The organism is Laceyella tengchongensis (genome assembly GCF_900182735.1).
Lineage (GTDB): Bacteria > Bacillota > Bacilli > Thermoactinomycetales > Thermoactinomycetaceae > Laceyella > Laceyella tengchongensis.
Genome location: NZ_FXTU01000002.1, coordinates 1 through 57,671, shown reverse-complemented (window position 1 = coordinate 57,671; position 57,671 = coordinate 1). Strand labels below are relative to the sequence as shown.

The 57,671-nt window shown below is 50.2% G+C and carries 58 protein-coding genes and 1 rRNA gene (1 of these 59 running past the window's edge); 44 read left to right on the top strand and 15 right to left on the bottom strand.

From position 1 onward, the window contains the following. From QQZ12_RS03905 to QQZ12_RS03875, 7 genes are all read left to right on the top strand, one after another. Positions 1-735 carry the 3' portion of a pseudouridine-5'-phosphate glycosidase gene (locus QQZ12_RS03905; protein ID WP_223247945.1) on the top strand. Its footprint begins 186 nt before the window's first position, so only the last 735 of its 921 coding nucleotides appear in the window; the start codon falls outside the window, past its left edge; its stop codon occupies positions 733-735. A 248-nt stretch (positions 736-983) separates the two neighbouring features. Beyond that, a complete protein-coding gene (locus QQZ12_RS03900) occupies positions 984-1,412 on the top strand; it encodes a DUF2243 domain-containing protein (RefSeq protein WP_106342656.1) in 429 nt (142 codons plus the stop codon). 170 nt (positions 1,413-1,582) lie between these two features. Then, the gene (locus QQZ12_RS03895; RefSeq protein WP_154986331.1) at positions 1,583-1,738 is read left to right on the top strand and encodes a hypothetical protein; all 156 of its coding nucleotides are present in this window, start codon (positions 1,583-1,585) and stop codon (positions 1,736-1,738) included. 136 nt (positions 1,739-1,874) lie between these two features. After that, positions 1,875-2,741, top strand: coding sequence for a patatin-like phospholipase family protein (locus QQZ12_RS03890; RefSeq protein ID WP_102992745.1), 867 nt, complete (start codon positions 1,875-1,877; stop codon positions 2,739-2,741). A 164-nt stretch (positions 2,742-2,905) separates the two neighbouring features. Then, positions 2,906-3,592, top strand: coding sequence for a protein kinase domain-containing protein (locus QQZ12_RS03885; protein ID WP_284724012.1), 687 nt, complete (start codon positions 2,906-2,908; stop codon positions 3,590-3,592). A 111-nt stretch (positions 3,593-3,703) separates the two neighbouring features. Continuing rightward, positions 3,704-5,062: an amino acid permease gene (locus QQZ12_RS03880; RefSeq protein ID WP_284724011.1), complete on the top strand. Its 1,359-nt coding sequence runs from the start codon at positions 3,704-3,706 to the stop codon at positions 5,060-5,062. 17 nt (positions 5,063-5,079) lie between these two features. Then, positions 5,080-5,229 carry a hypothetical protein gene (locus QQZ12_RS03875; RefSeq protein ID WP_154986327.1) on the top strand — a complete coding sequence of 50 codons (150 nt, stop codon included), beginning with the start codon at positions 5,080-5,082 and terminating at the stop codon, positions 5,227-5,229. A 49-nt stretch (positions 5,230-5,278) separates the two neighbouring features. Here the strand turns inward: QQZ12_RS03875 and QQZ12_RS03870 are convergent, their stop codons facing one another. Then, on the bottom strand, positions 5,279-5,947 hold the full coding sequence (locus tag QQZ12_RS03870; protein ID WP_223247944.1) for a creatininase family protein: 669 nt from the start codon (positions 5,945-5,947) through the stop codon (positions 5,279-5,281). A gap of 513 nt (positions 5,948-6,460) precedes the next feature. On the opposite strand from QQZ12_RS03870, the gene hemE reads away from it, so the two are divergent. The 3 genes from hemE to hemY are packed head-to-tail and all read left to right on the top strand — an operon-like array spanning position 6,461 to position 9,903. Continuing rightward, positions 6,461-7,513 (top strand): uroporphyrinogen decarboxylase, encoded by a 1,053-nt coding sequence (hemE, locus tag QQZ12_RS03865; protein ID WP_102992741.1) that lies wholly within the window; start codon positions 6,461-6,463, stop codon positions 7,511-7,513. Next, positions 7,510-8,451, top strand: a complete 942-nt coding sequence (gene hemH, locus QQZ12_RS03860) for a ferrochelatase (protein ID WP_284724010.1) — start codon at positions 7,510-7,512, stop codon at positions 8,449-8,451. The genes hemE and hemH overlap by 4 nt, the downstream gene beginning before the upstream one ends. Before the next feature lie 6 nt (positions 8,452-8,457). After that, complete coding sequence (gene hemY / locus QQZ12_RS03855; RefSeq protein ID WP_284724009.1) at positions 8,458-9,903, top strand: protoporphyrinogen oxidase; 1,446 nt, start codon at positions 8,458-8,460, stop codon at positions 9,901-9,903. Between the two features lie 200 nt (positions 9,904-10,103). Here the strand turns inward: hemY and treR are convergent, their stop codons facing one another. Genes treR through QQZ12_RS03840 form a run of 3 tightly spaced genes read right to left on the bottom strand, consistent with a single transcriptional unit; the run spans position 10,104 to position 14,100 of the window. Beyond that, positions 10,104-10,814, bottom strand: a complete 711-nt coding sequence (gene treR, locus QQZ12_RS03850) for a trehalose operon repressor (RefSeq protein ID WP_102992738.1) — start codon at positions 10,812-10,814, stop codon at positions 10,104-10,106. Between the two features lie 12 nt (positions 10,815-10,826). Further along, on the bottom strand, positions 10,827-12,500 hold the full coding sequence (gene treC, locus QQZ12_RS03845; protein WP_284724008.1) for an alpha,alpha-phosphotrehalase: 1,674 nt from the start codon (positions 12,498-12,500) through the stop codon (positions 10,827-10,829). A 13-nt stretch (positions 12,501-12,513) separates the two neighbouring features. Then, positions 12,514-14,100, bottom strand: coding sequence for a PTS transporter subunit EIIC (locus QQZ12_RS03840; RefSeq protein ID WP_102992736.1), 1,587 nt, complete (start codon positions 14,098-14,100; stop codon positions 12,514-12,516). A gap of 333 nt (positions 14,101-14,433) precedes the next feature. On the opposite strand from QQZ12_RS03840, the gene QQZ12_RS03835 reads away from it, so the two are divergent. Next, the gene (locus tag QQZ12_RS03835) at positions 14,434-14,622 is read left to right on the top strand and encodes a hypothetical protein (RefSeq protein WP_284724007.1); all 189 of its coding nucleotides are present in this window, start codon (positions 14,434-14,436) and stop codon (positions 14,620-14,622) included. Here the strand turns inward: QQZ12_RS03835 and QQZ12_RS03830 are convergent. Further along, entirely contained in the window at positions 14,619-15,086 is a 468-nt protein-coding gene (locus QQZ12_RS03830; RefSeq protein WP_106342652.1) for a MarR family winged helix-turn-helix transcriptional regulator, read from the bottom strand. The genes QQZ12_RS03835 and QQZ12_RS03830 overlap by 4 nt on opposite strands. A gap of 169 nt (positions 15,087-15,255) precedes the next feature. On the opposite strand from QQZ12_RS03830, the gene QQZ12_RS03825 reads away from it, so the two are divergent. From QQZ12_RS03825 to QQZ12_RS03795, 7 genes are all read left to right on the top strand, one after another. Continuing rightward, positions 15,256-15,378 (top strand): hypothetical protein, encoded by a 123-nt coding sequence (locus QQZ12_RS03825; protein ID WP_262983034.1) that lies wholly within the window; start codon positions 15,256-15,258, stop codon positions 15,376-15,378. 99 nt (positions 15,379-15,477) lie between these two features. Beyond that, on the top strand, positions 15,478-15,603 hold the full coding sequence (locus QQZ12_RS03820) for a hypothetical protein (RefSeq protein WP_259435595.1): 126 nt from the start codon (positions 15,478-15,480) through the stop codon (positions 15,601-15,603). A gap of 1,159 nt (positions 15,604-16,762) precedes the next feature. After that, complete coding sequence (locus QQZ12_RS03815; RefSeq protein WP_102992733.1) at positions 16,763-17,539, top strand: group II intron reverse transcriptase/maturase; 777 nt, start codon at positions 16,763-16,765, stop codon at positions 17,537-17,539. A 170-nt stretch (positions 17,540-17,709) separates the two neighbouring features. Beyond that, positions 17,710-18,198, top strand: coding sequence for an N-acetylmuramoyl-L-alanine amidase family protein (locus tag QQZ12_RS03810; RefSeq protein WP_284724006.1), 489 nt, complete (start codon positions 17,710-17,712; stop codon positions 18,196-18,198). Then, positions 18,158-18,550 (top strand): helix-turn-helix domain-containing protein, encoded by a 393-nt coding sequence (locus tag QQZ12_RS03805; protein ID WP_284724005.1) that lies wholly within the window; start codon positions 18,158-18,160, stop codon positions 18,548-18,550. The genes QQZ12_RS03810 and QQZ12_RS03805 overlap by 41 nt, the downstream gene beginning before the upstream one ends. Before the next feature lie 351 nt (positions 18,551-18,901). Next, the gene (locus QQZ12_RS03800) at positions 18,902-19,426 is read left to right on the top strand and encodes a hypothetical protein (RefSeq protein WP_284724004.1); all 525 of its coding nucleotides are present in this window, start codon (positions 18,902-18,904) and stop codon (positions 19,424-19,426) included. A gap of 149 nt (positions 19,427-19,575) precedes the next feature. Beyond that, entirely contained in the window at positions 19,576-20,538 is a 963-nt protein-coding gene (locus QQZ12_RS03795; protein ID WP_284724003.1) for a hypothetical protein, read from the top strand. 63 nt (positions 20,539-20,601) lie between these two features. Here the strand turns inward: QQZ12_RS03795 and QQZ12_RS03790 are convergent, their stop codons facing one another. Beyond that, a complete protein-coding gene (locus QQZ12_RS03790) occupies positions 20,602-20,844 on the bottom strand; it encodes a hypothetical protein (RefSeq protein WP_102992728.1) in 243 nt (80 codons plus the stop codon). A 156-nt stretch (positions 20,845-21,000) separates the two neighbouring features. On the opposite strand from QQZ12_RS03790, the gene QQZ12_RS03785 reads away from it, so the two are divergent. Further along, entirely contained in the window at positions 21,001-21,162 is a 162-nt protein-coding gene (locus QQZ12_RS03785; RefSeq protein WP_189318845.1) for a hypothetical protein, read from the top strand. A gap of 30 nt (positions 21,163-21,192) precedes the next feature. On the opposite strand, the gene QQZ12_RS03780 is transcribed toward QQZ12_RS03785, so the two are convergent. Continuing rightward, on the bottom strand, positions 21,193-21,756 hold the full coding sequence (locus tag QQZ12_RS03780) for a YkoP family protein (protein WP_123827451.1): 564 nt from the start codon (positions 21,754-21,756) through the stop codon (positions 21,193-21,195). Positions 21,757-22,081: 325 nt separating this feature from the next. On the opposite strand from QQZ12_RS03780, the gene QQZ12_RS03775 reads away from it, so the two are divergent. Next, positions 22,082-22,690, top strand: a complete 609-nt coding sequence (locus QQZ12_RS03775) for a trimeric intracellular cation channel family protein (protein ID WP_102993852.1) — start codon at positions 22,082-22,084, stop codon at positions 22,688-22,690. 348 nt (positions 22,691-23,038) lie between these two features. Continuing rightward, a complete protein-coding gene (locus tag QQZ12_RS03770; protein WP_102992726.1) occupies positions 23,039-24,049 on the top strand; it encodes a hypothetical protein in 1,011 nt (336 codons plus the stop codon). 133 nt (positions 24,050-24,182) lie between these two features. Here QQZ12_RS03770 and QQZ12_RS03765 read toward each other — a convergent pair whose 3' ends face one another. Next, positions 24,183-25,121 carry a TolB family protein gene (locus QQZ12_RS03765; protein ID WP_284724002.1) on the bottom strand — a complete coding sequence of 313 codons (939 nt, stop codon included), beginning with the start codon at positions 25,119-25,121 and terminating at the stop codon, positions 24,183-24,185. A gap of 259 nt (positions 25,122-25,380) precedes the next feature. On the opposite strand from QQZ12_RS03765, the gene QQZ12_RS03760 reads away from it, so the two are divergent. Beyond that, complete coding sequence (locus tag QQZ12_RS03760; RefSeq protein ID WP_102993851.1) at positions 25,381-26,892, top strand: coproporphyrinogen III oxidase; 1,512 nt, start codon at positions 25,381-25,383, stop codon at positions 26,890-26,892. A 54-nt stretch (positions 26,893-26,946) separates the two neighbouring features. On the opposite strand, the gene QQZ12_RS03755 is transcribed toward QQZ12_RS03760, so the two are convergent. The 4 genes from QQZ12_RS03755 to QQZ12_RS03740 form a co-directional block, all read right to left on the bottom strand. Beyond that, complete coding sequence (locus QQZ12_RS03755) at positions 26,947-31,083, bottom strand: WIAG-tail domain (protein WP_284724001.1); 4,137 nt, start codon at positions 31,081-31,083, stop codon at positions 26,947-26,949. Positions 31,084-31,243: 160 nt separating this feature from the next. After that, positions 31,244-31,456, bottom strand: a complete 213-nt coding sequence (locus QQZ12_RS03750) for a hypothetical protein (RefSeq protein ID WP_102992723.1) — start codon at positions 31,454-31,456, stop codon at positions 31,244-31,246. Positions 31,457-31,535: 79 nt separating this feature from the next. Beyond that, complete coding sequence (locus tag QQZ12_RS03745) at positions 31,536-31,751, bottom strand: hypothetical protein (RefSeq protein ID WP_054095706.1); 216 nt, start codon at positions 31,749-31,751, stop codon at positions 31,536-31,538. Positions 31,752-31,771: 20 nt separating this feature from the next. Beyond that, on the bottom strand, positions 31,772-32,155 hold the full coding sequence (locus tag QQZ12_RS03740) for a hypothetical protein (protein WP_154986311.1): 384 nt from the start codon (positions 32,153-32,155) through the stop codon (positions 31,772-31,774). Positions 32,156-32,280: 125 nt separating this feature from the next. Between QQZ12_RS03740 and QQZ12_RS03735 the strand changes: the two genes are divergently transcribed. Continuing rightward, positions 32,281-32,415, top strand: a complete 135-nt coding sequence (locus QQZ12_RS03735) for a hypothetical protein (protein ID WP_262983033.1) — start codon at positions 32,281-32,283, stop codon at positions 32,413-32,415. A gap of 102 nt (positions 32,416-32,517) precedes the next feature. Here the strand turns inward: QQZ12_RS03735 and QQZ12_RS03730 are convergent, their stop codons facing one another. After that, complete coding sequence (locus QQZ12_RS03730; protein ID WP_102992721.1) at positions 32,518-32,742, bottom strand: hypothetical protein; 225 nt, start codon at positions 32,740-32,742, stop codon at positions 32,518-32,520. A gap of 223 nt (positions 32,743-32,965) precedes the next feature. On the opposite strand from QQZ12_RS03730, the gene QQZ12_RS03725 reads away from it, so the two are divergent. Further along, complete coding sequence (locus QQZ12_RS03725) at positions 32,966-34,513, top strand: long-chain-fatty-acid--CoA ligase (RefSeq protein ID WP_284724000.1); 1,548 nt, start codon at positions 32,966-32,968, stop codon at positions 34,511-34,513. 209 nt (positions 34,514-34,722) lie between these two features. Here QQZ12_RS03725 and QQZ12_RS03720 read toward each other — a convergent pair whose 3' ends face one another. Next, positions 34,723-35,139, bottom strand: coding sequence for a hypothetical protein (locus QQZ12_RS03720; RefSeq protein WP_102992719.1), 417 nt, complete (start codon positions 35,137-35,139; stop codon positions 34,723-34,725). 306 nt (positions 35,140-35,445) lie between these two features. On the opposite strand from QQZ12_RS03720, the gene QQZ12_RS03715 reads away from it, so the two are divergent. Continuing rightward, on the top strand, positions 35,446-36,390 hold the full coding sequence (locus QQZ12_RS03715) for a tyrosinase family protein (RefSeq protein WP_102992718.1): 945 nt from the start codon (positions 35,446-35,448) through the stop codon (positions 36,388-36,390). 59 nt (positions 36,391-36,449) lie between these two features. Here QQZ12_RS03715 and QQZ12_RS03710 read toward each other — a convergent pair whose 3' ends face one another. Next, entirely contained in the window at positions 36,450-36,917 is a 468-nt protein-coding gene (locus tag QQZ12_RS03710; RefSeq protein ID WP_194830503.1) for a cupredoxin domain-containing protein, read from the bottom strand. Positions 36,918-37,158: 241 nt separating this feature from the next. Between QQZ12_RS03710 and QQZ12_RS03705 the strand changes: the two genes are divergently transcribed. The 19 genes from QQZ12_RS03705 to QQZ12_RS03615 form a co-directional block, all read left to right on the top strand. Further along, positions 37,159-37,290 (top strand): hypothetical protein, encoded by a 132-nt coding sequence (locus QQZ12_RS03705; RefSeq protein WP_022736273.1) that lies wholly within the window; start codon positions 37,159-37,161, stop codon positions 37,288-37,290. A 252-nt stretch (positions 37,291-37,542) separates the two neighbouring features. Next, complete coding sequence (sucC, locus tag QQZ12_RS03700) at positions 37,543-38,703, top strand: ADP-forming succinate--CoA ligase subunit beta (protein WP_102993850.1); 1,161 nt, start codon at positions 37,543-37,545, stop codon at positions 38,701-38,703. A gap of 38 nt (positions 38,704-38,741) precedes the next feature. Next, the gene (sucD, locus tag QQZ12_RS03695; protein WP_102992716.1) at positions 38,742-39,647 is read left to right on the top strand and encodes a succinate--CoA ligase subunit alpha; all 906 of its coding nucleotides are present in this window, start codon (positions 38,742-38,744) and stop codon (positions 39,645-39,647) included. Positions 39,648-39,712: 65 nt separating this feature from the next. Beyond that, on the top strand, positions 39,713-40,804 hold the full coding sequence (dprA, locus tag QQZ12_RS03690; protein WP_102992715.1) for a DNA-processing protein DprA: 1,092 nt from the start codon (positions 39,713-39,715) through the stop codon (positions 40,802-40,804). A gap of 124 nt (positions 40,805-40,928) precedes the next feature. Further along, positions 40,929-43,004 (top strand): type I DNA topoisomerase, encoded by a 2,076-nt coding sequence (topA, locus tag QQZ12_RS03685; protein WP_284723999.1) that lies wholly within the window; start codon positions 40,929-40,931, stop codon positions 43,002-43,004. 15 nt (positions 43,005-43,019) lie between these two features. Next, positions 43,020-44,336, top strand: a complete 1,317-nt coding sequence (trmFO, locus tag QQZ12_RS03680; RefSeq protein WP_102992713.1) for an FADH(2)-oxidizing methylenetetrahydrofolate--tRNA-(uracil(54)-C(5))-methyltransferase TrmFO — start codon at positions 43,020-43,022, stop codon at positions 44,334-44,336. A 345-nt stretch (positions 44,337-44,681) separates the two neighbouring features. Next, the gene (gene hslV, locus QQZ12_RS03675; protein WP_102992712.1) at positions 44,682-45,221 is read left to right on the top strand and encodes an ATP-dependent protease subunit HslV; all 540 of its coding nucleotides are present in this window, start codon (positions 44,682-44,684) and stop codon (positions 45,219-45,221) included. Position 45,222: 1 nt separating this feature from the next. Next, positions 45,223-46,629: an ATP-dependent protease ATPase subunit HslU gene (hslU, locus tag QQZ12_RS03670; protein WP_284723998.1), complete on the top strand. Its 1,407-nt coding sequence runs from the start codon at positions 45,223-45,225 to the stop codon at positions 46,627-46,629. A gap of 17 nt (positions 46,630-46,646) precedes the next feature. Then, entirely contained in the window at positions 46,647-47,414 is a 768-nt protein-coding gene (codY, locus tag QQZ12_RS03665) for a GTP-sensing pleiotropic transcriptional regulator CodY (RefSeq protein ID WP_284724156.1), read from the top strand. Between the two features lie 167 nt (positions 47,415-47,581). Continuing rightward, a complete protein-coding gene (rpsB, locus tag QQZ12_RS03660; protein ID WP_022736264.1) occupies positions 47,582-48,289 on the top strand; it encodes a 30S ribosomal protein S2 in 708 nt (235 codons plus the stop codon). Positions 48,290-48,370: 81 nt separating this feature from the next. Continuing rightward, positions 48,371-49,024: a translation elongation factor Ts gene (gene tsf / locus QQZ12_RS03655; protein WP_022736263.1), complete on the top strand. Its 654-nt coding sequence runs from the start codon at positions 48,371-48,373 to the stop codon at positions 49,022-49,024. Positions 49,025-49,105: 81 nt separating this feature from the next. Beyond that, positions 49,106-49,831 (top strand): UMP kinase, encoded by a 726-nt coding sequence (gene pyrH / locus QQZ12_RS03650; protein ID WP_102992709.1) that lies wholly within the window; start codon positions 49,106-49,108, stop codon positions 49,829-49,831. 2 nt (positions 49,832-49,833) lie between these two features. Further along, the gene (gene frr / locus QQZ12_RS03645) at positions 49,834-50,388 is read left to right on the top strand and encodes a ribosome recycling factor (RefSeq protein ID WP_022736261.1); all 555 of its coding nucleotides are present in this window, start codon (positions 49,834-49,836) and stop codon (positions 50,386-50,388) included. A 146-nt stretch (positions 50,389-50,534) separates the two neighbouring features. Continuing rightward, positions 50,535-51,326: an undecaprenyl pyrophosphate synthase gene (gene uppS / locus QQZ12_RS03640; protein WP_022736260.1), complete on the top strand. Its 792-nt coding sequence runs from the start codon at positions 50,535-50,537 to the stop codon at positions 51,324-51,326. Between the two features lie 18 nt (positions 51,327-51,344). Next, complete coding sequence (locus tag QQZ12_RS03635) at positions 51,345-52,142, top strand: phosphatidate cytidylyltransferase (RefSeq protein ID WP_102992708.1); 798 nt, start codon at positions 51,345-51,347, stop codon at positions 52,140-52,142. A gap of 15 nt (positions 52,143-52,157) precedes the next feature. Beyond that, positions 52,158-53,315 carry a 1-deoxy-D-xylulose-5-phosphate reductoisomerase gene (locus QQZ12_RS03630; protein WP_102992707.1) on the top strand — a complete coding sequence of 386 codons (1,158 nt, stop codon included), beginning with the start codon at positions 52,158-52,160 and terminating at the stop codon, positions 53,313-53,315. 41 nt (positions 53,316-53,356) lie between these two features. Continuing rightward, complete coding sequence (gene rseP, locus QQZ12_RS03625) at positions 53,357-54,616, top strand: RIP metalloprotease RseP (RefSeq protein WP_284723997.1); 1,260 nt, start codon at positions 53,357-53,359, stop codon at positions 54,614-54,616. 238 nt (positions 54,617-54,854) lie between these two features. Beyond that, complete coding sequence (locus QQZ12_RS03620) at positions 54,855-56,567, top strand: proline--tRNA ligase (RefSeq protein WP_284723996.1); 1,713 nt, start codon at positions 54,855-54,857, stop codon at positions 56,565-56,567. Positions 56,568-57,588: 1,021 nt separating this feature from the next. Next, positions 57,589-57,671, top strand: a 23S ribosomal RNA gene (locus tag QQZ12_RS03615); the annotation flags it as partial.

Here is a 57,671-nt window from a genome sequence, read left to right as displayed (position 1 = left end):
ATCAACCATAAGGTGAGAATAGGATTGGACGCCGAGGAACTGAAGTTTTTGGCCACGCACAAACAGGTGGAAAAAGTGAGCCGCCGTGACCTTCCCTATGTGCTGGCGATGGGAAAGGTTGGCGCGACCACGGTGGCGGCGACCATGATCTGCGCGGCGGCGGTCGGCATTCGCGTCTTTGCCACCGGCGGGATCGGAGGAGTGCATCGGGAAGGGGAACAGACGATGGACATTTCCGCTGATTTGACCGAACTGGCGCGCACTCGGGTAGCTGTGGTTAGCGCCGGCGTCAAGTCGATTTTGGATATTGGGCGGACGTTGGAGGTATTGGAAACAAACGGTGTTCCGGTCATCGGCTATCAAACAGACGCCTTTCCTTCCTTTTATGCTCGCGATAGCGGATACGGCGTGGATTGCCGCGTCGACGCACCCGAGGATGTCGCCCAGATCATGCGCGCCAAATGGGATATGGGGTTGGATGGGGGATTAGTGGTCGCCAATCCGGTACCGTCGGAAGCTGCTTTAGATTTTGATAAGATGGAAGCGATCATTTGCAGTGCACTCAAGGAAGCGAAGCAGGAGGGGATCACTGGAAAGCGAATCACCCCTTTTTTGTTGGATCGGATCAAAACGTTGTCGGGAGGCGAAAGCTTGGCGGCCAATGTCGCGCTGGTGAAACACAATGCCCGAGTCGCTGCACAGATCGCGGTGGCTTATCATGCGTTGATCAGTTAATTAGGGCGTGTCTGATGAATAGGCCAACGGCTCCAAAACCATTTTCTCATTCGCTTCACGCGTGGCGAGGCGCTTCTCGAGAAAAGGTTTTTCCGCCGCTTCTTACCCACCAACTTGATTTGCCAGACACACCCTAGTGCAAGGAGAGCCCGCTTCAGGCCCATCGTGCCGGAAGGGGCTTGTTTTATTGCGGGGTCCGATTAATGGAGACGCGGATTGACCACAATGTGGGGTAAGGAGGTGATGGCATGCGCAAGCAGTATTGGGGCGCATTTCTTTTTGGCGTCGGTGTGACGGGGATGTTGGACGGCATCATTTTTCATCAATTGTTGCAGTGGCACAGTATGGTCATGTACCATGCCAAACCCGACCAAGTGGTGAGTGACGGCTGGTTCCATTTGGCCATCACATTTGTGTGGTTTGCGGCCACGGTATTGATTTCACGGAGCGATCCGCTCATAACGCTAAGAGAACGGCGACGCTTTTGGGGATATTTTTTGCTGGGCGGGGGGTTGTTCAATTTGCTAGAAGGGGTCATCAACCATCATTTATTGGGTGTACACCACGTTCATGAGTATGTGCCCAACCCGCTTGGCTACGATTTGTTGTTTGACGCAGGGGCGTTGGTGATGATTGGCTGGGGTTGGTTGCTTGTGCGCAAGGGCGCAGAGAGATAGAACGTCATCAAGCCAATTCATGCCGATCCAAGCTAAGTATCAGTGGTGCGGCCAAGGTTCATTTATGCACAGATGGATCATACGACTTTGCCTTATCCAATAGATGGATAACATCCGCCTAGGACTGGGTAAGCTAACCCCATCAGCCATTATGATAGGAGGGAATCACCGTGGAGAATAAGAAGAAACAGAATGACCTGGCACAAGAGGACACGGAGTTTGCAGAAGAGGTTGGATTTGACGACAAACAACAGAACGTCTCTGCTGCCATTTATGAAGCGCACAGTCAAATCGGCGAATCGAAAGTGAAGCGACAAGGTGAATAAACGCGTACCATCGGCCCCCAAAGGGGCTTTTTTGATGGAAAGGTTTTCACTGATAAGCGGCGAAAAACGGAGGAATATCACTCATGCGGCATGCGGATACTGAAATTATCATTTGCAATGCGAGAGGTCGGGTGAAATGGAAAAAGTCGGAGTAGCGTTGAGTGGCGGCGGTATCACCAGTTGTGCCCATGTCGGGGTGTTGAAAGCGTTGGAGGAGCACGGCATCCAAATTCATGCCTTGGCCGGGACGAGTTCGGGGGCGATGGTTGCAGCTCTGTATGGTTACGGATTGTCGGTGGATGAACTGACGGACTTCGTGCCTGCCTTTACACGCGATGTGCTCGACGTAGATTACAAAGCGCTTATATTCAAACTGTTGCGTGGCGACTTTTCCCTTCCGGGCCTGTTTAAAGGCAAACGGCTTCACCAATTGATTGCCCATAAAACGAATCACGCGAATATGCGGGAGATGCGATTGCCAGTCGCCCTGGTGGCGGCCGATTTGAAATCAGGTAAAAAGGTGATCTTCGCATCTCACTCCATGCGATCACCTTGCCCCGATTCAGAAGTAGTAACGGACATTCCCATTGCCGTGGCTGTCCAGGCCAGTTGCTCCATCCCCTTGCTGTTTAAGCCGGTCGAATACGGCAACCGGGTGTTTATCGATGGAGGCGTGATTGACAACTGTCCGGTCTCTGCCTTGCATGCGATGGGAGCGGAGCGGGTCATCGCGATTAACATGGTGTCGGCCGCAGCGGTTGACACTTCTTTCCCGACCTGCTTATCGGTGTTGAATCGGGCGGTGAGCATCGGTTTGGCCCATCAAATCAAGCACGTGACCGGACAAGCGGATCTGGTGTTACAACCAGAAGCCAACGCTGTGGGCATGTTTGATTTTGACAAGGCGTTTCACTGCCTGCAATTAGGATATGAGTATGCTTTGCGGGAAATGGGCCAGATCAAGCAGATATTGCAACCGCGCCTAGTGGACGATCCAGTGTAGGAGAAAGGGCCTAACGGCTGCCAAGAGGCGGGGGAAGCGCCTTGATTTGCTAGCGCAATTACGTGAACGATTTGTTACATCTCGCCGCAATGCGTTTCTCTCGTTAGTAGGTAGGGAAAGCGTACCATGGAGATAAAATGCGCAAGCTTGAAAGGGGACCCATGATGGACCGACACGCGTTATCGATTGATCCGGCCGTTGTTGAGCATCTCGGCGCAATCATTGCGGCAGGAAAAATGGACCAGCACCACCGCTTGTTGGGAGAAGGATTGAGCGGCAAGGTGTATGAATTTGAACACTATGCGGTCAAAGTATTCAAGACCGATCCCAGCGAAAAGGGGGATGCGGTGTTATTGGCCGAGCTACAAGAGCATCCCGCTTTTCCCACGCTCCACTATAAAGAGGACCAGTTTATGATTGTGGACAAGGTGAGTGGATATACATTGGGACAAGCCCTGAAAGCGGGCGAAAAATTGACCGAACGGCAGTTTAGCCAGATTGAAGAAGCGATTGAACGGTGTTACGGCCAAGGGATCATACCAGATGACTTGCACTTGAATAACATCATGATCGATCAGGACGGGCAGGTCAAAATCGTGGATGTGGGCCGTTTCTTCTACACCGATCACCCCGCCGCTCACAAAGGGGAATTGGCTGAAGACTTGGAAGCCCTAAAATATCATTGTGGATTGTTTGTTTTTTTCTCATCATCGAAATGGAAACGGAAGCGCCGATACTACTCTTCTTCTGACTATCGCCGTCACTGGCGTCACAGCTACTCTTCCTCGCACCGTCGCCATTACTCTTCCTCCGACTGGCATGTTCGCCGCCGCAAACGGTATTCGTCCTAGTGCTCCCACAAGGGGGCTTTTTTTATTGAGTGAGGAATTATTGTAAGTTAAAATGTATGTTTAACGGCACGTTATCCAAGGTGCCGAAAAAGATAGAATAGGGTGGTTTAGTTGAGTGAGAGCAGAGTTCAGGCTGGCCGGAACGAGGATATTCTCAAACGGGAATTGACGAGCCGGCAATTGATGATGATCGGGCTAGGAAGCGCTATCGGCACGGGTTTGTTCATGGGATCGAGTTTGTCGATTCATTATGCGGGGCCGGCAGTGATCCTCAGCTATCTGGGCACCGCGTTGATCGTGGTGATGATGGTTTATTGTCTAGCGAACATGTCCATGGTTCACCCCACCGCAGGTTCGTTCGGGGTTCACGCTGAACAGGTGTTGGGACCATGGTTTGGCTATCTTGTTCGATATACGTATTGGGCGGCCAACGCCATTACCATCGGCGGGGAAGCTACTGCCGTTGGCCTTTATATGAAGATGTGGTTTCCTGGCGTGCCGACATGGATTTGGGTTGTAGTATTTGCACTTATCATATTCATGGTCAACGCCATGTCGGTGAAAAGCTTCGGTTTGTTCGAATATTGGTTTTCTACTGTCAAGGTGTTGGCGATCATTGGATTTGTCATTCTCGGGGGCAGTCTCATTTTGGGCGACCCGGCACAGAGCTTGAGCAATTTGCGGGCACAGGGAGGCTTTATGCCTCATGGATGGTCCGGAATCTGGATGGGGATCGTGATGGCTACCTTCAGTTTCATGGGAACGGAGATTGTGGCCGTAACCGCGGGTGAGGCCAAACACCCCAGACAAGTGTTGAAGCAATCGATGAAATGGATGGTCATTCGCCTCATTCTCTTCTATGTCTTGGCGATGGCGGTGATGCTGGCAGTGGTGCCATGGAATCAAGTGGGAGGGGATGCGGTCGATCAGAGTCCGTTTGTCAAGGTGCTCACCCTTTTGAAGATTCCGTATGCGGCGGGGATAATGAACTTCATTATCCTGACGGCGGCGCTGTCCACCATGAACGCCAATCTTTACGCTTGCACGCGTATGATGTTTTCCTTAGCTCAAAGCGGCTTTGCGCCGCGCGCATGGGGGAAGGTCACTAAGCGAGGGGTTCCCCTGCAAGCGTTGCTCGTTTCTTCGTTTGGTTTGGGGATTGCGGTGCTACTCAACATGCTGACGCCAACCGCGTACAACACGATGTTTGGTATTTCGATTTTTGGCGGCATTTTCACGTGGCTCATCATATTTGTAACTTATTTTTGCTACCGGCGGCAGGCGGAAGACAAGCTGTCGTTGATCGCTTTGTTTGGGGCGGGCGCGCTGGTGTCCATCCTGCTGACCATGTTGTTTCATGAGATGTGGATGTACGCGATTATCACCGGTTTGGTGTGGGTGACTTTGTTGAGTATAGCCTACGGATTGATGAACATCAGAAAAAGGCAACAGGAACAAGCGCCTTCTTAAAGGAGGCGCTTGTTTGTATGTCTCGGCTGACTAGGGTGTGTCTGGCAAATCAAGTTGGTGGGGAAGAAGCGGCGGAAAAACCTTTTCTCGAGGAGCGCCGATGCACAAGTGAAGCGAATGAGAAAATGGTTTTGGAGCCGCTGGCCTATTCATCAGACACGCCCTAGGGTGCCTGATACACCTTCGCTCTACCGCTTATGTAGATGCTAGCCGTCGTCAGCCCAAGGACATGAATTCTTCCACGGAATGGGAAATTTCGCGCACCAAGGCGTCCAGAAGTGCTTTACCCTTTGCCGAAGTGGCCCGGGAAGGGAATCCGATCGTTCCGGTTGGGGTAAACGCCTTCATTCCTACTACTTCTAACAGCGGTCGCCGAGGCGTATCCACGTCGATCAACTTGTCCGTTTTGACCACGCCGTCGGCAAACAAGTGCATAAGCAGAGACGTTTCTGCCTCGCCGGCGTGCATGTCTTGGCTCAGGCTGACAGAGATGCCTGCCTGCTGGTAAGCGCGCTCCCAATGTAAGCGCTTGGGGGCTAGCATGACCCGATGACCGTGCGCGTTCAATTCCTGCGCAATATTGTGGAGAAGGGCATTGCCGCCATGTCCATTGACTATCACGCAGCGCGGGATGCCGGACTGTTCCAGTGAGTGAACGACATCCTGCACGACAGCGGTGATGGTGGTCACCCGTAGGGAAACCGAGCCAGGAAACCCGCTGTGTTCAAATGAGGCTGAATAAGGGAGGGCTGGCACCACATAAGCGGGGGCGAACCGTTCCGCCAACCGTTGCGCAACGATGGCGGCGATAATCGTATCGGTGTGAATCGGTAGATGGGTGCCGTGCTGTTCTGTGGAACCGATAGGAAAAAAAGCCAGCTCCATATTGACACATTCATCCCAGGAAGGGAACGGATTCATATGATCACCTGCGTTCTCACAAGATTTGTACTTGCATTGTATCACACTCGGGAAAGCAGGTGGCGGTGGGTGTGAGCCTTTTCATTCGGCCTGCCATCGTTGTCTGTTACCGTTTAGGAAGAGAATTTGTCACCGAATTGAGATATTGACATCTCCTATCAGGAACTATACATTTGATTTAAACGCATGTTTAGAAATAGGGTGTCATAAGCCGCTATTGAAACGGCATTTCCATAACATTCCTCAGCTTCACAGGAGGGCTGGCCGGGCTCTTGTCTGTGCAGAGCATTTGTTGTGCATCGGGGTCTCGTTTGCACAAACAAAGCATTTGGAGGATGTGTATGTGAAATTTATCACATGCGACTAGGTGTAACTGTAAAATGAACGCCTTTTATGACAAGATCTGGTTTTACCATTGGAACTGCTGTGGCAAACTGTTTACCAACGAAGGATGAGAAGAGAAAAGAGGTTTATCCAATGAAATCTTCATTCAATGATACGTTTTTGCGGGCTTGCCGTAAGGAGCCGACCCCTTATGTTCCGGTCTGGTATATGAGGCAGGCTGGGCGCTATCAGCCAGAGTATCGGAAAATCAGGGAGAAGTACAGCTTTTTTGAAATGAATTACATACCTGAAGTGTGCGCGGAAGTAACGAAGTTGCCCGTTGATCAATTGGGCGTGGATGCAGCCATTTTGTTTGCTGACATCGTCACACCGTTGAAGCCGATTGGCGTTGATGTTGAGATCCGTTCCGGTATCGGGCCAGTCATTGACAATCCGATTCGCAACACTGCCGATGTTCGCCGCTTGGGAGAATTGGATCCGGTTTCAGACATCCCTTTTATCACGGATGCTGTCAAAATCCTGGCCAATGAGCTTCGCGTCCCCCTCATTGGATTTGCGGGAGCGCCGTTCACTCTGGCCAGTTACATGATTGAAGGCGGTCCATCAAAGAATTATTACAAAACGAAAGCGATGATGTTCACCGCGCCAGAGACCTGGGCGTTGCTGATGGAGAAGTTGGCCGATATGACCATCACATACCTGCGCGCGCAGATTGCGGCCGGAGCCAAAGCGGTTCAGGTATTTGACTCCTGGGTCGGGGCTGTGAGCGAAGCCGATTACCGTGAATTCATTTTCCCCACGATGCACCGGATTTTCTCCAGCCTCAAAGACACCGGTGTGCCGCTCATCTACTTTGGCGTGGGCACCGGTCATTTGTTGCGGTCGTTCAATGAGTTGCCGGTAGATGTGCTTGGCTTGGATTGGCGGGTCACCATCACTCAGGCGAGAACCGAATACGGAGTGGACAAGGCGCTGCAAGGGAATCTGGAGCCGGCCTTGCTCTTGGCTCCATGGGAAACATTGGAGAAAAAGGCCAAACAAGTGTTGGACGAAGGCACGGAACAGCCCGGTTACATCTTTAACTTGGGGCATGGCATCTTCCCGCAATGCAGTGTGGAAACGATGCAGAAATTGACGGCATTGGTGCACAGCTATTCACGCAAAAACGGGGAGATGATCGTGTGAAACGGAAAAAAATCGGAGTGCTCCTGATGGCTTATGGCACACCGCGGAGCAAGTCGGAGATTGAGCCGTACTATACGCATATCCGCAGGGGGAAAAAGCCACCCCAAGCATTGTTGGATGAACTGACTGAGCGGTATGAAGCGGTTGGCGAGATCAATCAATTCGCCAAAATCACTGAAGCGCAAGTGGAGAAAGTTGTCGCTGATCTAAACCAGCGTTTTCCGGAAGTGGAGTTTCACGGCTATCTGGGTTTGAAACACATTTCTCCGTTTATTGAAGAGGCGGTGGAGCAGATGGCCCACGACGGGATCGAAGAAGCCGTCAGCCTGGTGTTGGCGCCGCATTATTCCACCTACAGTGTGAAAAGCTACAACAGTCGGGCTGCAGACAAGGCAGAAGCGCTTGGAATCAAGCTTCATAGCATCGACAGTTGGCATGATGAACCCGCATACGTGGAGTACTGGGCAGATCAGTTGCGGGAGCTGTTCGCCTCGATGCCGGCGGAGGAAAAAGAACGTTCTGTGGTGATTTTTTCGGCACACAGTTTGCCAGAGAAAATCTTGGCCCTGGGTGACCCATATCCCCACCAATTGCAGGAAACGGCGAGATTGATCGCTGAGCGGGTGGACATCCCTCACTACCGGATGGGATGGCAAAGCGCGGGACGTACACCGGAGCCTTGGCTGGGCCCTGATGTGCAGGATTTGACACGCGAGTTGCACGAACGTGAAGGATTTACTTCCTTCATCTATTGCCCCATCGGGTTTGTAGCTGAGCACCTCGAAGTATTGTATGACAATGACATTGAGTGCAAAGCGGTGACTGACGAGTTGGGGGCGAACTATTACCGGCCGCCGATGCCTAACGCCCGACCGGAATTCATCGCTTGTTTGAGCGGGATTTTGAGCAAGGAACTCATTCGCAAAGGAGCCATCTGAGAAGCCATGAGTCGACCAAAGAATCATGTCGCCATCGTGGGGGGCGGCATCACCGGCTTAACCGTTGCTTACTACTTGCATCGGGAAATAGAAGCCAAGCGGTTGCCGATGCAATTCACGCTGATTGAGTCTAGTTCCCGATTAGGCGGGAAAATTGACACGTTGAGGCGGGACGGCTATGTCATCGAAAAGGGCCCGGACTCCTTTTTGGAGCGGAAACGCCACGCCACCCAGTTGGCCATGGATCTAGGATTGGAAGGCGAATTGGTCAACAATGAAACGGGACAGGCTTTTATCTGTCATGAACGCGAATTGCACCCCATTCCTGAAGGGTCTGTCATGGGGATGCCAACGAAGATCGAGCCATTTTTGCAATCGGGCTTATTGTCTGTGCCAGGTAAGGCACGGGCCTTGGAAGATTTGCTTCTGCCCCCAGAAGAGATGGCTGGCGACCTGTCTGTCGGGGACTTTTTCCGTCGGCGTTTTGGTGATGAGATGGTGGACCGGGTGATCGAACCTTTGATCTCCGGCGTGTACGGAAATCCGATCGACCATCTCAGTTTGTTGGCCACTTTTCCGCAGTATCACCGGCTCTTGATGGAGCACGGGAGCCTGATCAAAGCGATGCGCAACACCCGCCCGCCCCGCACCTCCAAGAGAAAAAAGGGCATGTTTCAAACGCTCCGGAGCGGGCTTGGTACGCTAGTCGAACGAATCGAGGCCTCCCTGCCGGCTGCTTGTGTGCGAAAGAACACGGAAATCATTCACTTCACTAAGCTGGAAGAGGGGTATCGGTTGGCATTGAGCGACGGGGGCACCATCGAGGCCAGCCACGTGGTGTTCACCACACCACATCCGGTGACGCGGCGCCTGTTGCGCCCTTATCTTGACTTGCCACCGATTGACATGTCTGAACCCACCTCGGTGGCCACAGTTGCGCTCGCGTTTCCCAAAGAACAAGTGCGCGTCTCTGTTCAAGGCACTGGCTTTATCGTGCCCCGTCAGGCGGACTTGTCCATTACGGCCTGCACTTGGCTTCACCAAAAATGGCCTCATACCACGCCGGAAGGGAAAGCCTTGCTCCGCTGTTTTGTCGGCCGGCCCCAAACCGACGAAATCGTCCACCGCTCCGATGAGGAAATCATCCAAACGGTGCTTGCTGATTTGCGCCGGATTCGGGCGATGGATATCAGCGGTGAACCGGAGTTCACTTTTGTCCACCGCTTTACAGCATCCCGGCCACCATACGAAGTGGGACACCCTTATTGGGTGGAGCGCACCATGGGCCAAGTGCGAGAGGCGTTGCCCAATGTCTTGCTGTCCGGTTCCTTCTACAGAGGCGTCGGCTTGCCGGATTGCATTCAGCAAGGCAAAGAGGTTGTCGCTGAGCTCGTCGATGGCATCGTCACATCGGAAGCGACTGACTGTCAGACATTTATTTCTCTATATTAGATTGACAGAGAAAGCATTTTCTTCGCACCGGCCTTGCCGAAAGAATACCCCCTTATGCGCCAAGTCGTTTGGCTGGAGGGGGTATTTTTCTTGTCCGATCTTCAGTTTGGGCTGTTTCTAAATGGGAAGATGATGTCATCCGATTTCAGCGGATAAAAGAACCCCCCGCATCCCGAATACTTTTGGGACACGGGGGTTTTTTATGCCCGCCGCGCGAAGTCGACAAAGCGAAATTTGTCGGGGCGGTGGCGGGATTCGGAATACTGGAACAAGGTGTTATCCTCCAAGTGCACATAGTTGCGCACGACGGCGATCATGGGGTATTGCTTGTGATCGAGCCAGGCTTGGTCTTCTTCGGTAATGTTCTCAATGGTGATAAATTTTTTGGCGAAACTGATGCCCACCGTTAGCGTTTGATCCAGGTATTCATAGATGGAGTCTTCGCAAATCTCCACGGTAAGCGGTGGGATAAAGCTTCGAAAATAGTCTTTGTCGAGGATGATTTTCTCCCCATCGATCTCGCGCACCCGAATCACTTCCCAGACCTCTTCGGTGCGAGAAATGTTTAATTGCGTGGCGATATAAGGGGACGGCCTGCCCCGTTTGAGCGAAATCACTTTCGTTGTCGCGTTTTTCCGCATCCGTTTGGTCAGTTCTTTGAAGCTGACCAGTCCGGAGACGGGGAAATTGAATTTGTTGACATGTAGGACAAAAGAGCCTTTGCCTTTGATTTTATGGATATATCCATGTTGTGAGAGGAGGTGTAGGGCCTTGCGCACCGTTTCCCGCGAGGTGCCATATTGCACGGCCAACTCGTTTTCTGACGGGAGTTTACTGTCGGGCGGCAAGGTGCCCTGTTCGATTTGATTGACCAAATCATGATAGATTGAAAGATAAATGTTATCCAACACAGGCTCTTCCTCTCAATTGGCAGTGAGTCGATAGACGATTGATTCATATGGTCGCAATGGCAACTGTTCCCTAAAGGCGGCGGAATCTGGATAGTTGGAGAGCAAAATTTCTCCCGTCCATCCTTGGACAGAAGTGAGCACCTCCTCCGGTACGGTATAAGAAAGGGCCCGCCCGCCGAACAGATTGACCACGAACAGCTTTTCATTGTCACCATGGCGCAAGTACGCGTAGACTTCAGGATGGTCGATGTCGACGCATTCATATGTGCCGGTGGTGACAATGTCCAGCTCTTTGCGCAAACGAATCAATTTCTTGTAATGATAAAAGATCGAGTCGGGGTCTGCAAGCGCCTGTTCGGCATTGATTTCCTGGTAGTTGGGCGCGACCTTGATCCATGGCGTCCCTGTCGTGAAACCGGCATGTTCCGTTGCGTCCCATTGCATGGGCGTGCGGGAATTGTCCCGTGATTTCTGGCGAATGATTTTCAGCACTTCCGCTTCGGAATAGCCCTGATCCCGCAGAATGGACACCATGTTGTGCGTTTCCACATCGCGATAATCTGCGAAAGAAGTGAAGTCGGGATTCGTCATGCCCAATTCTTCGCCCTGGTAGATGAAGGGGGTGCCTTGCATCAGATGGAGTGCGGTGGCCAGCATTTTGGCTGAGGCCACACGGTGGGTTTGATCATCGCCATAACGAGAGACGATGCGCGGTTGATCATGGTTGCACCAGAACAGGGCGTTCCAGCCGCCGCCTTTGGCCATGCTCGTTTGCCAATCCGCTAAAATCCGCTTCAAAGCCAGAAAGTCCATCTCACCAACGGCCCATTTCTCACCACCCGGATAATCTACTTTCAAATGATGGAAGTTGAACGTCATATTTAGTTCGCCGTTGTCCGGATGGGTATAACGGATGCAATGGGGGATGGATGTGGAAGACATTTCCCCTACAGTCATCATGTCGTAGTGGACAAACACTTCCCGGTTCATCTCCGCGAGATACTCGTGAATCCGGGGCCCATCGGTGTAAAAACGGCGCCCGTCACCCGGGGGGACAGAGCCGTCGTCATCCGGGAAACGCTGATCTTTTGACAACAGGTTGATGACGTCAAGTCGAAAGCCGTCCACGCCTTTGTCCAACCACCATTTCATCATTTTGTGGATGCGGCGGCGCAACTCCGGGTTTTCCCAATTGAGGTCGGCTTGCGTCACATCAAACAGGTGCAAATAATATTGCCCAGTTGTATGGTCACGCTCCCAAGCAGAGCCGCCAAATTTGGATTGCCAATTGTTGGGTTGGTCGCGCCAGATGTAGAAGTCACGGTAAGGGTTGTCTAATGAAGCGCGAGCCTCTTGGAACCATGGATGTGCGGTGGAAGTGTGGTTAACCACCATGTCCAAGATGATTTTCATATCGCGAGCGTGGGCCTCTGCCAACAACGCTTCAAAATCATTCATGGTTCCTAAATCCTCATGGATCTGATAATAATCGCTGATGTCGTAGCCGTTGTCCCGCAAAGGCGAGCGGTAAATGGGAGTCAACCATATCACATCGACGCCAAGGTTTTTCAGATAATCTAGCTTTTCCATGACGCCACGCAGGTCGCCCACACCATCGCCAGTGGAGTCTTTGAAACTGCGGGGGTAAATTTGGTAGACAACGGCTTTACGCCACCATTCGTTCATGATATCACCTGTTTCATTGCATGATTTCTTCGATTTCTGCTTTGATGATAGAAGATTTCGTACCGAAGACGGCTTGAATGCCATCGTTCACCTTTAGCACACCCGATGCGCCCAACCGTTTCAACGCTTCCTCGTCGACTTTGGAGAGATCGTGGACACCGACGCGCAACCGGGTGATGCAGGCATCTAATTGGCGGATATTTTCTTGTCCACCCAATGCGGCGAGAATCTGGGAAGCGCGTGAGCTTTCCGCCTCGGCGTTGGGTTGTTCAATACAAGATGCCGTCTGTTGTTTGGCACGATAGTCCTCTTTAGTGTACAGCTTGGTTTCTTCCCCGTCATCTTCCCGACCGGGCGTTTTCAAGTCCCACTTCAGAATGAGCCATTTGAACACAAAGTAATAAATGACTGCAAACACGAGCCCCAGCCCGATGGTGACCAGCCAAGCGTTAGAGTGATTTGGCAGGCTGTTGAATAGGATAAAGTCGATCAAACCAGAACCGCCCGCAAAGCCAGCGTGCATGCCAAGCGCATTCATGAGGCCGAATGCCAGCGCTGTCAATACGGTGTGCGCGGCATACAGGACGGGTGCAACAAACAGGAATGTAAATTCCAGCGGTTCGGTGATGCCGGTCAACAGAGCGGTGATGGCTGCCGCAGCCAAAAGTGACTTGGCTTTGCCTTTTTTCTCTGTCTTGGAAACTTGGTACATGGCCAGGGCAGCTGCGGGCAAACCAAACATGACGGGAATGAATTTACCAGCAATATAAGTACCACCAGTGATGGAAATGCTGGCGTCTTTCAATTTGTCGATCACTTGAGCGATATACACGTTTTGGTCCCCAACGACGCGGGCGCCGTCCAAAGTGGTGTAAGCGCCGCCGATGTCCGTGAACAGCAGGGGAGTGTTGTAAATGTGGTGGAGCCCAAATGGAATCAACAGTTTTTCTAGCCCCCCGTACAGACCGACGACTAACGGATTGGTGTGGTTGGCGATGAAGTCACCTGTTGCCAACACCCCAAGACTGATTTGCGGCCAAGCGAAGAACAAAATGACAGCGGTTACAATTCCGCCGAAAGAAGCGACGATGGGTACCAGCCGTTCACCGCTGAAAAGGGAGATGGCGTCAGGCAGTTGCACCTTATGAAAGCGGTTGTATAAATAAGCAGTCAAAAACCCGATCAAGATGCCACCAAACACCCCGGTTTGCAAGGTGGGAATGCCCAATTCGGTGCCCAGCATCCGTTCATTCAGCTTGACGCCTGTGATATCGATCAAGGCCCCGATGGTGGTGTGCATGATGAAAAAGGCGATAAGTGCGGAAAAGCCAGCCATGCCGCGATTGGTCCAAGTGATAGCGATGGCGATGGCAAACAGAACGGGCAAATTGTTAAAGACCGCTTGTCCGGCGCGTTGCATCAGTTCTCCGACAACTTGCCAAGCATCGCCTGCCAAGAAGGGGAGAAGTTGTTGCACATTGGGATTGAGGATGACGCCGCCCAGTCCCATCAAGATCGAGACAAGGGGGAGGATAAGCACGACAGCCATCATTGCGCGGCCGATCCGTTGGAAGAAATCAAAAGTAAGTGTGCGCTGCATGCAGGATTCGCCTCCTGTTGTTTAAGATTTTTTACGTGCTTGTCGCATCCTTTCGCATTGGCAAAGGAGGCGAGTAATGGAGATGGCCCTTTTAGGCGCATGGGACATGAAAAAGGGTTTTGCACCATGGTACGGCAACAAGAATCTGGAGAAGGTTTTGAATAATTAGACGATCGCTCGTTTGCCGGCGGTGTATAGATGGGCTTGGTTAGGTGACAACATGTGCTGGAGCTTTGGCTCCTCCAGAGGTTGCCTCCAAGCTGTAACCTGTATATACAGGTTGATTTCATTTTAGACCTGTATATACAAGAATGTCAATATGAAATGAAAAGGATGACAGCACGATGGGTCGGTTTAAGTGGCATGATGGTCCCTGTGAACGGGTATAAAAAGGTAAAAGGAACAGGCGGCGGACTCGGTGCTGATCTGTTCCTTCTATACATTGGTGAAAGCACCCTGCGACGCCTGTCCAGTGGTCGCAGGGAGGAGGTGCACCAGCACCAAACTCCGGCACAGGGTTAATCCGTCTCTTTCCGGTGCGCCGCTTGCAGATGAACGACCAGTTCAGCTAACAAGTCGATGAGTTGCTGGCTGTTTTCCTCGCCCATGGTGGAGAGGGCGATGGCGATGGGGTTTTGTTCGATATGCTGATGCATGTGCTGAATCAACCGCTGGCCTTTGTCGGTGGTTTCGACATGCTTTTTACGCCGATCTTGTTTGTCAGTCAGCCGTCTTACCAATTGGTGGCGTTCCAATGTGTCAATGATGGGGATGAGAGTGGGAGGCTCGATGGAAAAGACTTCCCCTAAGCGTTTGATGGTGAGCGGTTGCTTGCTGAGCTGCACCAATACGGCAAATTGGCGTGCCGTGATGGGAACATCGTGGCGCATCAACTGCCGTTCCAAAAGATCTTTGCTCAGGCGGATAAGGGTGGAAAGATTTGTGCGAAACGATTCTGTCATGGCGACTAGTTTTTCTTTATCCAAACTTTAACACTTCCTTCGTCTGATTTTGGCAAGCGGGATAAATGGCGAAAAGGGCAAAAAGGGCTGCTGGTCGTTCGCCTCTTTATTTTAACCGATTCAGGGGGAGAAGGGACGGCCGGCAATCACGTGGAGGCGCCGGTGGAAAGAAGGTCGGACAAGGGGGGAGTTTTTGTTACAACGCGCAGGAAACAAGGAGAGAATTTTCGTTTCTTATTTACAGATTTTTTCGTCTTTTGATAAAATAAAATTAATTACAAACGGAGCCAGTTTGCCGCTGGTCGATCCTGTTTGAGAAAGCCAGCGGTTAAAATCACAAGCAAAAAGGGAAAAGAACTCATTCTATATTATAAAATGACATTGCATCATGCCGGATAAGAAGGGAGGCAGGGGGATGGAGAGAAATTTTTGGGGCAGAGACAACGAGAAATGCCCGCGTTGCGGTTCAAAGATGGTGTCACAAACGGAAAATGACGAATATTTGTGCGATGATTGCGGATACCGCTGGGTAGAGGATTGATAAGTGAACCAAGCTTCTCCTTAGGATTGCGTCGGGAGAAGCTTTTTTTGTGCATTGAATTTGCATAAATTTTATGCATGTGGGGAACAAGAGTGTGGTATAGTGGAGTGTAGTTTACTTATTTTCTTTTATTAGAAAGTGTGGTCGCTATCAAGAAACAACAAGGTCAAGTCGATTTAGATCGAATCGAAGAAAAAAGTAAGAACCCCATGGTAAAAAAATATGGGATTACTTGGACTTTGTATAAGTGTGAGACATGTAAGTTCCTTGCGCCAACTGAAAAAAGCTACCGATGCAACTTCCAGCCGGGACGTCATTACCCGACTTGGGATGCTTGTGGGCTATATCGACCACAACCGCAGGAGCCTACCGAATGAGGTGGGCTCTTGCGGCGTTGGCACATCCGGTGATATTAGTCTGAATTTTATGAATTGAATTAGCGTGCATTTACGCGAAGAATGATCGGCATTCGCGCAGACTGGGCCGCCAGATGTCGCATAAGATAAGACGAAGTGCTTGAAAAGGCCTGACCGGCCTCATCTTGAAATCACGAACAGGAGGGAAGAGATGGGGAAGTTGATCGCACTGGATGACGGGCATGTGCGCTCGTAAGGGCTTTTAAGGAATCTGCTTTGGCACGCAGTCGGTCAAAGGCGCGACAGACCGATCGCCGACAGCTCACCTAAACGGGAAACCGGGAGGGGACAATAGCATGCTGTAGAAGCCATAAGTTGGTTTGCCGCCAAACCACAACTGAATGGCGAGGCGAAATGCTGTGAACGAGGATGAAGGCTAGACTGCTTGAATGACAGCCCGAGCGGGGTCATCATCCCCCCGACGCTTAAGGCGGCTCGCGCGTCGGAAGCCAAAGGATGAACCTATCCGTGCCCTAGGTTCATCTATGCGCCTCTTGGCTTCGCGTCCCCGGTGCGGGGAAAAGGGCGAACGTCACATCCGACATCATGGCAAGCCGTGTCTTTAAAAGCCTAAACGAGGATCACCTACGGCGGGGAGCGGTATGGTGGCCTGTGCGCCGGATGCCCGTTTGCCGCTATGGTGACGGAGTTCCCGTAGTAGTCCGAGGTAGGGAAAGCCTGCCACATGGCGAAGGGGAACAGCCTATCAAGCCAATATAAACTCAGGAAGGAGCGGAACGCTCTTGCAAATACCTGAAGTTGTATTGCGCTGTCTGGCCGCCAAAGAGCCATCCTATCCGTTCAAACGGTTGTACCGGAATCTGTACAATCTCGATTTTTATTTGCTGGCCAGCTCGAAGTTGGCCCAAGGCGACGCACCCGCGAGAATGGATGGGGCCGTCATAGATGGCGTTCGACCGTTAAACATCGACAACACCATTGCGGCACTCAAATCGCTTTCCTATCAACATCGGCCCGTGAAATGGATCGCTGTTCCAACCGCAGAAGGCCGAAAGTGGTTGCATCCGGTTCCAGCCAATGAGGATGCATTGGTATTGGAAGTGTTACGAATGCTGTTGGAAGCGATCTATGAGCCGCATTTTTTGCCTTCTTCCCATGGATTCCGTCCCCACAGAAGTTGCCACACCGCACTGCTGCAAATAAACAGCCAGTGGCAAGCGCGACACAGAGCCAATCTGATCCCGCTTAAAGCGCATGAAATCGTGAGGAACTACCATGCGCATCTGTCGGGGCTGTACCGTTATTATCAACTCGCCCACAATGTGAGTGTGTTAAACAAATTCCATTACATCATGAAGTACAGCTGTTTTAAAACGCTGGCTAGCAAAACCAAAACATCCATCAGAAAAGTGATACGCAAGCATGCAGTTGGGGGGACATTTGCAGTCGTTTACCCAACCGCGGCGGGATGGGCCACGCAACCCTTATACAATGAGGGATACAAAAGGATGAAGTTTGGCACGGACGATCCCGGGGTGGATATGCTTCCAGATGCTTGAGAGCGGGGCAAATCACGGGTCTGAAGAAGGGATGAGCGGTCGAGATAAAAGGCTAGAGAATATAGGTGGAGAGCCGGATACCTTGAGAGGGGTATGTCCGGTTCGGGAAGGGGCTTTCAGGAAACCTGCCGCTTTTACGCGGTAAGGCGCCGGGAGCCTACTTCAACGGGATGAATACAGGCAAGCGGACGCCGCCCATTCCGCAGTTGAACGGGCGGGTCATCAAGGAAAATGAATTTAATCGGGCGGTTGTCCGATATTTAGACGATGAGTTGAAGCGGTGTGGCTTCAAGACCCTGCTTGTGGCTCCGACGGACAATGACACGCCGCTTGCGACGCGCACAGGGCTAGCCAACAAAAAACGGGCTGACCTGTATGTGTCTTGCCATTACAATGCGGGCGGCGGGGAAGTGATTGAGACATACCATTACAAGGGCAGCTCAGCTGGAAGGCGAGCGGCTGAACTTATTCACAAACACGTGAAAACTGCTGTACCGCGCAAGGACCGCGGCATAAAAACAGCTAACTTTTTCGTGTTGCGTGAGACGCGTATGCCAGCTGTCCTGATCGAGTATGGTTTCATGGATGATCCTGGCTTGGAAGAGGCGGCGCAGATGATTGATCCCAAAGTGCAAAAAGCGTTCGCCGTGGCTGTATGATCAGATGAAAGCAGAGGTTGAAGAGTATGAACGGGTCATCCGTGGGGAGTTTGATAAAGAAACGGTCTCCATGAATGAACTCGGCTCGCACCTCATCAAATTACGGCTCTGGAAAGGGATCACCCAAAGTGAATTGGCCAAACGACTTGGCGTATCCCAACCACAAGTAAGCAAGGATGAGCGGTTTGATTATCAAAGTATCAGCGTAGAGAAAGCGAATCGAATTTTGAAAGCCCTCGGAGTAGAAAGGCTGACCATTATTCCGGGTAATGAAGAGATGCCACCAGGATATGAAGAGTTTCTGCAAGCATCCAAGGAAATGGCGGCGACAAAGGAAAAGCAAGCGGGCTGATGGGGTTTCCTTCTAATCATCACCTTTCATACACAAAAAACCGCCTGTTTCTTAGGCGGAATTTTTTTATATGCGCGGCAATATGGTTTTATGACCTTTCTATTTCTTTGGGTTCTGAGGGCTCTTTTACAAGCGAAGCCACAGTTAACCATTATAAAATTACTCGTGATAATACAGACTTTTTTGTGCATGTTTCTATATTACATATGATAATTTTTATTTTAAATAATTACAGAGAAATATTGCGGTTTATTCTTTTTGTTTTGTAATACTTTTGTAAAATTTACTACTTTATAATAACGAAATGGGGGTAATCCTCATTTAACAAACTTTTTTTAGAGGAGTGTTTATATGAAAAAGAAGCTCTTAGGTACAATGTTAGCATTAACAGTCATAGCCGGCTCTTTTGCTTTTTCTGGAGGGAAAGCATTCGCGGAAACGGATGATGAATTGTTGAAAAGGTCTGAAGAAATGGCAAAGTCATATGACTCCGATGCAGCTCTTGATGATATTTGGAAAAACAACCCTGATATAGAGCTTCCAACGGAAATTGGTTCTGATTCTACCAGAGCGGGGAGTTTTTGGGCCTTAGCAACTGGCCGTACACAATTAGAGATAGGTAAAGTAGTTAGTACTACTGCTATTACCAAAGGAAAAGCGCTTATAGCAACCACAACAGCTCAGGCATCGCTCGGGTTTAATGGAAAGTTTGTTGGTAAAGGTGAAAAAAAACTGGCTATTGCATACGCATCAGCGATATCTCACTGTCATACAGGTAAAAAGCCAGGAAAGTGGAGTGCACTTTCGCTTCATTCAGTAAACGATGGAATACATTTGTATACTGGCTTTACTGGTGATAAGAAAATTGTTAAGTAGAAAATCTAAAGGGACATTAGACTGTCCCTTTTTCGTATTTGCTTCATTGAAAAAAGAGGGTGAATGAAATGTTGAGAAGATATATATTGGTCATGATCCTATTTATGTTTTTAATTAGTTGTTCAGACTATAAAAAAGGGGAGTCTCATGTGAATATCAATAAAGATGATCAAACGATTTTTGAAAATGCTCATCACCTTTTTAATGATGTAGGTAAAGTTGTCGAAGAACCAGAAATTTTTAATGTAAATTTTTCGTTTAGACCAGATAAAAAGTGGATTGATACAATATCAGTACAAGGAGAGCGGTTCACATTCCTAAAGAATACAAATCATGCACATGAACTAACGGGGAAATTAATATTCGATAATGCAACTAAGAAAGATATACCATATACGTTGATTGCGCTACAGGGAAACAGTATAGCAAATATAAAAATGAAAAGTGGAGGTTGGAAATCAAGTATTCATGTAATTTCAAAATCTGATGCTACTGTTGAGGTTCCTGTATCTATTCAATGGAATCCAAATGGTGCAGAGGAATTAACTATCTTTCCTATGGAACGAACAAAAAGCATGGAATATCAGAGATACGATGGGTTTAATCTGAGTTTGATTCGTCTTTTTGTCCAAAATGACAAAAGTAGAACACTTGATCCAAAGCTAGTAGAAAAACAATCTTTCCAAATTCCTGCCAACTTTCAAGAAAAGGGACTGGAACTATATCCAATCCCCTCATTAATTGACGAAAATCATAAACCAACTAAGCTAATACCGAAAAACAACCAGTTTTATATTAAAAATAAAGTTGCAGGTTTACATATGGCTCCAATTCCTTATGATACCCGTGTTAGTTTAATATGGATTGATGAAGATGGGAATACAAAGCTGGTTGCTGAAAGCATACCAATTAATAAAGAGAAGGAAACCATTGTTCCTTTTGAAAAATCGTTGGTCGAAAGTATGAATAAGAATGGTAAGTGTCAGTTTATTATGATTTTTTCAAATCGTAATCGAGAGATTTTAGCAGATGCGATAGCCCTTCAACAGAAGAAAAAAATGGGTCTGACTACTTGGCAAAATGTGATTGAGATATATCCAGAAGACAAATAGAGTTAGTGAGATAATTTATTGTTAGCGGATTGGATATGGGTTTCCTTGGGAAGCTATTTCGATTCAGAACTCTAATGGGTCTTTACCCAAGCGGGTTGATGAAAATAAAACCGCCGGCAAAACGGCGGGTTTTTTATGCTCGACACCTGCTATATCCTCTAATAAAGCACCTGTTTCAATTTCCACCATAATACCTGCTATGATACCTGCTGTATAAAAGGCAGAAAAATGGACAACCCCTTGATATCCAAGGGCTTTGTCGCCTGTGGAAAAATCCAATTTATTATTGCTTCGAATCGGCGGCATATTCCATCCTTTCCATCAATGATTCCATTTACCTTCCTCTCGTTCGCAATCCCATTGCCATTCCGTTGATCCATCGCGTTCGGAGAGCGGAGAATTGCCCCCAGTCATCCCCTCCTCCCTTTCACCACAGCCAAAGGGATCTGTGAGTATTTCGGCGTGCGTTATGTTGATGAAAATCCTCCGCCAATGTATCGGATCACCGTCGATGGGCAGTTTGTGGTGGATACTGCGTATGAGAGCAAAATCACAGAAGCCGTTTCAAATGCTGTTCGCAAACAGGCTAAGAAAATCATCGTGGAGCAACGGGATGATCAGTGAAAAAAGCCCCCCGCGCGGCGAGGGGGCTTGTCACAAGTGAAAGCGATTAAGTTTTTCTTTGGAGATGTATACGCGTTTGGGGACGAGTTGGGCGTTTCTTTTGAACAGCTCCGAGCAACCGTAGGGGTGGCTCATCAAAAAAACAACGCGTGCGCTCACCGCTTTGAAGAGGCGATGAATCAGATGCTGAATGTCGGCCACTTCAAACCCCAACCGATGTGCTCCGCGATAGAGGAAGGTGGTTCCCAACACCACCTGGATCTGGGCGGCTTTGGGGTGCTGGTTGATGTATCGGGTCAATTGAGGGAGGGATGAGCGGACGTTTTTGGTCAGAATAGCGGCCCAGCTCATCGGGTGGCGTGGCGATTGCCTGAGCAGTTGGGCGAGGTAGGCATTGTGGAAGTGCAGTTGGACGTACCAATCTCCGGCTTTGAGTGTGTATCCGTCTGATGTGGTGATTTCCTCGCCCCGGTAACGTTTGATAACGACACGAAAGATATTACGTTTCCTTTTGTCTACATAACGGAGTCGGGTAACCAAATAATACACACGGTCCCAGATCATCCATAAAGAAAGGAGGAGTCGATGGAGCATGGGATCACCTGTTTTCGAAAGTGAGAAAGATTTTAACCATCTTCTGGATGAGAAATAATGAAGGACCCGTAAAACAGGCTCTAATTGAGAAAACGTTTTTCCGCTGGCATGCAGCTTTTAAAATAATGTATTGGTTGAAACACAATCTTCACCTATTTTAACCCGCGGCGGGTGCAAATATTTTTCAACGGGACAACCTTTTCCAGTCTTAATCAGTATTAAGCGTTTTTTTGCAGAAATATAATGATTTCCTATTCCCACTTTTCCACAGCCAAGCTATAATGAGTGAGGTTTGTTGGAATGGGAAGGAGGAACCATATTGTCAGTGTCCTGGGAGATTTTAAACGTGGTGGGCATTTCTGCTTTTGCGATCAGTGGTGCCATCATCGCAATGGAAGAAAAGTATGACCTATTTGGTGCTTATGTCTTAGGTCTGGTTACTGCGTTTGGGGGTGGCGTCATCCGCAACGCGTTAATTGGTTTGCCGACGGATGTGCTGTGGAAGCAAGAATTGATGATCTATGTGGCGTTGGTTGCCATTACGCTGGTGTTGTTTTGTCCCGCGAAGTGGTTTCAATACTGCAAAAAATGGCTTAATTTCTTTGACGCGATCGGGTTGGCCGCTTTTTCGGTCCAGGGAGCTTTGTATGCTTCGGGTAAAGGATTGCCGTTGGTCGCTGTGATTTTCGCCGCGGTGATGACTGGGATTGGCGGAGGCATGATCCGCGATTTGCTGGCTGGTAGAAAACCGCTCGTTTTGCAAAAAGAGATATACGCGTTATGGTCTGTCATCACCGGGGTCGTCATCGGTCTTCATTGGTTGGAAGATGGTTGGCAATTGTTGGCGCTGTGCGTGTTAGTAGTTGCCTTGCGCATGGTTTCAACCATTTACGGGTGGCACTTGCCACGGATTGTCCAAAGAAAAATGGGTTAGTTGGTGGGATGTGCCAACTGACTCATTTTTTGTTTTATTGGTGTTCTGTCAGCTATCCCGCCTCTTTTTACAGGGCTTGCCCAAGCCGAAGAAAAAGATCGGTTGATTTGGTAGGAATTTCAAATAGCTATGTGTAATTATTCTGAGTATGTGATTGGAAGAATTCATGTAAAAAATTGTAAGTTGATGAAAGGAGGTGGCGGAAATCGTCAATTGGAGGCGACGAGATACGAAGGTGGAGCAAATGTGAAATGAGGAATGCTTCTATGTTGATCGAGTCCTGGCGATACATAATGTGAAGTTTTCCTTCTTAATCGAAGAACCCAGTTGATAAGGAGAGTGGTGAAAGTGATCAAGAAATCAGCCATGGAGTCGGAGGGCAACCAACCAGCGCCTGACGTCAAAGCTTCGAACAACCCTCCGGGCGGTTCCACCATTCAGATTCGCACCGTGGTGAGGCGTATCGCGGAAACCATGGCCAAAGAAGCGCAAGCGGGGCCGCTGCATCATGATGACACACCGGTGAAATTGGCGTCGGGGAAAATGGGGGTTGTGGAAACGGCGGAGAGCCAACGCTTGTCGAAACCGGTTCACGCAAAAGAAAAGATTTCTGCCGTATCAAAAAAAGGGCAGAGAGAAAGCCGCGTAACAGGCTCTGTGATAACCCTCCCTCCTGAAACGTATCGGCGGGTTTCTCCTCGAAGGAATGCAAGGCCTTTATTGCCATGGAAAGTGGTCGGGCTCGTTGCTGGATGTTTGTTGCTGATTGGTGTTGGCGTGTACGCTGTTCATACGGTCGGAGCTGACTCCGCGCCAGTGAAGCAAAAGGATGAGCAAGACGCGCGGCATTTCTTTGTTACGGGAGATGATTCCTTGTCCAAAGGGAAATGGATCGGTTGGAAATGGAAACAAGATCCCGCATACGCTTATCCAGCAAATGAATTGCCTGCGCCACCTGCGGATAAACAAGTGTCCAGTTTGGCCGTGGCCAATCGCGGCGCGCAATCCGGCAGCCCTGTTGTTAATCCGCATGATCGAAGGGTGAAAGATGAAGGTCGGATTCAGCGTCCTCAACAACGGCCCCCTGCCCGAGGGACGGAACCGCAAGCGCCTCCCCGTACCCAACCTCATGACGATAATAAGAAGGTAATCGATTTGCCGCCTGTGCTAAAACCGGACAATCAGAATAATCAGAGCGGCAAAGAAGCGGAACCAAAAGTGCCGAAGCAAAAGGGACAAAAAAAGCCTCCCAAAGTGGATCGGGATGACGGAGGACTGTTTGATGTATTTGACGGGTTGTTTGACCTCGTGTTCAATATGGGTACGGTTTTTAGTGATGGTGTAAAAGCAGATGGTTGATGTGTAAAGGGGTGGATTCAAGTTAAATTGACAGAATAATATGTGTTTTCGGTATGCCTTGGGGGAACCCAAGGCTATTTCATTTGAGAGAAAAACCAAAGAAAAAGCCCTTGTGAACAAGGGCTTAGAGGGATTAGTTCAAAAAGAAATTGGTGATTTTTTGTAATGTCGATGGGGCATCTGTTTTGGTTGATACTGACACACTTTGCCATGCGGACGGTGTAGCAAAGGGGATGGAAATCCGCATCACCTTGTTGCTGTCGCCGCTAAGTGTGGTCATGTAAAAATAACTGTCTTGCCGCTTTTCTTTCTCATTGACCGTATAGAGGATTTTGCGGCCGTCTTCAGACCAAATCGCACTGGTAACCGCCTTGTTGTTGCCTGCGGTAATGTTTTTGGGCTGGCTGCCGTCCGCATTCATCACATATGCGTCCGATTGCCCCGCTTTGGTTGAACCATACAAAATTTTGCGACCGTCTGGAGAGAAATGAGGACTGTATTCCGAAGTTTCGCCGCCTCCCAATCCGGTCAGTTGCTTCAGATTGCTACCATCGGCATGCATGGAATAGATATGGGTGAAACCGGACTGGTCAGAAGAATGGAAGACGATCTTGGCACCGTCCGGGGACCAATCGGGTTCAGCATGGCGCACTCCTTCAGCGACGTGGGTGAGGGCTTTGACTTTTTTGCTAGCCACGTCAACGAGATAAAGGTTGCCGTCGCTTTTGGCAAACACGATTTTCTTGCCGTCCGGAGACCAGCGCGGAGATGTGTCATAATTGGGAAAATAGCTGTTAGTTAGGCGCACTTGGTTTTTGCCGTCAGCATCAGCGATGTGCAAGCTGTCGTTTTTGACAAATGCCAATTTGGTTCCGTCTGGGGACAAATCGGCGTTAGTTCCCGACGCCACTTTCCGCATGGATAGTGTATCAGGGTCATACCGGTATATAGTTTGGCTGTTGAGCGGGCCGCCGTTGAAATAGATGGATTTGGTGTTTTGGGCAGCATGGGCGGGAACAAGCAAGGACGCGGTGACAAGCGCCGCGCTAATCAAGCCGAGCGTTTTTTTCACTAGGATTCCTCCTTTCAGTGAGTTGGTTATAGATTTTATTATATCTGATTTGACTGAAATCAACTATTTTCTTTTGAAATAGCCATATATTTTTCATAGAGGGACTTACAATGTCACATACCGTTTTAAACCTTACAATCGGGTATCTTTTTGTCTTTGACAAGCCAACGATTGATTGATTTAAGAAAGCGAATCGGCTAGACTGGACAAAGGAATCGCACACATAAAAGGGGGAACGTGTGTTTCGCACGGCATGATGATGAAAACGTTTTGGATTCAAGGGCTCGACAAAGCCTTTTATCGTGATATAGAGTTGATTGCTCAGTTATTTTTTGAAGAAGTGTCGTTGCTAGAGAATGAAGCGGACGCACAAATGCAACTGCATTTCACCGTGCATGAAAGTAATCCGGTGCATGCCCGTGTCCTTATGCGGGACGTGGCGAGCGGAGAGACATGGCAGGCAGAACACCGGCGCGATGTGAAAGGGGCCTTGGAGGGGAAGGCGTACTGCAAAAAGGTGAAACAAGCGGTCAACTATGTCTTGTTGCAAGTGTTGGAAGAGGCCACAGGAGTGCGGCAACCGTGGGGAATCCTAACAGGCGTTCGGCCCACCAAACTGTTGCATTCGATGCTACTTGACGGTATGAGCGTGGAGCAAGCGGTGAGAGTGTTGCAGACCGATTATTTGATCCATCAGGAGAAAACGGACATCTTGACGGAGATCGTCGCCCGGCAGCTGACCGTGTTGCCTGACCTGTATGAATTGGACAAAGAAGTGAGTTTGTATATCGGCATTCCTTTTTGCCCGACCAAATGTGCGTATTGTACGTTCCCAGCTTACGCCATTCAAGGGCGTAACGGTTCGGTAGAAGGATTTTTGCAGGGTTTGCATGAAGAAATTGCGCAAGTAGGCGCCTGGCTGGAAAAACGGGGCTTGCCAGTGACGACCATTTACTTCGGCGGTGGAACGCCGACTTCGATCACTGCGGAGCAGATGGATGAATTGTTCATGGCGCTAAAGCGGTCGGTTCCCTCCTTTGACCAGGTTCGGGAACTAACTGTCGAAGCCGGGCGGCCTGACACACTTGATCCGGAGAAGTTGGACTTGATGAAACGGTGGAATGTGGATCGGATCAGCATTAATCCGCAAAGTTTCAAAGAAGAAACTTTGAAGCTGATCGGCCGCCACCATACAGTGAAAGAAACACTGGAAAAGTACCAGTTGGCGCGTGACATGGGCTTGACCAACATCAACATGGATTTGATCATCGGTTTGCCGAATGAGGGGCTGGACAACTTTCAGGAGACGCTAGATATGATGGCCGAGTTGCGCCCTGAATCGTTGACAGTGCATACCCTCTCGTTCAAGCGTGGTTCGGTCATGACCCAAAACAAAGAGAAATACCGTGTCGCCGACCGAGGTGAAACAGGGGAAATGGTACGGATGGCTCGAGATTGGGCCGCAGGAATGGGCTATGTCCCTTATTATCTGTACCGGCAAAAAAACATTCTCGGCAATCAGGAGAATGTGGGTTACGCCTTCCCTGGTTTGGAAAGTTTGTACAATATCATCATCATGGAAGAGCGCCAAACCATTATCGGGCTTGGTTGCGGGGCGGTGAGCAAGTTGGTGTCGCCAGGTGATGGTAAAATCAAGCGTTTGCCCAACCCCAAGGAACCCAAAGCGTATATTGACACTTATCAACGTCATATCGAAGAAAAATTGAAGCTGTTGGATGAGACGTATGGGTTTGCGCTGAATAAAGGATGAAACGACAAAACACCCCGTGTGCGGTATTGTGCACGGGGTGTTTTGCATTCACTCTCAATCGACATCTGCCGGCTCCTGTGCTTCATCGCCATGAACGAACTCTTTCGAGCTTTTCACTTCAACATAGTCGTTGGATTCGTAATTGGCATGGGCGGCTGAGCAGGCGAGCGGCTCCGCTGATGCATCCGTGTCGGTCAAGTTTTCCTCTTCGGCCAAGGGCTTGGTTTCAGTTAAGGCTTCTGCTGCGGCCAAGGCTTCCTCATCGGTCGAGGTTTCCTCTCCGGTTGAGATGTCTGTTTCGGCCAAGGGTGTCGGTGCAGGTGGGTGCTCTCTTTCCTGCTCGATATCCGCATCTGTTGCCGTCTCTTTCTCTATGGGAAGCACGATGTTAACATCGGCCTCTTGTTTCAATTGCTCGGCTTCCGCCTCTTCGGCGCTTTTGATTGGGAATTGGAATGGTGATATGGCTTGATCCAATTGCGAAGCGATCCAGAAGAACGTTCCGCTGATCGCTTGTGGTTCTTCCCTCATCCGTTGGATGCGGATGGTAAACTCCTGCTCATCACAGTGGTGCAGAGAGGCGAAACAGCCGGGATGATTCGTCATCGCCACCACAATGTAGGCGCCCATAGGTTCAGCCACTGAAACGGTGACGAACGTATGATCAGCATGCGCTGGAAGCTGGAAGGCGGCAAGTCCGGATGTTTGTACAGGGTGTTGCTCAGCTAGGAGCGGTTGGAAATTCAACTTCTCCAATCCGATGGAACCATCGGCCAGTTTTTCCCCAGTGATGGCGTGATCGACAATTTTGTCTTCGGTGATGGAGAAGTCCTTGATTTTGTCTTCCGTCACGGCAAAGTCCTTGATTTTGTCTTCCGTGATGGTAAAATCCTTGATCTTGTCGGTTGTGACCGCTTGCGAGCCGATTTTATCTTCCGTGACTGCTAGGTCAACGATTTTGTCGGTGGTGACGGCTTGATCTTGCAACTTTATCGTGGTGATGGCGCCATCTTTGATTTTTTCAGCGGATACCGCTTGATCCTGCAACTTTTCCGTCGTGACTGCTGCATCTTTGATTTTGTCGGTAGCAACCGCTTGGTGGCGAATTTTGTCTTCCGTCACCGCGAAGTCTCTGATTTTGTCTTCTGTCACTGCCAAATCTCTGATTTTTTCTTTAGTTATGGCTTGGTCTCTGATTTTGTCCTTGGTGATGGTTTGATCTTTGATTTTGTCTTTGGATACGGCCTGGTCCCCAATTTTTTCTTCGGTCACGGCCTTTTCTGCCAAATGTTCGGCGAAGATCAGACCGGGGACCAGATGGGTGGGACAGATGCTCTGTTCTTGGATGTGCTCGGCGCTAACGCTTGCAGCTGTCAGATGCTCCGTTTGGATAGCATGTTCAGCCAGATGGGCGGATTGGATTTGCGATGGTGCAATATGGTCGGCCAACACAACCGCTTCACCCAGATGCTCGGATTGAATTGCTTGCTGGGACAGATGTTCGGATGCGATACATTCTTTCTGCAGATGATTGCCGTGAATTTGCTCATCAGCCAGATGAGAGGAGTGGATGCATTGTTCTGACAGGTGATCGGCGTTGATGGCGTTGGGAGAGATTTTGTCGCCGGTTACTGCGCCCTGGCCAAGGTGATCCGTCAACACGGCCGCTTGCTCGAGATGCGCGGAGTGAATTTGTTGTTCTTCGATATGGGGAGACAACACTGATGCCGGTTTGATGTGCTCGCTTTGCACAGCGTGCGGTGCGATTTTCCCAGCAGTGACGGCTTGATCTTGCAAATGCTCGGTTTCGATTTGCTCCGTTTGCAGATGGGAACCACTAATTGCTCGAGGAGTCAAGTGTTCCTCGTAGATGGATTGCGGCGCGATTTTTTCCCCAGTGACGGCTTGATCGTGCAAATGCTCGGTTTCGATTTGCTCCGTTTGCAGATGGGAACCATTAATTGTTCGAGGAGTCAAGTGTTCCTCGTAGATGGATTGCGGCGCGATTTTTTCTCCAGTGACGGCTTGATCTTGCAAATGCTCGGTTTCGATCTGCTTCGTTTGGAGATGGGAACCTCTGATTGCTCGAGGAGCAACGTGTTCCCCGTAGATGGATTGCGGCGCGATTTTTCTTGCAGTGACCGCTTGCTCGCGCAAATGTCCGGTCTCGATCTGATTCGCTTGGAGATGTGTACCGCTTATCGCTTGGGAGGTCAGGTGTTCTCCGTGGATGGACTGTGGCGCAATTTTTTTCGCAGTAACTGCTTGCTCGCGCAAATGCTCGGTATCGATCTGGTCCGCTTGTAGATGGGAACCACTGATCACTCGAGGAGCCAAATGTTCCTCATGGATGGACTGCGGTGCGATTTTATTCGCAGTGACTGCTTGCTCGCGCAAATGCCCTGTTTCAATCTGGTCCGCTTGGAGATGGGAACCGTTGATTGCTTGGGGAGTCAAATGTTCCCCATAGATGGATTGCGGCGCGATTTTCTCCGCAGTGACGGCGTTGGCCTTAATGTGTTGCTCCCCGATCTGACCGTTTAGGATATGGGGGCTGCGCACGATTTGTTCCGACAGATGTTCTGACCGTATTGCTTGCGGCGCAATGTTGGTTGCAGTCACGGAAAATTCGGCTAGATGTTCGTTGCTCACCGAAACAGGGGCAAGATGGTCGCCAGTGACAGCCTGTGGTGCGATATGCTGGCTTTCCACTGCTGCATCGGCCAATTTGCGGGCGGTGACGGATTCGTTCATCAGGTGTTCTGTTTTGATTTGATCATGATCGATGTGTTGGCTGAGAATCACTTTATCATCCAGATGTGAGCTGTTAATGTTTCGCGAGGCGATTTTGTTAGCTGTGATTGCATGGTCGGCCAGTTTGTTTGATGAAATGCAATAATCGATGATTTTTTCTGCGGAGATCGATTCGGGCGCCAATTTGGCCGTTGTAATAGAGTGGTCAACCAACTTGGAACCAGAGATGGAATTGTTGGCAATGTGTTGTTCGCTGATGCTCGCATCTTTGATGTGCGTTTTGTTGATGCAGTGCTCTTGAATGTGCCCTTCTCCGATGATGTTTGGAGCCAAATGCTTGGACTGGATGGCCTGCTCTTGAATAGAAGCGGAGCGGATGCTGCCGGGCGCGATCTTGTTCCCGGTGACGGCGTGCTCAGCGATGTGTTCCTCTTTGATCACATGGGGGGACAAATGAATGCCTTCGATGATATGATGTTGCAAATGATGGCTGTGAATAGATGCGGCGGCCAGTTTTTCTTCCGTGATCATGTGGTCTTGCAGATGCCGGGACTCAATTGCCCGATCGACCAGATGGCGACCGTGGATGGCGGAGGAGATGATTTTTTCGCTGGTAATGGATTCATTGGCCAATTTGTCCTTGGTGATGGCCCCTTTTTGGAGCTTGTCGGCGGAAACCGAGTCATCAGCCAGCTTGGCACTGTTGATGATGCCATTTGCCAAATGGTTGGTGTGGATCGAACCGTTTTTTATTTTATTGCCGCAAATCGCTTGATCAGCTAAGTGCTCGTTTTGGATGTGGCCGATCGCCAAATGTTTGCCAAGGACGGAATGGTCTTTCAATTTGGTTTCACCAATGCTGCGATCAGACAATTTGCTTCCGGGAATCTCATTTTCCCTGATGTGTTTGGCAAGAATGGTTTCCCTTTTGATTTTGTCGCTACCGATGATGTCATCATCCAGGTGGTATTCTTTGATCGTTTTTTTGGCGATTTTGGTCGATGTCACCGCTTCGGCGGCCAGTTTGGGCTCTGTTACCGCTTCTTGGTCCAGATGTTCTGCCCGGATGGCGCTGTTTTTGATTTTTTTCCCGTCCAGCGATTGATTGGCGATTTTCTCAGCGGTGACCGCCCCGTCGGTCAAGTCTTCGGTATAGATGAACGCTTCATTAATTCCGTGGGGGTTCCGGGCTTTTCTCACTTCAGATACCGTTTTGGCAGGGGGCGTTTCGATTTCGGTGTGGCTTACCGCCGGTTCGTTTGACGGGGGTGCCTCCGATGCCGCGGGTTGGTTATGTGAAGCGGTATAGGTCCATTTTTTCTTGAAATTAGGTGTTTCATTGTCAAGTAGCCACAGCTCATCCAGAACCCTTTCATCCGCTAACGGATCTTTTTTCGTTTTCTTTTTAGATGACGGAATGATCTTTTTCTTCTTCAATTTTCTAACCCCTTTCCCTAGGCCATTGCAACTCTTTGATAGGTATATTCACCAACCTTGCAGATGGAGCATGTCATCCTGTATTTTGGTAAAAGGTGAGGAAAGGGGAGTTATCCCGTCTTGTTGGCGTCAAACAAAAAAAGGGGCGCGTTTGCCCCTGTTACAGCAAGTTGGAGACGGAGTTTCCGGAGCTTCTGTTGAATGCTTGCGCATCACCCAAGTTGATCGGCACTTGGATGTTGACGTTGGCGAGGCCCGCGCTTTGCGCGCCTGTACGTGCCACGTTGCTCACCCGTGCTCTTGCGCTAGTGACAGCACGACGGCGTCTTTTCTGGTGGATGAACACTACACAGTGTTTTTTAGGGCAACCCATTCGGATTCACCTCCTTTCAGTTGGATGGGGGAATTGGATATGTACGGGGGGAGGAGCTTCCCCCCTATGCTTGTTGGCGTTACAGCAAGTTGGAGACGGAGTTTCCGGAGCTTCTGTTGAATGCTTGCGCATCTCCCAGGTTGATCGGCACTTGAACGTTCAGGTTGATCAATCCGGCGCTTTGTGCACCTGTGCGCGCCACGTTGTTCACCCTTGCTCTTGCGCCACCCACAGCGCGACGACGTCTGTGTTTTTTAATGACGATAAGACAGTTCTTTTTTCTGCAGCAACCCATTGTCTTTCACTCCTTTTTAATTATTTTTGTTCAGGATTTGAATCACTTTGCCCTTGCGGCGGGGCCGGAATTTGCTTTTCGATGATATTCACCAGGTTGGGGGCCACTTGTTGCAGAATAGAAGCGGCTGCACCATTAGCTGCCCCTCCGCCGGTGATCAAGCCAATCAGCTGTTCGAGGATACCCAGCAAGCTGCCGATAAAGCCAGTCAGGATGCCAGTCGCGCCTGTGACGACAGCTGCCACCGCGGTGATAGCTTGAACGGGAAGCCCGAGGATGAACGTGATCAACTCAGAAACTTGTTGTGCTTTCAATTGTTGCGCTGCTGGGAGTTTGTTGTTTGCTTCTTCGATTAAGGAGCGGATCGCCTCCAATTGTTCCGGGGTGTAGGAATGGTTGCTCATCATGTTTCACCTCCTTTCAAGGCTGAGAAACGTGATTGGGGATGAGTTAGAGGGCATTGGTGGTTGAGTTTTGATCGCTGTTGTTTAAGGTGGTTGCATCGCCAGTGTTGACAGGAACCTGAACGATGATGTTGATTAGTCCGCTCACCGCCCCGATGTTGGCTGAGTTGTTTACATTGCTGGAGGTAGAAGCCGCTGGCCGGGACAGTCTACGCCGTCGTCGGCGACGCCGGCGGGTTTCGAAGGGGAGTGCGCCGTAATGCAGGAGAAACCATCGGCATCGCCTGCAAAGCAATGGTCTTTTGCGTTTTTTGCGGCGGTTTCTTGAAACGTAGACCAGCTTGTAGACTCCCATCGCTCTTTCACTCCTTTCTCTTTGTTGATTTCAATTTCTCTTTTCGCAATGCTTGCTTCACCGCATCTTTTGTACCGGGTTTTATGATTTCCGCCAAAGCCATCAATTGTTGTAACTTAGCGGGAACTTTGTCATTTTCCAAGCTGTTGATCAGCAGATCGTAAACTTTTAATTTGATCATTTTCTCCAGCCCGACGGTGACTTGATCCAAAGTTTTCTTATCTGATGTCAAATGCTGGCACCTCCCTGATGACTGTGCTATCAATTTCTGATGTTAATACAATATATTCTTTGTTTACGTAATGGTGATTGAGTTTTGAAAAATAGTTTACTATCTTGATAGCGTGATGTTTCGCAGAAATAAACTTAGAAACAGAAGGTAAAAAGTAAAATTATTAGAATATTGTGATATAATTTAATCAGAACATACGCTTAAGTGAGATGGAGGTGTGCAGATGATTTTAACCAAAGGATTGATTCGTTCTGCACAAAACTTTTCTGATCAATTGGCGGTTGTGGACGGAAAAGTCGCCCACACCTATCATGCATTTTCCGATAGAGTCAGCCAGTTGCAGCAAGCATTGAAGCAGGAAGGGATTGAGAAAGGGGATCGGGTGGCGATTCTCATGTTCAATGATTTTCGTTATCTAGAATTATTTTATGCGGTCACTGCGATCGGAGCGATAGCCGTTCCGCTCAATTATCGGTTGACGGCAGCGGAAATAGTTGAGCAGTTGCGAGATTCCAGTCCGAAAGCTCTCTTTTTTCATCAGGAATTTGCCCCCATTGTCGCCGGGATGGTGATGCGTGTCCTGTCGGTGCGTTTGTTTGTGAGAGTTGAAGGGGAGCGCAATGAAGAGGAGACCGGGTTCATGATCGATTATGAAGAGTTTCTACGACCGCATTCCCCTCAGCCGCTCGCTTATGGTGAGGTGATCGAAGATGATGTGGCGGGGATATTTTACACAGGGGGCACGACCGGGCGATCCAAAGGAGTGATGCTGACGCACCGTAATTTGGTGAGCAATGCTTACCATGCGGCGCTCGCGTTTTGCTTTGACCGTTACACCCGTTATGTCCACGCGGCGCCTATGTTCCATCTCGCTGACGGAGCTTGCACGTTTGCTTTAACTTTGGTCGGAGGAACACACCAAATCCTTCGTACTTTTCAGCCGGATATGTTCTTAGATTGGGTGGAGCAGGCTCAGCCGACTACGACGTTACTGGTGCCTACCATGGTCAACCGCCTGATCAATCACCCAGATGTGGAGAAGCGCAATTGCTCTTCGTTGCGACAATTACTCTATGGCGGTTCGGCAATGCCGGTGGAAGTGTTGAAGAAAGCGCGGGAAGTGTGGCCACATCTTTCTTTCATGCAGGCGTACGGAATGTCGGAAGCCGCACCAGTGGTGACGGTGTTGCCGCCGGAAGATCATCAGGTGGAGGAACGCCTCGCTTCATGTGGGCAAGTTGTAACGGGGGTAGAGGCGAAAATCATCGATGACCACGGCGGCGAGGTAGGAGTGAGAGAGGTCGGGGAGTTAATCGTGCGCGGGCCCAATGTGATGAAAGGGTATTGGAACAGACATGAAGAAACGGACCTTGTGCTGAAGGGTGGTTGGTATCATACGGGGGATATGGTTTATCGGGATGAACAGCATTACCTCTATGTCGTCGACCGTAAAAAGGATATGATTGTGACCGGTGGAGAGAATGTTTACTCAATTGAAGTGGAGCAGGTGCTTTACCAGCATCCGGCCGTGTTGGAAGCGGCGGTGATCGGGGTACCCGACCCCGTTTGGGTGGAAGCGGTGAAGGCGTTGGTGGTTAAACGCGCGGATCAGGAAGTGGATGCGCAGACATTGTTGGATTTCTGCCGCGAGCGGTTGGCTGGTTTCAAAGTGCCCAAAAGCTTGAAGTTCGTCGAAGAGTTGCCCAAGAATGCAGCGGGGAAAATATTAAAACGCCTTTTGCGGGAGCAATATAGCCAACCGGCTGACTGAACCTGACGGCGGATCGCACGGCCCACTCGGCCATGCGGTCCATTTTTATTGATAAATTCGTTGTCTAGGGTGTATATGTATCAAGTTCAGTTCGTGGAGAGAGCGGCGGAAAAAAATCCGGTTGAGCCTCGCCACGCGTGAAGCCAATGATCTGGCCCATTCACCAGACATGCCCTAGGTCTCTCGCTTTTTCTTGGCAAAGGTTACGCTTAGGCGAACGAGTCGGGATATTCCTCCATGAAAGCTTGGATGATGCGGGGGTATTCATCGTCAGCGATTTCCTCGATCTGTTCATCCCGCACCTCGAAAAAGTAAACATCGGTTTGTGGTCGTTCTGGGTGGACATACATGGCCATCAAGCGTCCGCCATAATCAAGGGTCGCCGCAAGGATGGCGAGAAAGGCTTCCTCATCGGTTTCCAAGCGTTGAAAAAAAATCGGCTCCACTTCTTGTAGAACCATTTCGGCATAGGTGTCGCCTGGATATCGCAAAACCAGAGAGGATTCGGTTTCGTCATCGACAATGTACAAATCCCGTTTGTGTTCCTTTTTCCACAAAAGTAAGAGGTGCTTCACATGGCGATGGATGAACACATATTGGTGCGGTGTTTGAAAGCGGATATTCATGCGCGTTCCTCCATGGAGAAATTCTTTTTGGGAAGCTCGGTTTGGTGGGTTAGGGGTTGGAACCGAACCTGTACCGGTTGAGTCATTATGTGGAGATCCGTCCAGAAATGACAAGACATGATCTTCCTCCTTCATCGCGATGGGTTTCAATCAATGACATTATAGCAAAAGGGAGCGAGTCGCAGTCGGATTTTCATTTATATAGACAAGTTTGTAAAACAAACAAACTGTCCCAGTAGTGGGAATGCACTGTTTTGCCCAACTGCTCATACCATGTGATAACGAAACTGAAGGATGGGATGAGCGATGACCACCATTCGCAAAAATGTAGCGGATTTGAGCAAACAGGAAAAGCGCAGGTTTGTCCGGGCTTTGTTGATTTTAAAACAAAAACCGGGTCGCATTTCCCCCAGATGGGGTCGGTATGATGATTATGTGTATATCCATTTGAAGTCGATGGAAAACATGACGGCTGTTTATCCAGGATGGGCACACAGCGGGCCGGCGTTTCTCCCATGGCACCGCTATTTGCTGTACCAGTTAGAAAAGGATTTACAAGAGATCGACCCGTCTGTGAGCATTCCGTATTGGGATTGGACCGCACAACGACGCCCGGATGATCCGCGGGGGCCGTGGACGGACGATTTTATGGGAGGAACTGGAGACCCGCGGTTGAACTATCGTGTGACCACGGGGCCATTTGCCTATCCGCGGTGGAAGTTGATCTTGTTTGACCATGGTGAACCGCGGTTGCCTTATTTGCGTCGGCAATTGGGAGTGGGTTCGGGCGGGCGGTCGATTTCTCTCCCCACTGCCGCAGAGGTGAAGCGTTGCTTGCGTGAAACGCCATATCACGTTCCCCCATGGCGAGCGAAGTTGAATTTGCTAAGACCTGATAGTCCAGCCGTCCGACCCAGCTTTTGCAACCGCTTGGAGGGGTGGTACGGGAAAGGGAACATTCACAACATCGTCCACCGTTGGATAGGCGGGGCTGCGCGAGGGTCCATGGCATGGATGAGTGCGCCCAATGATCCGATTTTTTGGTTGCATCACGCCACGATTGACCGTTTGTGGGCTATATGGCAAGCTAGCCATCCTAACGAAAGATATCAACCGGCGGGGACTGATGGGAAGCGCGGGCCGCGCGGGCACAACCTGCATGATGCGATGGAGCCTTGGAAGTCCATGGGTCGGAAAGTGACGCCAGCGATGGTGTTGGATATGGAGAAATTGGGGTATCGCTATCAATAGAGGAAAAAGCCAAAAATGCCGCGCCCGGTTGAGCGTGGACCTTTTTGGCTTTTTTGTGGTTAAGATGGCACGACAGTGATGTAGCCGATCATCGGCCCTTCATGTTGCGGACTCAAATGGTCGTGGCAAATGATTTCAAACGTGCCCACCTTGTCGGGGATGAACTCAACCGTGGTCACTTCCCCTTTGGCCACCTCGCTGTTCACCTGGAAGGAGGGGATAGAGAAATGATGCTTTTTCCCATGGAAGCCATGGATGTGTAAACGGATTTTTTCCCCTTTGACCACCGTGATGAACCCGGGGTCAAACCGATACACTTCCACTTCTTTGCCACCGTGGTTCGCTTGGTGCTCCACCGTGAACAAGTGGATGTCACGCGTAACTTGCTTTGCATTGGCGCGGGCGGTTGATTTGCCCGAAGCCGGGGTATCCTGATAAAAAAGAAAATCGGGGCGAAACAAGGCGATGCCAAGGAGGATTAGTCCGCCCGCAATAGAAAGAACGAGCCAACGGGTTGATGTGCCCATCATTTTCACCTCACCATCCCTGAGCTGGCGCCCAGGGTTTTCTAATTATTTCTTCTGATAGATGATAATCCCTTTTTGTTCAGGGAAATAACACAGAGGAACGTTTCTGCCACTCGCAAATGTTGTGTTTTTTGCTATAATGACAGGTGGGATAAGCGGGAGGGACTACGCTCAATCTTCCTTCCTATTGTTCGAGATGCGCCCATTCTCTACATAGTGGAATGGTGAAGGAGGTTACGTCATGGAAAAGAAGTTCGTAGATACCAGCCACCAAGACAATGAATTTATTGATTTTATGGTTTCGGCCGGTGTCGTTACGGCTCTGTTTATGGGAATTTTTGTTGTAGCGACCGCGGTGCAATTGATGATGTAATTTTGTTGAAAGAGGGGGTTCCTGGCTGGAAATCCTCTCTTTTTATGATGGGGTCGGAGCTGTCGCAAAAGAGCGGCGGTTGGCAAAAAAACACGTGTGAGCTATACTTCAAGATGGGTTAAACGAGTGAAGTTTTTTCAGCCCGATTTCGGGGATCACCTTTTTGTAAGGGGATTCAAGGAAATCAGGGTGCTGATACATAGAATGGAGACGCGTTTGCCCATGATTGACCATGGATTGGAGGATCCGGGAATGAACGTTCATGAGTATCAAGGAAAGCAAATCCTGAAAAAATATGGTGTTGTGGTTCCGAACGGCCATGTTGCTTTCTCTCCGGAAGAGGCAGTAGAAGCGGCTGAGCGCCTGGGTGGAGACCTGTGGGTGGTTAAAGCTCAAATCCATGCAGGTGGCCGCGGCAAAGCGGGCGGTGTCAAATTGGCGCGCAGCTTGGATGAAGTGAAAGCGCACGCCACGGAATTGATCGGAAAGAAACTGGTGACGCACCAAACCGGCCCAGAAGGGAAAGAAGTTAAGCGTCTGTTGATTGAAGAAGGTTTGCCAATTGAGAAGGAATACTATGTGGGCGTGGTGATTGACCGCTCCACCCACCGCGTCGTGATGATGGCGTCGGAAGAAGGCGGCACCGAAATTGAGGAAGTGGCTGAAAAAACCCCGGAAAAAATCTTCAAAGAAGTGATTGATCCGGCTGTAGGTATGATGCCGTTCCAAGCAACCCGCTTGGCTTATAGCATCAATATCCCCAAAGACAAAATCAAGCAAGCCGTTAAGTTTATGCTCGCTCTGTACCAAGCATTCGTGGAGAACGATTGCTCCCTAGCGGAAATCAACCCGCTCATCACCACCACGGACGGCCGTGTGATGGCACTTGACGCCAAATTGAATTTTGACTCCAATGCGCTCTTCCGCCACAAAGATATTTTGGAAATGCGCGACTTGGATGAGGAAGATCCAAAAGAGATTGAAGCGTCGAAATACGATCTCAGTTATATCGCGCTCGATGGCAACATCGGTTGCATGGTCAATGGTGCGGGCTTGGCCATGGCTACCATGGATATCATCAAACATGTCGGCGGCGAACCGGCCAACTTCTTGGATGTGGGCGGCGGCGCTACCGAAGATAAAGTGCGCGAAGCGTTTAAGATCATTTTGTCCGACCCCAATGTAAAAGGCATTTTCGTCAATATTTTCGGTGGAATTATGAAGTGCGACGTCATTGCTAACGGCGTAGTTGGCGCGGCGAAACAAATCGGCTTGGACCGCCCGTTGGTTGTCCGCTTGGAAGGCACCAACGTTGAATTGGGCAAGAAGATCTTGAATGAGTCCGGACTGGATATTGTGGCGGCTGACTCCATGGAAGACGGCGCGAAGAAAATTGTAGAACTGGTGAAATAAGGAAATATAGGGGCGCCCGAGAAAGGTGGGTTTATAAAGTGAGCATTTTTGTGAACAAAGATACGAAAGTGATTACGCAAGGGATTACAGGAGCAACCGGCTTGTTCCATACCAAACAGGCGCTGGAGTACGGCACCAAAGTGGTGGGCGGGGTCACCCCGGGCAAAGGTGGCACCGAGGTTGAAGGCGTACCTGTATTCAACACGGTAAGAGAAGCAGTGGCGGCGACTGGAGCAAACGCTTCTGTCATTTACGTTCCGCCAGCGTTTGCGGCGGACTCGATCATGGAGGCCGTTGACGCTGAGTTGGATCTGGTTGTGTGCATCACAGAAGGGATTCCGGTTCTGGACATGGTGAAAGTGAAACGGTATATGGAAGGCAAGAAGACACGCCTCATCGGGCCGAACTGTCCAGGTGTTATCACTCCCGGCGAGTGCAAAATCGGGATTATGCCAGGATACATCCACCAACCAGGTCACGTGGGCATCGTTTCGCGCAGTGGAACGCTGACCTACGAAGCGGTTCACCAATTATCCACCCGCGGTATCGGCCAGTCCACCGCTGTGGGCATCGGGGGCGACCCTGTCAACGGCACCGATTTCATCGATTGCTTGCGGGCATTTGAAGCTGATCCAGAGACCAAAGCGGTTGTGATGATCGGGGAAATCGGTGGCACAGCTGAAGAGGAAGCAGCTGAATGGATTAAAGCGAACATGACCAAACCGGTTGTTGGTTTCATCGGCGGTCAAACAGCGCCTCCAGGAAAACGGATGGGCCATGCCGGCGCAATCATCTCTGGCGGCAAAGGTACCGCAGCCGAGAAAATCGCCACCCTGAAACGTTGCGGTGTGACAGTAGCGCCGACTCCGTCCGTTATTGGCGAAACATTGGTGAACGTATTGAAAGAACGAGGGTTGTTAGACGCTTGCACCACAGGTAAATAAACAACGATCCAAGGGAACCTCTCGCCGGGTTCCCTTATTTTTTTCCTGGAGGGGAAGTGACTTGTATGGAGAAGCGTGAATGTTGTATCATACTGAGTCAAGTGGAAGGGATCGGTTGGCAGACGGTCGATCGGTTTATGCGGCTTGTAGGGAAACCAACGCACGTCAGCGTCGTCGAGATGTTGGATATATTGCGGGTGTTGGGCGTCGCTGAGCGGGTGGTCGACCGGGCCAAAGCCTGTGCCCATTTGCTGTCCCAGCAGGTAGAAGCGTGGGCAGCGGATGGGATCGAAGTCATCACTCGCTTTGATGAGGCATATCCTTTGTACCTGACGGAAATAGCGCAACCGCCGTGGGTATTATTCTGTAAGGGTGACCGTTCTTTGCTGGGGGAGCCGAGCGTGGCCGTGGTGGGAACTCGTAAGCCCACGCCTTACGGATTGCGGGTTACGCGCATGTTGGCGCAAGCGCTGGCCGAACAGGGACTCGTTGTCACCAGCGGGATGGCTAATGGCATCGACGGGGAAGCACACCGCGCCGTGTTAAAATCAACAGGGCGGACGATTGCTGTGCTGGGGGCGGGCATTGATGTGATCTATCCCAAGAATCATCGGACGTTGTATCAGGAATTGACCAGCCGGGGGCTTGTTGTTTCCGAAATGCCTCCAGGCACTCCGCCGCACCCGGGTTTATTTCCGCGGCGCAATCGCATCATTAGCGGATTGTCCCTGGGCACGCTGGTAGTGGAAGCTGCGGAGCGGTCAGGATCGTTGATCACTGCCGATTTTAGTATGGAACAAGGGCGGGAAGTATTCGCCGTGCCCGGCCACATCACAACAACGCAAAGCCAGGGGACGCTAAAATTGATCCAACAGGGTGCCAAATGCGTGCGTTCGGTTGAAGATATATTGGAAGAAATTCCGTTTGTGGCGTATAATCAAGCCGTTCAACAAGATACAGTCACCGCTTCGGATTTGACGGAAGCGGAACAGTGGTTGCTGGAGCGAGTGGCGCCTGATCGGCCCGTGTCGATTGACCAGATCATGGGCTTGTCGGGGACGAAGTGGGAATTTGGTCAGATTCATCAGTCCCTGCTCAGTTTGGAACTGAAGGGCATGATCGCCTCCATGCCGGGAGGACAGTACATTCGCAAGTAGCTGTGACCGATGCGTAATTCTTTTCTCAGTTGAATAATGAACATCAAATTTGGTATTGTTACAAATACGAGTGTAAAAACATCCGTAGAATACTTGGCGATACTGTTGAGGGGAGGGCCATCTTATGGCCGATTCGCTGGTTATTGTCGAATCGCCCGCGAAAGCCAAAACCATTAAAAAATACTTAGGGAGCAAATACATTGTCAAGGCTTCGATGGGGCATGTGCGCGACTTGCCAAAGAGCCAAATGGGAGTCGATGTGGAAGATAAATTCACACCCAAGTACATTACCGTTCGGGGAAAAGGAGATGTCTTGAAAGAGTTGCGCCAGGCCAAAAAGAAAGTGAAGCGCGTGTATCTGGCCGCCGACCCCGACCGCGAAGGGGAAGCGATTGCCTGGCATTTGGCGCATATTCTCGACGTGCCACTCGATCAGGAATGCCGCGTGGTGTTTAACGAAATTACTAAACAAGCGGTGAAGGACGCTTTCAAACAGCCGCGAAAGATCAACATGGATTTAGTGAATGCGCAACAGGCGCGGCGCATCTTGGATCGGCTCGTTGGCTACGGGATCAGCCCGATTTTGTGGAAAAAGGTAAAAAAAGGGTTGAGCGCGGGGCGCGTGCAATCCGTTGCGGTCAAGTTAATCATGGATCGCGAGTTGGAGATTCGGCAATTCGTCCCTGAAGAATATTGGACGGTTACCGCCGTCTTGGCTAGTGGCGAAGATGAGGTGGAAGCGAAATTCCACGGTTACCACAATAAGAAAACAGAATTGAAGAGTGCGGAAGATGTAGATAAACTGCTTGCTGACATCAAAGGGAAGCGCTTTATCGTCGAGGAAATCAAGACGAGCGAACGCAAACGCAATCCCGCTCCCTCGTTTATCACCAGCACGTTGCAACAGGAAGCGGCGCGCAAATTGAACTTCCGCGCCCAAAAAACGATGGCCGTTGCACAGCAGTTGTATGAAGGGATCGATCTCGGCAAAGAGGGAACGGTCGGGTTGATCACTTATATGCGTACCGACTCTACCCGCATCTCAGAGACGGCCCAGGCTGAAGCGAAAGCCTACATCGAACAGACTTACGGCAAAGAATACTTACCCACGTCCCCCCGCACGCACAAGAAAAAAGCAGGTGCGCAAGACGCTCATGAAGCGATCCGCCCGACATCCGTCCTGCGAAAGCCAGCGGATATTAAAGAGTATTTGTCGCGGGATCAGTTTCGCCTGTACAAACTGATCTGGGAGCGGTTTGTCGCTTCACAGATGGCAACGGCGGTTTTCGATTCGGTTACGGCCGATATCCGCGCGGGGGACGCTTTGTTCCGGGCCTCGGGGTCGAAGCTGAAGTTTGCCGGATTTATGAAAGTGTATGTGGAGGGCAATGACGAAAATAAAAAGGAAGAAGATAAGTTGTTGCCGCCGCTCTCTGAGGGGCAAACCCTCAAACGGAAAAGCATCGACCCCAAACAGCACTTTACCCAGCCGCCTCCGCGCTATTCCGAGGCGAGCTTGGTGAAAGAGCTGGAAGAAAAAGGCATCGGGCGCCCTAGCACCTATGCGCCCACGTTGGACACAATCCAGAAGCGTGGATATGTATTTTTGAAAGAGAAACGGTTTGTCCCCTCTGAGCTGGGGGAGATTGTGATCCAATTGATAGGAGAATTCTTCCCGGAGATTTTGGATGTGAAATTCACGGCGAACATGGAAGATGACTTGGATCAAGTGGAAGAAGGCAAAGCGGATTGGATTCAAATCCTTGACCACTTTTACCAGCCGTTTCAAAAACGGTTGCAGACGGCTGAAAAAGAGATGGCGGAAGTAGAACTGGAAGATGAAGTTTCCGATGAAGTTTGTGAGAAATGCGGCAGTCCGATGGTGTACAAATTTGGCCGCTTCGGCAAGTTTCTGGCTTGCTCCGCGTTTCCGGAATGCCGCAATACCAAAGCCATCGTCAAGTCGACCGGAGTGACGTGCCCAGAATGCAAGCAAGGTGAAGTGGTCGAACGCAAAAGCAAAAAGCAACGAACCTTTTATGGTTGCAACCGATACCCCGACTGTGAATTCGTTTCATGGGATGCTCCAGTCGCGCGTCCTTGCCCCAAGTGCAAAGGGATGATGGTGGAGAAAAAAGGGAAAAAGGGAACGGTGATTCGTTGCACCTCATGTGACTACAACGAAGAAACGAAGGACTAAGGAGAGAAGATAACCATGACACAACCAGTTGTGACCGTCGTTGGTGCTGGCCTTGCCGGCAGTGAAGCCGCATGGCAGTTGGCAGAACGGGGCGTGCGCGTCAAGCTGTACGAAATGCGGCCTGTCAAGATGACGCCGGCCCACCGCGGAGGGCAGTTTGCTGAGTTGGTATGCAGCAATTCTCTGCGCGCCGCTACCTTGACCAACGCAGTCGGTATTTTGAAGGAAGAGATGCGCCGCCTGGATTCCTTGATCATGCGCGCTGCGGATAAACACGCCGTTCCGGCGGGAGGGGCGCTGGCGGTCGACCGGGAAGGCTTTTCGAAAGAGATCACCGACACGCTTCACAATCATCCGCTTGTGGAAGTAGTAAATGAAGAGCTAGAAACCATTCCAGATGGGCCGGTGGTAATCGCGACTGGGCCACTGACGTCGGCGTCGCTGTCCGCGCGGTTAAAGGAGCTGACGGGGGAAGAGTATCTGTATTTTTATGATGCCGCTGCTCCAATTGTAGAAAAAGAGAGCATCGATATGGAGAAGGTGTTTGTGGCGTCCCGCTATGACAAAGGGGAAGCAGCCTATTTGAATTGTCCGATGACCGAAGAGGAATTTGACCGCTTTTATGAAGCGCTTATCTCGGCTGAGACGGCCCCGTTGAAGGAATTTGAAAAAGAGATTTACTTCGAGGGGTGCATGCCGATTGAGGTGTTGGCCAAGCGGGGTAAGAAAACGCTGCTTTTCGGCACGATGAAACCAGTCGGATTGATAGATCCGCGAACGGGGAAACGGCCTTACGCCGTCGTCCAATTGCGCCAGGACAACAGTGCGGGTACCTTGTTCAACATCGTCGGTTTCCAAACCCATTTGAAGTGGGGACCGCAGAAAGAAGTGATTCAATTGATCCCCGGGTTGGAAAATGCCGAGATCGTCCGGTATGGCGTCATGCACCGCAATACATTCATCAATTCCCCCAAACTGTTGAAGCCGACGTACCAATTCCGCGACCGTGAAGACTTGTTTTTTGCTGGACAGATGACGGGAGTAGAAGGATATGTGGAATCGGCCGCCGCTGGTTTGATTGCGGGGATCAATGCCGCCCGGCTGGTGCAAGGGCGGGAATTGGCTGTGCCGCCTAAAACGACGGCTATCGGTAGCTTGGCTCATTATATCACCACAGCCGATCCCAAACATTTCCAACCGATGAATGCCAATTTTGGATTATTTGAGGAGTTACCTGTGCGGATTCGGGGTAAAAAAGAACGTGCGGAAAAATATGCGGAGCGGGCGCTGGAAGAAATTGCAGCGTTTGCTCGCCAGGTGGCCGATTGCTGATCACGGCCACTGGGGGGTAGCGGGAGGAGCGCAAGATTCGACAGGATTGGATGTTGCCAATGTCCTGTGGGTGAAAGATAAAGTGGCTGGAAGCCTGTAAGCTAGCTGATTGCCAAACGAAAGGAGGAGAGCGGGCAACCTGAAGCTTAGCAGGGGGTGTGACACCTTAAGCTCTCAGGGAGAGGCCCGCCGCCTTTCGTGTCATCGACTGAAAGGCACAGACATCAGCTTCGGGTATATTTGCCAGCCATCTTAAGCCCCCCCTTTCGAAAGGCTGTTCCTTCAAGCTGGATTGGCGCACGGATTATGTTGAATCTGACGTACCGAAGAGGAGGAAATCACGATATGGGTCAATTCCACGCCACCACGATTTTTGCGGTGAGGCATAAAGGAGAAGCCGCCATCGCTGGAGATGGGCAAGTGACTTTCGGCAATCAAATGATTATGAAGCACGGTGCTAAAAAAGTGCGCCGTTTGTATAAAGGGCAAGTGTTGGCCGGGTTCGCTGGTTCTGTTGCCGACGCCATCACCTTGTTTGAGAAATTTGAAGCCAAGCTGGAGGAGTTTCACGGCAATTTGGCCCGGGCCGCTGTCGAGCTAGCTAAAGAGTGGCGGACCGATAAAATGTTGCGCCAATTGGAGGCGATGATGATCGTGCTAAACCGAGAGCACTTGCTTCTCATCTCGGGGACGGGGGAAGTGATCGAACCCGATGACGAAGTGTTGGCCATCGGTTCGGGCGGGAGCTATGCTTTGTCCGCCGGGCGGGCGTTAAAACGGTACGCTCCTGATCTGACAGCACGGGAAATCGCATATGCCGCACTCAGCATCGCTAGTGAAGTGTGTGTCTTTACCAATGACCAAATCATTGTGGAGGAGATTTGACATGACGCAATTGAATCCCCAACAAAAATGGACTCCACGGCAAATTGTGGCGGAATTGGATAAATACATCGTGGGTCAGGATAAAGCGAAACGAGCGGTGGCCATCGCGCTTCGCAACCGTTACCGTCGTTCGCTCTTGCCTGATGACCTGAAAGAGGAAGTGGTGCCCAAAAACATTTTGATGATCGGCCCAACAGGTGTCGGGAAAACGGAGATTGCCCGCCGCTTGGCCAAGCTTGTTGGAGCGCCGTTTGTCAAATTGGAGGCGACCAAGTTCACCGAAGTGGGCTATGTAGGGCGCGATGTAGAATCTATGGTGCGCGATCTGGTTGAAACCGGCATTCGCATGGTAAAACAGGAGAAATTGGAAAGCGTCAAAGAGCAGGCGCGACAATTGGCGGATGAACGAATTGTCGAAATATTAGTACCAGAGAAAAAAACGGCGTCTTCCTTTAAAAATCCATTGGAGCTACTTTTCCAGCAAAATAGCGGATCGTCTAGCCAGGCGCAAGATCCCAGTGAGCAAGCGCGCATCCGCAGTGAGCGGCAACAAATGAGGGACAAACTGGCAAGGGGTGAACTGGAAGAGCAGACCATCGAAATCGAGGTCGAAGAGCAAGCCCCCATGATGGATATGTTCCAAGGCATGGGCATCGACCAGATGGGCATGAACATGCAAGAGATGTTGGGGCAATTTATGCCTAAGAAAAAGAAGCGTCGCCGTTTGAAAGTGAAAGACGCGCGTGAAGTCTTGATTCAACAGGAAGGCCAGAAGCTGATCGACATGGACATGGTGACCCAAGACGCGATAGAGCGCGTAGAACAATCCGGCATCATCTTCCTTGACGAGATTGACAAAATCGCGGGCAAAGACCGACACGGCCTGGATGTTTCCCGGGAAGGGGTTCAGCGGGACATTCTGCCTATCGTAGAAGGCTCTACAGTGATGACCAAATACGGCCCGGTCAAAACCGACCACATCTTGTTCATTGCTGCTGGGGCGTTCCACGTGTCCAAACCTTCTGATCTCATCCCCGAATTGCAAGGACGGTTCCCTATTCGGGTTGAACTGGATGACTTGACCGCCGACGACTTTGTTCGCATTCTGACTGAGCCGAAAAGCGCTTTGATCAAGCAATACACGGCTTTGTTAGAAACTGAAGGAATTCAGGTGACATTTACTCCTGAAGCCATTCAAGAATTGGCCCGCTTGGCCGCTGAAGTGAACCGTTCCACGGAAAACATCGGAGCGCGGCGGTTGCACACCATTCTGGAATGCCTCCTAGAAGAATTGTCGTTTGAGGCTCCTGAGATCAGAATGGGCGAAATTACGATTACGCCGCAATATGTCAAACAGCGCCTGCAAGATATTGCCGAGGATCGCGATTTGAGTCAATACATCTTATAGAGAGGAGAATGAGGGCGATGCATCTCCTGTCCAAGTCGAGGCGGATCAATCGCTTGTTGCAACAGGCGGAGGGGCGGGCGGTCAGCTTTATGGAGATGTCCCGCATCATGAGTGAGGTGATCGCATGCAACATCTATGTGATCAGCCGCAAAGGGAAAATATTGGGATGTGGAAGTCCTGTGTCGGGAACCGGAGTGGAGCTTGAAAATATGAATGCGGGTGAAAAGATTTCTGCCGAAATCAACGCCCGTTTGCTCGGATTTTCAGAAACGAACGCCAATATTGAGTCGCTGGGCGAGTTACATTTTGCCAACCCGGCGCCGCTTTCCCCTTATTTCACCATCGTTCCCATCCAGGGAGGGGGAGAGCGGCTGGGTACATTGTTGCTTGCGCGCCTGGGTAATCCGTTTGTCCATGATGATCTGGTGTTGGCGGAAGTGGCGGCGACCGTCGTCGGCATGGAGATTTTCCGCCAAAAAGCGGAGAAAGCGGCGGGAGACGCCCGGTGTCGGGCTATGGTGCAATTGGCAATCGACTCCTTGTCCTTCAGCGAGCTTGAGGCGGTCGAGGAGATTTTTGAAGAGATGAACGGCAAAGAAGGATTGCTGGTCGCCAGCCGCATTGCGGATCGAGCTGGAATCACCCGCTCGGTTATCGTTAACGCTTTGCGCAAGCTGGAAAGCGCGGGTGTTATCGAATCCCGTTCGCTAGGCATGAAAGGGACGCACATCAAGATTTTAAATGACCATCTGTCGCCGGCATTGGAAAAACTACGCAGTTCTTAACAAATCGCGATTACAACTTGCGTAGCCGAATATGGATATGGTATATTCTTGAATGGTGCGAACACACACGTCGAGGTAGCGGGCAGGTGGTGCCGGTATGATCCCGGTTACTGTCCTCGATGACTTCGGCGGAGGATAAAAACCAAACTTAAGGAGGACTTACCCATATGGCAGTTGTATCCATGAAACAATTGTTGGAAGCTGGGGTACACTTCGGACACCAAACCCGTCGTTGGAACCCCAAAATGAGCAAGTACATCTTCACCGAACGTAACGGAATCTACATCATCGACCTGCAAAAAACCGTCAAAATGATGGAACAAGCGTACAACTTCGTACGCGAACTGTCTGCGAACGGTGGAAACGTCCTGTTCGTTGGTACCAAAAAACAAGCGCAAGAGGCAGTGAAAGAAGAAGCTGCGCGTTGCGATATGTTCTATGTGAACCACCGTTGGTTGGGTGGTACGCTCACCAACTTCCAAACCATCCGCAAACGCATTGAGCGCCTGCATGATTTGGAGCGTATGGAAGAAGACGGCACGTTTGATGTGCTTCCGAAAAAAGAAGTAATTCTTCTGAAGAAAGAGCAAGCCAAACTGGAGAAATTCCTGGGCGGCATCAAGCACATGAAAAAACTGCCTGACGCTCTCTTCGTGATCGACCCGCGCAAAGAGCGCATCGCGGTGGCCGAAGCTCGCAAGCTCAACATCCCAATCGTGGCGATTGTTGACACCAACTGCGATCCGGACGAAGTCGATTATGTCATCCCGGGTAACGATGATGCCATCCGTGCCGTTCGTCTGTTCACCGGCAAAATTGCTGATGCGATTTTGGAAGGTCGTCAAGGCGAGCAACAAAGCACAACTGCTTCTTAATGAGTGAAAGAGGGTGGCATGAAACAAATGCGTTTCTTGCCCACCCCTTTTTATACGCAAAAAACTTAAGGAGGACCTCACATGGCAATTACTGCTGCTATGGTAAAGGAACTGCGCGAAAAAACCGGCGCAGGCATGATGGATTGTAAAAAAGCGCTCACCGAAACAGGTGGGGACATGAACAAAGCGATCGAGTACCTGCGTGAGAAAGGGATCGCCAAAGCCGAGAAAAAGTCGGATCGCATTGCGGCTGAGGGGATTGTTGAATCCTACATACATGCTGGCGGACGGATCGGCGTGCTCGTTGAAGTAAACTGTGAGACCGATTTCGTTGCCAAAAACGAAGATTTCCGTCAATTTGTTAAAGATGTTGCGATGCAAATCGCCGCGATGAACCCCAAATACGTTCGTCGTGAAGAAATCCCACAAGAAGAGATCGAAAAAGAGCGTGAAATCCTCAGACAACAAGCCCTGCAAGAAGGCAAACCGGCTAACATCGTCGACAAAATGGTGGAAGGCCGCCTGACCAAACACTTCAAAGAAATCTGCTTGGTTGACCAAGCATTCGTGAAAGACTCCGACAAAACGATCGACCAAGTAACCAAAGAATTGATCGCCAGAATTGGAGAAAACATCAACATTCGCCGTTTCGTCCGCTTCGAGATGGGTGAAGGTCTTGAAAAACGCCAAGACAACTTCGTAGAAGAAGTAATGGCTCAAGTGAAGAAAGACTAAGGCAGTTATATAGGGGAACACGGCCAATGTGTTCCCCTTTTTTTAAGACAAGTTGCATATTGGTTGGAACGGAGGAACGTCATGAGTACTCCCAAGTACAAACGGGTTATCTTGAAGTTGAGCGGTGAAGCCTTGGCAGGAGGAATGGGCTACGGCATCGAATCTAATGTGATTCACTCTTTGGCCAAACAGATCAAAGAGGTTGTGGAACTTGGCGTGGAAGTGGCTGTCGTGGTTGGCGGCGGCAACATCTGGCGTGGGATTAAAGGGTCCGAGCGGGGCATTGACCGGGCCACGGCCGATTATATGGGGATGCTGGCTACAGTGATGAACTCCCTTGCATTGCAAGATGCGCTGGAGAGCATGGACGTCCCCACCCGTGTGCAATCTTCCATTGAAATGCGGCAAGTGGCCGAGCCTTACATCCGCCGGCGCGCAATTCGCCATTTGGAGAAAGGGCGTGTCGTGATTTTTGCAGCTGGAAACGGCAACCCATTCTTCTCTACGGACACCACCGCCGCTCTTCGGGCTGCCGAAATTGAGGCTGAAGTGATCTTGATGGCGAAAAACGGTGTGGACGGCGTCTACACAGCCGATCCCTCCAAAGATCCCAATGCGGAAAAATATGAATCGCTCACATACCTCGAGATCCTCAGCAAAGGGCTGAAGGTGATGGACTCCACTGCTTCCTCACTGTGCATGGACAACAATATTCCGCTGATTGTCTTCAACATCTCTGAAGAAGGCAATATTCGCCGCGTTCTATTAGGAGAACATATTGGAACATTGGTAAAGGGGAGCGTATAAGCATGAACCAGGTGAAAAACCAGGCGCAAGACAAAATGGACAAGGCCATCCAAGTGTTGAAGAAAGATTTGTTGACACTGCGCGCGGGACGGGCTAATCCTGCGATTCTGGATAAGGTGATGGTTGAATATTATGGTTCTGAGATGCCAATCAACCAAACCGCCAACATCTCGGCGCCGGACCCGCGCACGCTGTTGATCCAGCCTTGGGACAAATCCGTTCTGAACGAGATTGAGCGTGCGATCTTGAAATCGGAGTTGGGGTTGACCCCAACCAATGACGGGAGTGTCATTCGCATCACCATTCCGGCACTGACGGAAGAACGCCGAACCGAGTTGGTAAAAGTGGCGCGCAAAATGGGTGAAGAAGCGAAAATCGCCATCCGTAACGTTCGCCGGGATGCCAATGATGAGCTGAAAAAAATGGAGAAAAACGGAGACATTCCAGAAGACACTTCCCGTCGCGGCCAAGAAGAAATTCAAAAACTGACAGACCGTTTCATCAAAGAAGTGGACCAAGTGGTGGGAGACAAAGAGAAAGAAATCATGGAGATTTAACGTGGTTCAATAGAGCATGGTCTGGGTGGGAACCCCTTCGCTTTCGAGGGGGTTTTCTATCTACTTTAGCCTTGCTTGTCTGGGGCGTGTCTGATAAAGTCAGACACGCCCTGGCGAGATGAGTTCTTGGTTCGGGGGAATGTTCTATGATCAAATCGCTGAAGCGCTTTGTAAGTGCAGAAAATCCAGATAAAGGCGCGAAAAGAACGAAAGAAGAACTGCTGGAATCCATCAAGTCTGCGCCCTTGCCGGAGCATGTCGCCATCATCACAGATGGAAACGGCCGATGGGCCAAAAAGCGCGGCCTTCCGCGGACAGCGGGCCATGCCCAAGGAATGAAGCGCGTGCGCGAAACCATCCGCGCCGCTGACGCGCTGGGAATCAAAGTGCTAACGTTCTATTCCTTTTCCACAGAGAATTGGAAACGTCCGCAAGACGAAGTGGAATACTTGATGAAATTGCCCATTGAATTTTTGAAGACCGACTTGAATGAATTGATCGAGCGCAACGTGAAAGTGCAGATGCTGGGCGAGAAAAGCAAAACTCCCTCGGCCACTCAGCAAGCCCTGTTGGCGTTTGAAGAGAAAACCAAAGATAATACGGGTCTTATCCTAAATTTTGCGATCAATTACGGTTCTCGGGATGAAATCCTTCAAGCTGTTCACCGGATTATAGATGACGTGCAAAATGGTCATATTGATAAAGAACAAGTGAATGAACAATTGATGAGTCAATATTTGTTGACTAAGGGATTGCCTGATCCCGACTTGGTGATTCGCACCAGCGGAGAAATCCGCGTCAGCAATTTCTTGTTGTGGCAATTGGCATATAGCGAACTGTTGTTTACGGATGTACTTTGGCCTGACTTTACCGATGAAATATTCTATGAAGCGATCGAAGACTTTCAACGTCGTTCGCGTCGGTTTGGAGCGGTGTAATAGACAGGGGAATAGTATATGAAGGAACGTATCATTACAGGTGTATTAGGGGCTGTGGGATTCTTGCTCATCGCCTATGCAGGCGGCTGGCTGTATACGGGTATGATGTTTTTGTTGGCCGTTCTCTCGTTTTTGGAATATGCCAAAATGAATCGGACTCCCCTCACCAGCTTGCAAACGCTCATCGGTGTCGGGATTGTTGCGCTGCTGTTTTTAAGCGGCTTGATGAAAGAGCATATGGTGCCCACAGCGGCTTTCTTGCAGGACCCCGCCCCCATGATGTGTGGCCTTGCCCTTTACATGGTTCTGATCGTTCTGAGCCGAAATCGGTTTGATCTCTTTCAGATGGCTTATCTGTTTGTCGGTGCCATATATATAGGGTATGGGTTTTCCTACATGATGCAGACGATTTGGAAACCGGACGGTTTGACATGGTCGCTGTTGGCGATCTTGGTAACGTGGGCCAATGATTCGGGAGCATATTTCATCGGCAAACGATGGGGTCAACGCAAATTGTGGCCGGACATTAGCCCCAATAAGACGATTGAAGGGTCGCTTGGCGGAGTGCTGTTTGGACTGGTGATGAGTCTAATCATTTGCATCGTGTCGGGGTTGGGCAACTTTGTGTTTGCAATTGGGATTGGTTTGCTGATCACGATCGTGGGGCAAGTGGGCGATTTGGTGGAGTCCGCTTGGAAACGAAGTGTAGGTGTGAAGGATTCCGGTACCATATTGCCTGGACATGGCGGTGTGTTGGATCGTTTCGATAGTCTCATTTTCACGTTTATCATCTTGTATCTGTTTCAGGTGGTGTAAAGGGGAGGAATAAAGATGCCGGAGAAGATAGCGATTCTCGGCTCGACGGGCTCAATTGGGACGAGTACGTTGGATGTGGTTGCACAGCATCCGGAGGAATATCAAGTGGTTGCCCTAGCTGCCGGAACCAATGTCGATAAAATGATTGAGCAAGTAAAACAATTTCAACCATTGCTTGTCGCCATGCAATCGAAAGAGGCGGCCGAGCGAGTGGCGCGGGAAATCCCATCCCACATCAACGTGTTGTGGGGCGAGGAAGGCTTGATAGAAGTGGCCGCACATCAGGATGCGACGGTTGTTTTGTCGGCGTTGGTGGGCAGTGCGGGGTTAAGGCCTACCTTGGCCGCCATCCGGGCGAAGAAGAAACTGGCCTTGGCCAATAAAGAAACACTGGTGACGGCAGGTCATATCGTCACAGCCGAAGCCAAACGGAACAGTGTTCCCATTCTTCCCGTCGACAGCGAGCATTCCGCCATCTACCAATGTTTGAACGGGGAACATTTTGAAGATGTTGTGCGGTTGTTAGTGACCGGCTCCGGTGGGTCCTTCCGGGACCGCACAAGGGAAGAGTTGAAAGACGTCACTGTGGAAATGGCGTTGAAACATCCGAACTGGGCCATGGGCGCCAAGATCACCATCGATTCGGCAACGATGATGAACAAAGGCTTCGAAGTGATTGAAGCGCACTGGTTATTTGATCTGCCATATGAGAAAATAGATGTAATTCTTCATCCTCAAAGCATTATTCATTCCTTGGTCGAATTTCGCGATGGGGCGGTCATGGCTCAGCTCGGCACACCGGATATGAAAGTGCCTATCCAATACGCGCTGTCCTATCCGCGCCGGTTGCCGCTGATGACAGAGCGGTTGGACTTGCTGAAGCTGGCTCGGCTCGATTTCCGCCCAGCCGATTTCAACCGGTATCCGTGTTTGCGGATGGCTTATGAAGCGGGTAAAGCTGGCGGGACCATGACGACTGTTTTGAATGCGGCCAATGAAGTCGCTGTCGCCGCCTTCCTCAAAGGAAACTGTTCCTTCTTGATGATCGAAGAAGTGGTGGAGAGGGCGCTAAATGCGCACAATCCGGTTTCCTGTCCATCGCTGGAAGAAATTGATGAAGCCGACATGTGGGCACGGCAATTCGCTTCCGACATCATGCTGCACTCAGTGTAGATGGTTTGAGGCTGTTGATTACCGGATGGTGGTGAAAACCCATGCAACAAGTAATTGTGTTTATATTGGTGCTGAGTTTTTTGGTGTTTATCCATGAGTTGGGCCATTTTCTCTTCGCCAAGCGTGCAGGGATATTGGTCAGGGAGTTTGCGATCGGTTTTGGACCGAAGATTTTCGGTAAGATCCACGGGGAAACGATGTACTCGATTCGGGCCTTGCCGTTAGGCGGCTTTGTGCGCATGGCTGGCGAAGATGCCGAGTTGGTGGAGCTGAAAACGGGCACGCTTGTTTATGCTACGCAGACGGCAGACAAGCTGGATCATGTCTACCTTTACGAGCCTCCGCAACAAGATCAAGCGGTCGTGATGGGTCGCGTGGTGGAGGCTGACTTGGAGAAGGAGCTTTACATTTTGCTTGAAGATCAAGACGGCCGCGAGCACCACTATACACTGCATCCCCAGGCGATGATTCATTACGATCAGAAAAATGTGGTGCAGATCGCGCCCTTGGATCGTCAGTTCGGTTCTAAAACGACTGGACAAAAGGCGATGGCCATTTTTGCTGGCCCCTTGTTCAACATTGTGTTGACGGTGATCCTCTTTACCGTGCTTACGATGATGTCCGGAATTGAAGATCGGTTGCCGGTGGATGAAGTGGTGGCCAATTCGCCTGCAGCGAAAGCCGGTATCCAGGCGGGGGATTTGATCACAGCGGTTGATGGCAAAGAAGTTCGGAATATGGATCAATTGCGGTATGCGCTGATCGAGTCCAAAGGCCGGGAAGTGAAGGTGACCGTCAAGCGCGGTGAGCAGGTGAAGGAATTCGGGGTCACTCCTCAAAAAAATGGGGAGCTGTATCAAATTGGCGTGCAGTTTATCCACGATGAGATGAGACGGGAAGCTTCGTTCGGGGAAGCGATAGGTGCTGGATTTACCAAGACGTATGACTGGACGGTCATGATCGTGGACAGCCTTGGCAAATTGGTGACAGGCCAAATGTCCGTTGAAAGCCTCGGTGGTCCAGTCCAGATGGGCAACATCACTGGGAAGGCTGCTGAGAGCGGGATTGAACCGCTGATTCAGATTACCGCACTGTTGAGCTTGAACTTGGGAATCTTCAACCTACTTCCTATTCCGGCCCTAGATGGTAGCCGACTTGTTTTTATCGGTTTGGAGGCGATCCGTCGCCGGCCGATTGACCCCACGAAAGAAAGCATGGTGCATTTTGTCGGCTTTGCACTGTTGATGATGCTGATGATTTTCGTTACATACAACGACATCAGAAAGATCTTTTTTTCGTAGGTTTCAATTAAACCGAAGTTCATCTAAGATGGGCTTCGGTTTTTCTCATGTCGCGAGTTTGCATCCGATGCGTGCCGAGCCAATTAAGTTGGCTGATAAAGCGTTGGGAAACGATGTACCTGATGCCATTTGTCATGTGTGAAGCGAAGGGGAAATGAAACATCGGCTTTTATCTCTTCGCGATTTTTTGTATGATTATGAGTGATGTAGCGTAATGGAAAAAGAGAGGGATTGTTGTATGCGGCAAAAAAATGCGCTTATGCCGACTTTGCGTACGGTAAGTGAAGCGGAAATGATCAGCCATCAATTGATGTTGCGGGCGGGATATATCCGCCAATTGGCGGCGGGAATTTATACATATCTGCCATTGGGATATCGCGTCTTAAACAAAGTGTCGAACATCGTGCGGGAAGAGATGGATCGCATTGGAGCCCAAGAGTTGTTGCTCCCAGCACTCCATCCATCTGAACTGTGGCAAGAGACGGGTCGTTGGGACGCGTACGGCCCGGAACTGTTCAAAGTGAAAGACCGCCATGACCGGGAATTCGCGGCTGGGCCGACCCATGAGGAGGTCATTACCAATCTGTTGCGGGGAGAGATCAATTCCTACAAAAAACTGCCTATGTCCCTGTACCAGATCCAAACCAAATTCCGTGATGAAAAACGGCCTCGATCCGGCCTGTTGCGCGGGCGCGAGTTTTTGATGAAAGACGCCTATTCTTTCCATGCCGATCGGGAGTCGCTCGACAAAACGTATGAAGACATGTACCAAGCTTACCAAAACATCTTCACTCGATTGGGTCTTGACTTCCGTGCGGTAGAAGCGGATGCGGGGGCGATTGGTGGGAAAGGCACCCATGAATTCATGGTCTTGTCTGAAGCTGGTGAAGATACGATCGCGATGTGTGCTTCGTGCGACTATGCGGCTAACATTGAGATGGCGACCGTCGTCAGCGAAACGCAAGCAGAGGAGCGAGTGGCAGGCCCGGCCATTGAAAAGGTAGCCACCCCAGGAAAACGCTCGATTGAAGAAGTCGCGTCATTCTTGCAAGTGGGCCCGGAACGGTTGGTGAAAAGCCTGTTGTTCGTTGTTGATGGTGAGCCTGTGCTGGTTCTGGTTCGCGGTGACCATGAAGTGAATGATGTGAAAGTGAAAAACCTGTTGGAAGGCACCGTGTGCGAATTGGCAGACGAGGAAACGGTTCGCCGAGTGGCTGGCGTTCCGAGCGGGTTTGTGGGGCCGGTCGGTTTGAAGGAGCAGGTGAAGGTGCTGGCTGACCAAGCCGTCATGCAGTTAGGTAGCATGATTGTGGGTGCCAATGAAGTAGACGCTCATCTGATGCATGTTCATGTTGATCGTGACTTCACCGTCGATTTGGTGGGCGATCTGCGCAACATCCAAGAAGGTGACGTTTGCCCGCGTTGCGGCGGCACGATCCACTTTAAGCGTGGAATTGAAGTAGGCCATGTCTTTAAATTAGGCACGCGCTACAGTGAAGCGATGAACGCCCGTTTCTTGGACGCAAATGGAAAGGAACAACCTTTCATCATGGGTTGCTATGGAATCGGTATTTCCCGTGTGGTGGCGTCGGTCATTGAACAGCACCATGATGACAACGGCATTGTCTGGCCGGTTGCGGTGGCACCGTTCACTGTACACCTGATTGCCGTCAATATGAAGAATGAAGAGCAGAGCAGGGTGGCCGAGAGCTTGTATGCGGAATTGAAGCAAGCGGGCATCGAAGTTCTGTTTGACGACCGTTTGGAGCGGGCGGGCGTGAAATTTAAAGATGCCGACCTGCTCGGCATTCCCGTCCGGATCACTGTCGGCGCCAAAGCGGGTGAGGGTCTCGCTGAGATCAAACTGCGCCGCTCGGGCGAGAGTAAGGAAGTGGCGGTTGCCGATCTGCTGAATGAATTGCCAGCTTGGATTAAGCGGGCTGACCAATAAGTTATATGAACGAACCCCCTTTCCCCAATCAATTTGGAGAAAGGGGGTTTTGTTGTGTGTGTGATCGTGTGTTTAACATTAAATAGGGTTCAAAGATAAACGGAAAAACCATGTAGCAAAGACATGTTGCTGACTATTTTGCTTGATGCATTTGATCAAGAGCCGTTTTAAAACCAATTATCGCTACAAAGTAAGACTTGTCCATCAAATAAATACTTCCAAGTGTTGTTCATAACTAACTCAAATGATTACATACATTTTTTATTCCGTTCCATTGCATTTCTTTGGGTGCCATATCAATACCTTGGGCGTGTGTCTCTTTGGAAAAATTTGTATGTTTGATGACCCCAATGCGGGAATCACCAGCTTTGATGTCTAACGTATGGTGTTGGCCAAGAAATGATGGATTATGCGGAGTAAATAGGAGTGTGCATTCATTGCTCCAAGTTTCTACCGAGGGATTCCTATCAAAATCGTTCCCCTGTGCATGAACGTGACATGTTCATTTATCACAAAGCTTCAGCTTGAGGAGCGGGCATCAGCACGACGCATTTATCGGGGAAGATTGGATTGTGGCAGGCCAATAAGAAAAGTTGGATACTTGTGATCTCGTAAGTTATAGCCGATTCAATCAGCTTGTATCGGATTCCGTGAAAGCGACCTTTTAGTTATTCGTTAGCTTCTTCGGCTAATGAGTTTTTTATATTAGAAAGAGATTAATTTATGTACGTGATAGGATTGACAACAGCAAAGTGCTTGATAATACTGGCTTCTTTAGGAGATGCGAGGTCGCTGTGAAAAGAAAGCTATATTTTTTCTAAAAAACTACTTGCAATGATTTTATAGGCGTGATATATTATTTCTTGTCGCCGCGATGCGGTGATCACAACGAAACGCACCTTGAAAATTAGATATGGAATAAAGCAACGAGGTTAAGAAGGAAAATCCTTCTTTGATCGTCGATGTTGCAATCACCGAGGAGATACCGAGCGGCATAGCGATATGCCGAATAAACCTAGTAGGTTAAGCTACTAAGGGCACACGGTGGATGCCTTGGCGCTAGGAGCCGATGAAGGACGGGACGAACTCCGATAAGCTTCGGGG

Bases quoted from the DNA above. Each gene is read 5' to 3' on its own strand.
- QQZ12_RS03900 (WP_106342656.1), top strand. From the start codon at position 984: ATGCGCAAGCAGTATTGGGGCGCATTTCTTTTTGGCGTCGGTGTGACG.
- QQZ12_RS03890 (WP_102992745.1), top strand. From the start codon at position 1,875: ATGGAAAAAGTCGGAGTAGCGTTGAGTGGCGGCGGTATCACCAGTTGT.
- QQZ12_RS03885 (WP_284724012.1), top strand. From the start codon at position 2,906: ATGGACCGACACGCGTTATCGATTGATCCGGCCGTTGTTGAGCATCTC.
- QQZ12_RS03875 (WP_154986327.1), top strand. From the start codon at position 5,080: ATGTCTCGGCTGACTAGGGTGTGTCTGGCAAATCAAGTTGGTGGGGAA.
- QQZ12_RS03870 (WP_223247944.1), bottom strand. From the start codon at position 5,947: ATGGAGCTGGCTTTTTTTCCTATCGGTTCCACAGAACAGCACGGCACC.
- hemE (WP_102992741.1), top strand. From the start codon at position 6,461: ATGAAATCTTCATTCAATGATACGTTTTTGCGGGCTTGCCGTAAGGAG.
- hemY (WP_284724009.1), top strand. From the start codon at position 8,458: ATGAGTCGACCAAAGAATCATGTCGCCATCGTGGGGGGCGGCATCACC.
- treC (WP_284724008.1), bottom strand. From the start codon at position 12,500: ATGAACGAATGGTGGCGTAAAGCCGTTGTCTACCAAATTTACCCCCGC.
- QQZ12_RS03840 (WP_102992736.1), bottom strand. From the start codon at position 14,100: ATGCAGCGCACACTTACTTTTGATTTCTTCCAACGGATCGGCCGCGCA.
- QQZ12_RS03835 (WP_284724007.1), top strand. From the start codon at position 14,434: ATGACAGCACGATGGGTCGGTTTAAGTGGCATGATGGTCCCTGTGAAC.
- QQZ12_RS03820 (WP_259435595.1), top strand. From the start codon at position 15,478: ATGGAGAGAAATTTTTGGGGCAGAGACAACGAGAAATGCCCGCGTTGC.
- QQZ12_RS03810 (WP_284724006.1), top strand. From the start codon at position 17,710: ATGAATACAGGCAAGCGGACGCCGCCCATTCCGCAGTTGAACGGGCGG.
- QQZ12_RS03800 (WP_284724004.1), top strand. From the start codon at position 18,902: ATGAAAAAGAAGCTCTTAGGTACAATGTTAGCATTAACAGTCATAGCC.
- QQZ12_RS03790 (WP_102992728.1), bottom strand. From the start codon at position 20,844: ATGCCGCCGATTCGAAGCAATAATAAATTGGATTTTTCCACAGGCGAC.
- QQZ12_RS03780 (WP_123827451.1), bottom strand. From the start codon at position 21,756: ATGCTCCATCGACTCCTCCTTTCTTTATGGATGATCTGGGACCGTGTG.
- QQZ12_RS03760 (WP_102993851.1), top strand. From the start codon at position 25,381: ATGAAAACGTTTTGGATTCAAGGGCTCGACAAAGCCTTTTATCGTGAT.
- QQZ12_RS03750 (WP_102992723.1), bottom strand. From the start codon at position 31,456: ATGGGTTGCCCTAAAAAACACTGTGTAGTGTTCATCCACCAGAAAAGA.
- QQZ12_RS03745 (WP_054095706.1), bottom strand. From the start codon at position 31,751: ATGGGTTGCTGCAGAAAAAAGAACTGTCTTATCGTCATTAAAAAACAC.
- QQZ12_RS03740 (WP_154986311.1), bottom strand. From the start codon at position 32,155: ATGAGCAACCATTCCTACACCCCGGAACAATTGGAGGCGATCCGCTCC.
- QQZ12_RS03735 (WP_262983033.1), top strand. From the start codon at position 32,281: ATGATGTTGATTAGTCCGCTCACCGCCCCGATGTTGGCTGAGTTGTTT.
- QQZ12_RS03725 (WP_284724000.1), top strand. From the start codon at position 32,966: ATGATTTTAACCAAAGGATTGATTCGTTCTGCACAAAACTTTTCTGAT.
- QQZ12_RS03720 (WP_102992719.1), bottom strand. From the start codon at position 35,139: ATGAATATCCGCTTTCAAACACCGCACCAATATGTGTTCATCCATCGC.
- QQZ12_RS03715 (WP_102992718.1), top strand. From the start codon at position 35,446: ATGACCACCATTCGCAAAAATGTAGCGGATTTGAGCAAACAGGAAAAG.
- QQZ12_RS03710 (WP_194830503.1), bottom strand. From the start codon at position 36,917: ATGGGCACATCAACCCGTTGGCTCGTTCTTTCTATTGCGGGCGGACTA.
- QQZ12_RS03705 (WP_022736273.1), top strand. From the start codon at position 37,159: ATGGAAAAGAAGTTCGTAGATACCAGCCACCAAGACAATGAATTTATT.
- sucC (WP_102993850.1), top strand. From the start codon at position 37,543: ATGAACGTTCATGAGTATCAAGGAAAGCAAATCCTGAAAAAATATGGT.
- dprA (WP_102992715.1), top strand. From the start codon at position 39,713: ATGGAGAAGCGTGAATGTTGTATCATACTGAGTCAAGTGGAAGGGATC.
- topA (WP_284723999.1), top strand. From the start codon at position 40,929: ATGGCCGATTCGCTGGTTATTGTCGAATCGCCCGCGAAAGCCAAAACC.
- trmFO (WP_102992713.1), top strand. From the start codon at position 43,020: ATGACACAACCAGTTGTGACCGTCGTTGGTGCTGGCCTTGCCGGCAGT.
- hslV (WP_102992712.1), top strand. From the start codon at position 44,682: ATGGGTCAATTCCACGCCACCACGATTTTTGCGGTGAGGCATAAAGGA.
- hslU (WP_284723998.1), top strand. From the start codon at position 45,223: ATGACGCAATTGAATCCCCAACAAAAATGGACTCCACGGCAAATTGTG.
- codY (WP_284724156.1), top strand. From the start codon at position 46,647: ATGCATCTCCTGTCCAAGTCGAGGCGGATCAATCGCTTGTTGCAACAG.
- rpsB (WP_022736264.1), top strand. From the start codon at position 47,582: ATGGCAGTTGTATCCATGAAACAATTGTTGGAAGCTGGGGTACACTTC.
- tsf (WP_022736263.1), top strand. From the start codon at position 48,371: ATGGCAATTACTGCTGCTATGGTAAAGGAACTGCGCGAAAAAACCGGC.
- pyrH (WP_102992709.1), top strand. From the start codon at position 49,106: ATGAGTACTCCCAAGTACAAACGGGTTATCTTGAAGTTGAGCGGTGAA.
- frr (WP_022736261.1), top strand. From the start codon at position 49,834: ATGAACCAGGTGAAAAACCAGGCGCAAGACAAAATGGACAAGGCCATC.
- uppS (WP_022736260.1), top strand. From the start codon at position 50,535: ATGATCAAATCGCTGAAGCGCTTTGTAAGTGCAGAAAATCCAGATAAA.
- QQZ12_RS03635 (WP_102992708.1), top strand. From the start codon at position 51,345: ATGAAGGAACGTATCATTACAGGTGTATTAGGGGCTGTGGGATTCTTG.
- QQZ12_RS03630 (WP_102992707.1), top strand. From the start codon at position 52,158: ATGCCGGAGAAGATAGCGATTCTCGGCTCGACGGGCTCAATTGGGACG.
- rseP (WP_284723997.1), top strand. From the start codon at position 53,357: ATGCAACAAGTAATTGTGTTTATATTGGTGCTGAGTTTTTTGGTGTTT.
- QQZ12_RS03620 (WP_284723996.1), top strand. From the start codon at position 54,855: ATGCGGCAAAAAAATGCGCTTATGCCGACTTTGCGTACGGTAAGTGAA.